Raw genomic sequence first — 53,974 nt, forward strand, 5'->3', positions numbered from 1 at the left:
CCACGGTCGCCGCGATCCCCGCGGTCGCCGTCACGCTCTTCGCGCTTCTGCATCTGGACCGAGACGCCTTCGGCATGCTTGTCGACCTTGATGGTCAGCACGCGCATCACGTCGTCGTGCAGCCGCATCAGGCGTTCCATTTCCTGCACGGCCGCGGCGGGCGCGTCCGACTTCAGGAAGGCATAGTGGCCCTTGCGGTTCTTGTTGATTTTGTAGGCCATCGTCTTGACGCCCCAGTACTCGTTTTCAACGACCTTGCCGCCGTTGTCCGCGAGGACGGTGGAGAAGTGCTCGATGAGGCCTTCGGCTTGCGCGTTGGACAGGTCCTGGCGCGCGATGAAGACATGCTCGTAAAGAGGCATGCGGGCTTCCTTCGTGTCGGGGCGGCTTCACAGGACGGGCAAGAACCTTTCCGCGGCCCGTCCACGAGAGGCATCGCCGGTTCATGGATAAGCGGAAAGGATGCGGCCTTATACACATCTGGCGCGGCGGCGCAAGGCGGGGGCCCGGGGCAGGGTGGGTGAATCATCCCCTGGCCGGAGTAACCGCGCGGGATGGTGCGCCCCCGCTGCGCCAAAGCAAAAGGCACCCCGAAGGGTGCCCTGCTTTCCCGTGACGGGAGGAAGGCCTCAGGCGGCTTCCGAGATGAACTTGACCGCGTCGCCGAAGGTCTGGATCGTCTCGGCGGCGTCGTCCGGGATCTCGATGCCGAACTCTTCCTCGAAGGCCATGACCAGTTCCACGGTGTCGAGCGAATCCGCGCCCAGGTCGTCGATGAACGAGGCCGATTCCGTCACCTTGTCCTCTTCGACGCCCAGGTGCTCGACGACGATCTTCTTCACGCGATCAGCGATGTCGCTCATGTCCGTTCCTCTATCTTGGCAGGGATTGGCCCCGGCCTTTCTGTAGCTGCCCGTTGCCGGGCCGGTTGCCAACCGGGGCGCGAAGCGCACCCCGGGCGGAATTGACGCGCCTATAGCAAGGGTCGGGGCGCATGGCAAACCCTTTAACCTCGCCGCCGCCGCGCGGTCAGACCATCGCCATGCCGCCGTTGACGTGCAGCGTGGCCCCGGTGACATAGCCCGCCTCGGGCGAGGCGAGGTAGAGGACCGCCGCCGCGATCTCCTCGGGGCGGCCCATGCGTCCGGCCGGGACCGCGCCCAGGATGCCGGCGCGCTGCGCCTCGGTCAGCTTGTCGGTCATCGCGGTCTCGATGAAGCCGGGCGCGACGCAGTTCACGGTGATGCCGCGGCTTGCGACCTCGGCCGCGAGCGATTTCGACAGGCCGACCATCCCGGCCTTGGAGGCGGCATAGTTCACCTGGCCCGCATTCCCCGTCTGCCCCACGACCGAGGAGATGTTGACGATTCTTCCCCAGCGCGCCTTCATCATCCCCCGGATCGCCGCGCGGCAGAGGCGGAAGGTCGCGGTCAGGTTGACGTCGATCACCGCCTGCCAGTCCTCGTCCGACATGCGCATCGCCAGCCCGTCGCGGGTGATGCCCGCGTTGTTGACCAGGATGTCGACCGCGCCCATCGCCTCGACCGCCTGCTTCACCAGCCCCTCGACCGCCTGCGGATCCGAGAGGTTGCAGGGCAGGACATGCGCCCGCCCGCCCAGTTCCCCGGCCAGGGCCTGGAGCGGCTCGGTCCGGGTGCCCGAAAGCCCCACCGTCGCCCCCGCCGCATGCAGGGCGCGGGCGATGTCGGCGCCGATCCCGCCGGAAGCGCCGGTCACCAGCGCGGTCTTGCCTGTCAGGTCGAACATCCGTCTCTCCTATGCCTTTGCCGCCGCCACATCCTCGGGCGTGCCGATGGCGCGGGTCGCGGCGCCGGGGGCGATGCGCCTGATCATCCCCGACAGCGCCTTGCCCGCGCCGATTTCCCAGAATTCCGTGACCCCGGCCTTCTCCATCCAGAGCACGCTTTCCCGCCAGCGGACCGAGCCGGTGACCTGCGCGACCAGGAGGTCGGCGATCCGGTTGGCCTCGGTCACCGCCTCGGCGCGGACGTTGGCCACCACCGGGACGGCGGGATTCGAGATCGGCACGGCGGCCAGCGCCTCGGCCATCACATGCGCGGCGGGCTGCATCAGCGCGCAGTGGAAGGGCGCGCTGACCGGCAGCATGAGCGCCCGTTTGGCACCCCTGGCCTTGGCGATCTCGACCGCGCGTTCCACCGCCGCCTTGTGGCCCGAGACCACCACCTGCGCCGGGTCGTTGTCGTTCGCGGCCTGGCAGACCTCGCCCTGGGCGGCCTCTTGCGCGACCGCGATCGCGGTCTCGAAGTCGAGGCCGAGGAGGGCGGCCATGGCGCCGATGCCCACCGGCACCGCCTCCTGCATCGCCTGGCCGCGGATGCGCAGGAGGCGCGCGGTGTCGGCCAGGGTCAGCGCGCCCGCGGCACAAAGCGCCGAATATTCGCCAAGGCTGTGTCCGGCGACGAAGGCGGCCTGGTCCAGCCCCATCCCCTCGGTCTCGAGCGCACGGAAGGCGGCGATCGAGGTCGCCATCAGCGCGGGCTGGGCATTCTGGGTCAGCGTAAGCTCGGCGATGTCGCCCTCCCAGATCAGGGTGGAGAGCTTTTCGCCAAGGGCGGCGTCCACCTCGTCGAAGACGGCCTTCGCGCCGGGATAGGCTTCGGCCAGGGCGCGGCCCATGCCGATCACCTGGGCCCCCTGGCCCGGAAAGACGAATGCGCGGCTCATGCTTGCCCCCTGGAATACCACTTCGGGTTCCGGGATAGCGCGCCCGCCGCCCGCGCGCAATCGCTGGCCGCCGGCGGGGCCGGCTCTGGCCATGGGGGGCCGCGCGGCTGTTCGCCACCGCACAGGCCCGGCGCGGCGGGAACGGGGTGCATCGCGGGGCCGGAAGGACTACCTTTTCCGGCAAAGGAGCATCATCATGAGCTGGAATCCCATCCTGGACCCGCAGGTCCCGATCGGCGATCAGGTGGACGCGATCGAGACCGTCATCGTCCCGCGCGCCCGCGATATCGGCGGTTTCGAGGTCCGCCGCGCCTTGCCTTCGGCCAGGCGGCAGATGGTCGGGCCCTTCATCTTCTTCGACCAGATGGGCCCGGCCGAGTTCCTGACCGGCGAGGGCATCGACGTCCGGCCGCATCCGCATATCGGGCTGGGGACGGTCACCTATCTTCTGAAGGGGCGGCTGCATCACCGCGATTCCCTCGGCACCGACCAGTGGATCGAGCCCGGCGCCGTGAACTGGATGCTGGCGGGGCAGGGGATCACCCATTCCGAGCGCACCGACGGCGAGGTGCGAAAGACACCGCATTCGCTCTTCGGGCTGCAGACCTGGCTGGCGCTGCCGGAGGGGCAGGAGGAGGACGCGGCCGCCTTCGTCCATGTCGGGCGCGAGGAACTGCCGGAACTGGAGGGCGAGGGCAAGGCGGTGCGCCTGATCCTGGGCCAGGCCTGGGGCGAGAAGGTCGGGTTGCGGATGCCCTCCGAGGTCTTCTACGCCGATGCCCGCCTGGCGCCCGGCGCGGCGATTCCCCTGCCCGACGACCACGAGGATCGCGGCGTCTATGTGCTGGACGGCGCGGTCACCAGCGGCGGCCAGAGCTTCGAGGCCGGGCGGATGCTGGTCTTCCGGCCGGGCGACAAGGTTTCGGTCCGGGCCGGGGCGCAGGGGGCGCGGATCATGCTTCTGGGCGGGGCGACGATGGAGGGGCCGCGCTTCATCTGGTGGAATTTCGTCGCCTCCTCGCGCGAGAAGATCGAGGCCGCGAAAGAGGCCTGGCGCGCCGGCGACTGGCAGCACGGCCGCTTCCGCCTGCCGCCGGGCGACGACGCCGAATTCATCCCCGCACCGGATCGGTGATTTTTCCCCTCGGCAGCCATTGACGGCGGCCGAGGGGTTCAGTATCAGGCCCCCACGTCCGGGGGACCGGATGGAAGATTGCGCGGTGGTAGCTCAGTTGGTTAGAGTACCGGCCTGTCACGCCGGGGGTCGCGGGTTCGAGCCCCGTCCACCGCGCCACATCTTCCCCAAGTCCCCGGTCGCCCATGCGCGGTGGTAGCTCAGTCGGTTAGAGTACCGGCCTGTCACGCCGGGGGTCGCGGGTTCGAGCCCCGTCCACCGCGCCATTCCTTCCCAGCCGGGTCACATCGGGTCGCGTGCCTGCGGGAGCGTCATGGCCTTCGCGCCGGCGGATCCGGCCTGGAGGCGTTGCCGATGCTGTCCTTCCTCGACAAGCTGCCGCCCGCGCTGCTCGTGCTTGCATCGCTGACCCTGGGGCTGGCCCCGTTCACCCCCGAGCCGCATCTGTGGGAGAAGCTGAAGCTTCTGGCCGCCGGCGGGCTGGTGCGGCCGATCGACATCTTCGACCTGGTGCTGCATGCCGCGCCCTGGGTGCTGCTGCTGGCGAAGGCGGCGCGGATGCTGGCAACGCGGAGATAGGGTCGCTCGTCGATGACTTCGCCATGCCTCGCCCGCCGACGAGGAGACGAAGTCGAACGAGGAGGAGCGGTCAGAGCGTCATGCGATAGCGGATATGGCCGTCGTTGTCGCAGAACTGGTCATACAGCCGCCGCGCGCCGGCGTTCTCGATCTCGGTCAGCCAGTAGAGGCGCCGCCAGCCCCTTGTGCGGCCGATCGCCACCAGATCCTCGATCAGCGCGCGCCCGAGGCCCCGCCCGCGCGCTTCGGGGGCGACGAACAGATCCTCGAGATAGCCGTCGTCGCCCAGGACCCAGGTCGAGGGATGGTGCTGGTGGATGGCAAAGCCCTGCGGCCGGCCGTCGAGGCAGGCCAGCCGCGCCTTCAGCGCATTGTCCAGGTCCATCAGCCGGGTCCAGGTGAAAGCGGTCACCTCGGGCGCCAGCACCAGGCCGTAGCCGTCGCAGAACCCCTGCCAGAGACGGCGGAAATCACTTTCGTCCGAAGGGGTTGCGTTGCGAAGCTCAACCGTCATGCGATCCGGGCCAGGATGCGGGCCCAGGAGCGGATGCCCTTGTGGAAGCTGGCCACGTCATATTTCTCGTTCGGCGAGTGGATGGCGTCGTCGTCGTTGGCGAAACCGATCAGCATCGCGTCCATCCCCAGGATGTCCTTGAAATACCTCGCGATCGGGATCGAGCCGCCCATGCCGACGATCACCGCCTCGCGCTGCCATTCGTCGGACAGCGCCTGCCGCGCGGCCTCGAACTCGGGGCGCGAGGTGTCCATCACCGCGGCGGGCGCGCCGTCGAGATGGCCGTCCCAGGTGATGCGGGCGTCCTGCGGCAGGCGCGCCTCGACATGGGCGCGCAGCTTGCGGCGCAGATCGGCCGGGTCCATGTCGCCGACCAGCCGGCAGGTGATCTTGCAATGCGCCTCGGCCGGGATCACCGTCTTCGACCCCGCGCCCTGATAGCCGCCCCAGAGGCCGTTGATCTCCAGCGTCGGGCGCGCCCATTGCTGCTCCAGCGTGGAATAGCCCGCCTCGCCATGGGGGCGGGTGAAGCCGACCGATTCCAGATAGTCCTTCTCGTCGAAGCCGCAGCTCTCCCACTGGCGCTTCAGCGCCTCGGGCACCTCGTGCACGCCGTCGTAGAAGCCTTCCACCGCGACGCGGCCCCGGTCGTCGTGGAAACTGGCGATGATCCTCGCGATCTCGCGCAGCGGGTTCAGCGCCGGGCCGCCGTAATGGCCGGAATGCAGGTCGATCCGCGGGCCGTGCAGGGTGAATTCCTCTTTCAGCATGCCCCGAAGCTGCCCGGCGATGGAAGGCACGCCGGGCGAGACCATCGAGGTGTCGCAGATCAGCGCCAACCCGGCGGTCAGCTCGGCCGCGTTGTCGCGCATGAAGGGGATCAGCGAGGGCGAGCCCGATTCCTCCTCGCCCTCAAGGAAGATGGTAAGCTTGCCCGGCAGCGCGCCATGCACGGCCTTCCAGGCGCGGCAGGCCTCGACGAAGGTCATCAGCTGGCCCTTGTCGTCGGACGCGCCCCGCGCCCGGATCACCCGGCCCTTCGGCGTCTGCTGCACCTCGGGGTCGAAGGGCGGGCGGTCCCAGAGGTCCAGCGGATCGACCGGCTGGACGTCGTAATGGCCGTAGAAGAGGATGTGGCGCCCGCCCTCGCCGCCGTGGCCGACGACCATCGGATGCCCCGGCGTCGCCGCGGCGCGGGCCGAGAAGCCGAGCGATTCCAGGTCCTTGACCAGCCAGTCCGCCGCGCGGGCGCAATCGGCGCGATAGGCCGGGTCGGTCGAGATCGAGGGGATCCGCAACAGCTCCATCAGCCGGTCGATGGATTGGGGCAGGGTCTCGTCGATACGGGCAAGGACGGCATCGAGGATCATCGCAGTCTCCGGAAAGGTGGTCAAATGCAAACTAGCAGGCAGCTTGGGACTGTCCAGAGCAGCCGGTCTGCGCTATCTAGACGCCGGGGCGACAATTCGTCCCCTTGGGAAAACCGCGACTTTGACCGAAATCAAGGCACCAATGCGGGTAGATCGCCATTCTGCCGCAAAAGGGACCGAGGACGACGACATGGATTACGAACGCGCGCTCGACGCCAGCCTGAAACGCCTGCACGACGAAGGCCGCTATCGCACCTTCATCGACATCGAGCGGCAGCAGGGCCATTTCCCCCATGCGCTCTGGACCCGGCCGGACGGGACGCAGAAGGAAATCACCGTCTGGTGCGGCAACGATTACCTCGGCATGGGCCAGCATGCCGAAGTGCTGGGCGCGATGCATCAGGCGCTGGACGCGACGGGCGCGGGCTCGGGCGGGACGCGGAACATCTCGGGCACGACGGTCTGGCACAAGCGGCTGGAGGCCGAGCTGGCTGACCTGCACGCGAAAGAGGCCGCCCTCGTCTTCACCAGCGCCTATATCGCCAATGACGCGACGCTTTCGACGCTGCGGGCGATCTTCCCCGGCCTGATCATCTATTCCGACGCGCTGAACCATGCCTCGATGATCGAGGGCGTGCGGCGCGGCGGCGGCGAGAAGCGGATCTTCCGGCACAACGACGTGGCGCATCTGCGCGAGCTGCTGGCCAAGGACGACCCCGAGGCGCCGAAGCTGATCGCCTTCGAATCGATCTATTCGATGGACGGCGATTTCGGCCCCATCGCGGAAATCTGCGACCTCGCGGATGAATTCGGCGCGCTGACCTATCTGGACGAGGTCCATGCCGTCGGCATGTACGGCCCCCGCGGCGCGGGCGTGGCGGAACGCGACGGGGTGATGGACCGGGTGGACATCATCAACGCGACGCTGGCCAAGGCCATCGGCGTCTTCGGCGGCTATATCGCGGCCAGCGCCAAGATGGTGGATGCGATCCGCTCCTATGCGCCGGGCTTCATCTTCACCACCTCGCTGCCGCCGGCGGTGGCGGCGGGGGCTGCGGCCTCGCTTCGCTTCCTGAAGGGCGAGGGCGGCGTGCGCCTGCGCGAAAGCCACCAGACCCAGGCCAGGATCCTGAAATCGCGGCTCAAGGCCATGGGCCTGCCGATCATCGACCATGGCAGCCACATCGTCCCGGTCCATGTCGGCAATCCAGTGCACTGCAAGATGCTGTCGGACATGCTGCTGGAAAACCACGGGATCTATGTCCAGCCGATCAACTATCCTACCGTCCCCCGTGGCACGGAACGGCTGCGCTTCACCCCTTCGCCGGTGCATGGTCCGGGCGAGATCGACCGGCTCGTCCGGGCGATGGACAGGCTGTGGAGCCAGTGTGCGCTGAATCGCGCCGAGGCGGTCGCCTGACCCCCGCTCTGCCACTGTTTCGGCGCTACGAAAGTATGTTACCGTTTCGCCAATACGAAGAAGGGTGAGTCGCGCGAGGCGCGACTTCACGCCAGCGGATACGCCGAAGGGGACAGGGGCCAGTATGATCGGTTGGAGGTCGAAACCTTCGACAACCGAAGAAGACAAGCCGAAAGGCTTTGACGATTTCGAGTTGCGGCTTGGTGATCTGATGCGGGGCGAGCGCGCCACGCTGGGCAAGTCCCTGCTGGACGTCCAGCGAGAGTTGAAGATCAAGGCCACCTATATCGCGGCGATCGAGAATGCCGATCTCTCGGCCTTCGAATCCCCCGGATTCGTCGCCGGCTATGTCCGCTCCTATTCCCGCTACCTGGGGATGGACCCGGAATGGGCCTTCCAACGCTTCTGCAACGAGGCCGGCTATGCCGTGGCGCATGGGCTTTCGGCGATCTCGGCGCCGCAGCAGGTGGTGAAATCCCGGCGCTCGGACTTCTCCGAGCCGCTGGCCAATCCCAACGCCAGCTTCATCCCGCGCGCCGAGGCGATCTGGTCGCATGTCGAACCGGGGGCCATCGGCTCGATCGCGGTGCTGGTCGCGCTGATCGGGGCCATCGGCTATGGCGGCTGGTCGGTCCTGCAGGAGGTGCAGCGCGTCCAGCTGGCCCCGGTGGACGAGGCCCCCAGCGTCGTGGCCCAGATCGATCCGCTGTCGGATGCGGGCAGCGCCGCCCCGGCGCTGGTCGGCACCCGGTCCGACGACACGGCGGATGGCGCCGATGTGATGGACCGTCTCTATCGCCCGCAGGCGCTGGACGTGCCGGTGCTGACCTCGCGCGATGGTCCGATCGCCGCGATCAACCCGCGTGAGACCGGGGTTCTGGCGGACGCGCCCTCGGGCACCGCGGTGGATCTGGCGCTGGATGCGGCGCTTGGTCCCGAGGTCCAGGTCGTCGCCGAGGCCAAGCAGGGGGTCGAGGTGCTGGCGGTGCGCCCGGCCTGGGTCATGGTCAACGCGGCCGATGGCACCGTCCTGTTCGAGAAGATCCTCGACGCGGGCGAGCGTTACACCGTCCCGCCGCTGGAAGAGGCTGCCGTGTTCCGCACCGGCAATTCCGGCGCTGTCTATTTCATGGTCGATGGCGCCATGGTCGGACCGGCCGCCCCGGGGGCGAATGTGGTGAAGAACATCGCGCTCTCGCCCGAGGCGCTGGTGGAGAAGTTCGCCCAGGCCGACCTGACGCAGGATCCGGACCTTGCCAAATTCGCCACGGCGGATGCCGCGGGGCTGGCCCCGGACACCCCCGTCACGGAATAATCGTCGCACCAGGTTGCCGCCCCCCCTGGCGGCGCCTATTCTTGTAGCCGCATCGCAGCGGAGCCTGACCCATGACCCACAACCCCGTCCGCCCCTGGCGCAACATCCAGCGCCGGCCCTCGCGGCAGGTCCGGGTCGGCAAGGTGCTGGTGGGTGGCGACGCGCCGATCAGCGTGCAGACGATGACGAACACGCTGACCACCGATGTGGCCGCGACGATCGAGCAGATCCAGCGTTGCGCCGTGGCGGGGGCGGACATCGTCCGCGTCTCGACCCCGGACGAAGACTCGACGCGGGCGCTGCGCGAGATCGTGGCGGAAAGCCCGGTCCCGATTGTCGCCGACATCCATTTCCACTATCGCCGCGCCATCGAGGCGGCCGAGGCGGGCGCGGCCTGCCTGCGGATCAACCCCGGCAACATCGGCGACGCCCGGCGCGTGGCCGAGGTGGTGCGGGCGGCGAAGGATCACGGGTGCAGCATCCGCATCGGCGTGAATGCGGGCTCGCTGGAGCGGCACCTCCTGGAGAAATACGGCGAGCCCTGTCCCGAGGCGATGGTGGAATCCGGCCTGGATCACATCAAGCTGTTGCAGGACAACGATTTCCACGAGTTCAAGATCAGCGTGAAGGCCTCGGACGTGTTCCTGGCCGCTGCCGCGTACCAGCAGCTGGCAGAAGCGACGGACGCGCCGATCCACCTGGGGATCACCGAGGCCGGGGGCCTGATGGCCGGCACGGTGAAATCGGCCATCGGTCTTGGCAACCTGCTCTGGATGGGGATCGGCGACACGATCCGGGTCAGCCTCTCGGCCGATCCGGTCGAGGAGGTGAAGGTCGGCTACGAGATCCTGAAATCGCTCGGCCTGCGGCATCGGGGGGTGACGATCATTTCCTGCCCCAGCTGTGCCCGGCAGGGGTTCGACGTGATCAAGACCGTCGCGGCGCTGGAGGACCGGCTGGCGCATGTCACCACCTCGATGAGCCTGTCGATCATCGGCTGCGTGGTGAACGGCCCGGGCGAGGCGCTGATGACCGATATCGGCTTTACCGGCGGCGGGGCGGGCAAGGGCATGGTCTACCTGGCCGGCAAGCAGGACCACACCCTGTCCAATGAGCGGATGATCGACCATATCGTCGAACTGGTCGAGAAGAAGGCCGCCGAGATCGAGGCGGCCGAGAAGCTGGCGGCGGAATAGCCCTCGTCGCGCACTCGTCGGCGAGGAGGGCATGAAGTGCCCGACGCGCGGTCCGGGCGGTCAATCCTCGCCGATCTCGCGCGCCAGATGGTCGATGAAGGCGCGCAGTCGCGCGGTGACCGATTGCGCCGAAGGGTAGACGAAGGAAATCGTCCGGGGCGGCGTGGCCCAGTCGGGCAGGACCCGCACCAGCCTGCCGGAGGCGATCTCGGGCCGGGCGATCATCCGGGGCAGGATCGCGACCCCCGCGCCCGCCACCGCCGCATCCCGCACCGCCATATGCGAGCCAAGCTGCAGCGGTGCGTTCAGCATCAGCGTGATCTCCTCATCGCCATTCTGCAAGGCAAGCCCGCCGTTCCAGGGCGCGGCGAGACCGACATGGGGCAGGGCGGCCAGATCCTGCGGCTGGCGCACCCGGTCGAGCCCCGGGAAGTCGGGCGCGGCGACCAGGAAGCCCTGCCCATGCAGCAGACGGCGGGCGACCTGGCTGCTGTCTTCCAGCGGGCCAAGCCGGATGCAGCCGTCGAAACCTTCTTCCAGAAGGTCGGGGGCGCGGTCGAGGAAGTGGATCTCCAGCGTCACCTCGGGATGGGCGGCGCGGAAGCTGGCGGCGATCGGGCCGATCAGGAGGTTGCCGATCACCTGCGGCACGGCCAGCCGCAGATGCCCGCGCGGGGTGCCGCCGGATTCGCCAAGCGCGCGGCGGATGTCCTCGGCCTCGCCCAGAAGCCGGTCGGCCCGGGCCGCGAGCACTTCTCCCTCCTGCGTCGGGCGCAGCGTCCGTGTCGAGCGTTCGATCAGCCGGACGCCGAGGTCGGCCTCAAGGTCGGCCACGCGCTTGGACAGCGTCGATTTCGGAATCCGCAACGCCAGCGCCGCGCCCGAGAACGAGCCTTCGCGCAACACGGTGCGAAAACCGCGCAACGCCGAGAGGTCGAGATCCTTGTCCATGATTATGGACGCACCTTGCATGAATGGCTGCCTTGTCCAGCCTGATAGATTTTGTCACCTTCCGCAAGCAATTCGGGGAATGAAGATGGACCATGCGCAACAGACGCCGCCCAGCCGGGCGGTGACAACGGCCGTCCTGGGCCTTGCGTCGATGACGATCATGGCCAATGCCACGGTGGCCTCGTCGCTGCCGGGCCTGCGCGAGCATTATGCAGGCGTGCCGCATATCGACACGCTGGCCGGGCTGATCGTGACGCTGCCGTCGCTGGCCATCGTGCTGAGCGCGGGGCTGATGGGGGTGCTGATCGACCGCTGGGACCGGCAGAAGCTTCTGGTGCTGACGGCGGCGCTGTATTGCATCGGGGGCACCTCGGGCCTTTGGGCGGAAAGCCTGTGGGGGATGCTGGCCGGGCGGCTGGCGCTGGGGCTGGGGGTGGCGGGGACGATGAACCTGGGCATGACCTGGGCCAGCGACCTCTGGCATGGCCCGGCGCGGGCGCGGTTCCTGGGGATGCAGGGGGCGGCGATCTCGGCCGCCGGGATCGTCTTCATGCTGGCGGGGGGCGCGCTGGCCAGCCTGCATTGGCGCGGGGCCTTCGCGGTCTATGCGCTGATCCTGCCGATCGCGGCCCTGGCCTTCGTCGTCCTTGGTCCCCGCGCCCGGCAGTTGCGGGAGGAGCGGGTGCGCCCGGCCGACCGCAGCACCGCCACCGCCCGTTTCCCCTGGGCCGCCTATGCCTTCATCGCGCCCCTGGCCTTTCTGTTCCAGACCGCCTTCTACGTCACGCCCACCCGGCTGCCCTTCCATCTCGAGGCGCTGGGGGTCACCAGCCCGCTGGTCGTCGGCGCGCTGATGGCGGCGCTGGTCGCGGTCTCGGCGCCGATGTCGCTGATGTATGGCCGCATCCGGGCGCGGCTGTCGGCCCTGGTGATCTTCGGCCTCAGCTTCGCGCTGATCGGGCTGGGGTTCCTTGCCCATGCGACGGCGAACGGCTGGCCGGGGGTGCTGGCGGGGTCGATGATCGGAGGGCTGGGGATGGGGATCTCGATGCCGAACTACACGACCTGGTTCATGGCGCGGGTGCCCGCGACCATGCGGGGAAGGGCGTCGGGCCTGCTGACCACGGCCTTCTTCCTGGGCCAGTTCGCCTCGCCGCTGGTGTCGGCGCCGCTGGTGGCGGGCTTTGGTCTGGCCGGGACCTTCGCGGTGGTGGGCGGCGCGCTCATCGCGCTGGGGGGCGGGCTCTGGGCGCTGCATGTGCTGCGTCCGGAACCCGCCTTTGCCGAGGCCTGAGGGCGACCGGCCCTCAGCCCTCGGCCCGGACTTCGGCCACGATCTGCCGCATCGAATCGAGCGGGACATAGCCGCGCAGCATCATCGACTTCAGCACGAAGGTCGGCGTGCCGGAAATCTCCATCGTGTCGGCCAGCGCATGGTTGGCCTGGATCACCGCCATCACCTCGGGCGCGTTCATCCGGTCGAGGATCGGCTGCGGCTCGTGACCGAGGTCCTGCGCGAGCCGGGTCAGCGTCTCGACCGTCGGCTCGCCGCGCAGTTCGATCAGCGCGTCATGCACCGCCTTGTAGGCCGCGTCGCCATGGATCTGGCGCACCGCGATGGCGAATTGCGACGACATGAGCGAGGCCTCGCCCAGGATCGGGAATTCCTTGACGACAAAGCGGATGTTACCGTCCGACTTCACCAGTTCCTCGACCTCGGAATAGGCCTTGCGGCAATAGCCGCAGCGATAGTCCATGAATTCGACCAGAACCACGTCGCCTTCCGGGTTGCCGCCGACCCAGTCGTCGGCGCTTTCGAAGATCGCGGCCGTGTTGTCGGCCAGCATCTGCAGGTCGCGGCTGGCGGCGGCCTCGTTCTCGCGCGCTTGCAGCGCGTCCATCGCTTCGACCAGGACCTCGGGATTTTCAAGGAGATAGGCCCGCACTTCCTCGCGGAAGGCCGTGCGCTCCTCGGGCGTCATCTCGGCCTGGGCGGGGAGCGCGAGGCCCGTGGTCAGAAGGGCCGTCGCGGCAAGGCGGCGCATGGGGGGCATCGGGGTCTCCTCTGGAATGCGGCGCGAGGATGGGCCGGGGCGGCTGGAAGATCAACCCGCCCCGCCGCAGTTCGCCGGTTTGTGATGCCGCGGAATTTACATCGCCGCCGCCTGCGGGCATGAAGCGACCCATGCGCGCGCTTCTTCTTTCCGTCCTGCTTGCCCTTGCCCCGCCCGCCCCGGCGCAGGAGTTGTCGGCCCTGTCCCGGCTGGATGCGGCTGCCTCGGCCATCACCGCCGAGGGCGACCGGCTGGCGCTGGACTTCGCCCTCAGCCAGCCCGCGCCCTGGCGCATCCGCTTCCTCGATGCGCCGCCGCGCCTGGTGCTGGACGCGCGCGAGATCGACTGGACCGGGGCCGCGACGCTGGCCCTGCCGCCGGGCGTCGCCGCGCTGCGGGCGGGCAGCTTCCGCCCCGGCTGGTCGCGGCTGGTGGTGGAACTGGCCGGCCCGCGCCGGCTGGAGGCGGCCGAGATGGCCACGCGGGACAGCGGCGCGGCGATCCGGCTGGCGCTGGTCCCGACCGATCCCGCCAGTTTCGCCGCCGAGGCCGCGCGCCCCGACCTGCCGGAATGGGCCGCCCCCGATCCGGCTGTGCTGCCGACCCCGCTGCCCCAGGGCGGCGGGCCGATCACGCTGGTCCTCGACCCCGGCCATGGCGGCATCGACCCCGGCGCCGAGCGTGAGGGCCAGACCGAGGCGCAACTCATGCTGACCTTCGCGCGCGAGCTGAAGGAGGCGCTCTTGCGCGATGGCCGCTTCTCGGTGGTGATGACGCGCGAGGAGGATGTCTTCGTCCCGCTCGAGACCCGCACCTCGATCGCCCGCGCCGCCGGGGCCGACCTGTTCCTCTCGCTGCACGCCGATGCGCTGGCCGAGGGCGAGGCGCAGGGGGCTACGGTCTACACGCTGGCCGCGGAGGCCAGCGATGCCGCGGGCGAGGCCCTGGCCGAGCGGCACGACCGCGACGACCTTCTGGCGGGGGTGGACCTGTCGGAACAGGACGATGTGGTGGCGCAGGTCCTGATGGACATGGCGCGGACCGAGACCATGCCCCGGAACGACCGCCTGGCGCAGGCCATGGTCGCCGCGATCAAGGGCGCCGACATCCGCATGCACCGCAACCCGTTGCAGACCGGCGGTTTTTCGGTGCTGAAGTCGCCCGACATCCCCTCGATCCTGCTTGAGGTCGGGTTCCTGTCGTCGGAACGCGACCATGCCCGGCTGAACGATCCCGAATGGCGCGCCCGCATGGTGGGGGCGCTGCGCCGGGCGATCCTGGCCTGGGCGGACGAGGACGCCGCCCTGCGCGCCGCCGCCGCGCCGTGACCATTGCGGAAGGCCGCTGCCGCACCCGGATGTGACCGGCCAAGGTTTTGACCTCGGGGCGCGTCTGGTATACTGCGGGACCGGCAATCAAGGGGAGTGGCGGGTGCTACGTTTCGTCGGCAATGTACTGGGCGGCATCTTCACCGCGCTGACCCTGGGCATGGTCTTTGCCGCGCTGACGGTCGGCGGCATCTTCTACATGTATTCCCGCGACCTGCCCAGCCACGAGAGCCTGGCGCAATACACCCCCGCCACGATCAGCCGGATCTATTCGGGCGAGGGCGAGATCATCGACGAATTCGCCCGCGAACGCCGCCTGTTCGCCCCGGCCGAGGACATCCCCGACCTAGTGAAGCAGGCCTTCATCTCGGCCGAGGACAAGAACTTCTACACCCATCACGGCTATGACACCCGCGGCATGGTCGCGGCCCTGGTCGAGGCGGTGCGCACCCGGGGCGAGCGGGTGCGGGGCGCCTCGACCATCACGCAGCAGGTGATGAAGAACTTCCTTCTCTCCTCGGACCGGACGGCCGAGCGCAAGATCAAGGAGATCATCCTGGCCGCGCGGGTCGAGACCGCGATGAGCAAGGAAAAGATCCTGGAGCTGTACCTGAACGAGATCTTCCTCGGGCAGAACTCCTATGGCGTCGCGGCGGCGGCGCAGACCTATTTCAACAAGACCCTGTCGCAGCTTTCCGCCGCCGAGGTCGCCTATCTGGCGGCCCTCGCGCAGCGTCCCGGCAACCTGCATCCGGTGCGCCAGAAGGACGACGCCATCGCCCGGCGCAACTATGTCCTGGGCGAGATGCTGGACAACGGGTTCATCGACCAGCCGACCTACGACACCTCGATCGCCGCCCCGCTGGAGACGGTGCAGAACGGCGATTTCGAGGCGTTCCGGGAATCGCTGCCCCCGCGCGGCTATTTCACCGACGAGATCCGCCGCCAGCTCTCGGGCACCTTCGGCGAGGAGGAGTTCTTCTCGGGCGGCCTGACGATCCGCGCCACCGTCGATCCCGCCCTGCAGGAGGATGCCGCTGCCGCGCTGCGCAAGGGGCTGGAGCAATACGACCGCAACCAGGGCCTCTGGCGCGGCACCGGCAAGACGATCCCGGCCGAGCAGCTTGGTTCCGAGACCGACTGGCGCGCGGCACTTGCCGCGCTGGAAGTGCCGCGCGACATTCCCAGCTGGTTCCCCGCCGTGGTGCTGTCGGTCGGCGAGCAGGACGCCCGCATCGGCATCGAGGGCGTGGCCGAGGACGAGGACGGCCATTTCATCCCGGCCGAGGATGTGACCTGGGCGCGGAAGCTGCAGGCGGACGGCAAGCGCGGGCCGAAGGCCAAGGTCGCGGGCGATCTGGTCGCGGTGGGCGAGGTGGTGCTGGTCCGCGCCGTGACGAACGAGGACGGCACCTTCCGGCGCTGGTCGCTGCGCCAGATCCCCGAGGTTCAGGGCGCCTTCATGGCGATGGACGTGAACACCGGCCGGGTGCTGGCCATGCAGGGCGGGTTTTCCTACCAGGATTCGGTCTTCAACCGCACGACGCAGGCCACGCGCCAGCCCGGCTCCAGCTTCAAGCCCTTCGTCTATGCCGCCGCGCTGGATTCGGGCTTCACGCCCGCCACCATCGTCGTCGACGCGCCGATCGAGATCGAGACGCCGCAGGGTCTCTGGACGCCGAAGAACGCCTCGAACAAGTATTACGGGCCGACGCCCCTGCGCACCGGGATCGAGCAGAGCCGGAACCTGATGACGATCCGCATCGCGCAGGAGATCGGGATGCAGACCGTCGCGGGCTATGCCGAACGCTTCGGGGTCTATGACCGGATGGGGCCGTTCCTGGCGAATTCGCTGGGCGCGCAGGAGACGACGCTGTTCAAGATGGTCGCCGCCTATGCGATGTTCGCCAATGGCGGCGAGCGGGTGGAGCCGACCCTCGTCGACCGGGTACAGGACCGCTACGGCCGCACGATCTATCGCCACGACCAGCGCACCTGCGAGGATTGCGCCCACCCGATCCTGCCCGAGGGCCAGGGGGTCCGCATCACCTCGAACCGCGAGCGGGTGATGAATGCGATCACCGCCTATCAGCTGACCAGCATGATGGAAGGCGTGGTCCAGCGCGGCTCGGCCAGCCGTCTGGACCTGCCGGTGCCGATCGCGGGCAAGACCGGCACGACGAACGACGCCAAGGATGTGTGGTTCATCGGCTATTCCTCGAACATCGTCGCGGGCTGCTACATCGGTTACGACCAGCCCCGGACGCTGGGCGAAAGCGCCTTCGGCGGCACGCTCTGCGTCCCCGTCTTCCAGGACTTCATGGAGGATGCGGTGAAGAAATACGGCGGCGGCAAGTTCCAGGTCCCGCCCGGCGGGCATTTCATCAACATCGACCGCTTCACCGGGGCACAGCTTCCGCCCGATGCCAGCGGCAGCAATGTCGTGGCCGAATATTTCCGCGACGGCGAAGAGCCGATCTTCGGCCTGGGCGCGATGGTGGACGGCGGCTTTGCCATGGGGTCGAACCTGCCGCTGTTCGCCTATGGCGAGGGCGAAGGATCGGACGGCGGCACCACCGTCACCAATTCCGAGGGCGAGACCGTGGTGGTGCCGAAGAAGGCCGATTTCGGCACTGTCTCCTCGGGCGGCCTCTACTGACCTTGCCGCGCGGCGGTCAAACCCTTATGACCGCCCGCACCAACCCAGCAGGACCGACCCATGCGCGCCGAAACCCAGTCCAATATCGAGGCGATCGAGAAGACGCTGAAGCTTCTCGCCCAGCGGATGGACTGGGAAACCGCGCCGCACCGGCTTGAGGAATTCGACGCGATGATCGAATCCCCCGACCTGTGGAACGATCCCGCCAAGGCGCAGAAGCTGATGCGCGACCGCCAGGCGCTGCTGGACGCCGTGAATGCCTACAAGCTGATCTCGGGCGGGCTGAAGGACAATGTCGAGCTGATCGAGCTGGGCGAGATGGAAGGCGACGGCGAGATCGTGCGCGAGGCCGAGGGCGCGCTGGTCGAACTGGTCAAGGTGGCCGAGGCCAAGGAGCTGGAGGCGCTGCTGGACGGTGAGGCCGACGGCAACGACACCTTCCTGGAAATCAACGCCGGGGCGGGGGGCACCGAAAGCTGCGACTGGGCCAGCATGCTGGCGCGGATGTATGTCCGCTGGGCCGAGGCGCATGGCTTCACCGTGGAACTGCAATCGGAATCCGAAGGCGACGGCGCCGGGATCAAGTCCGCGAGCTACAAGATCAGCGGCAAGAACGCCTATGGCTGGCTGAAGACCGAGGCCGGGGTGCACCGTCTGGTCCGCATCTCGCCCTATGACAGCGCGGCGCGGCGGCATACCTCCTTCTGCTCGGTCTGGGTCTATCCGGTCGTGGACGACAACATCGAGATCGAGGTGCAGGACAAGGACATCCGCATCGACACCTTCCGGTCGTCGGGCGCCGGCGGGCAGCACGTCAACAAGACCGACTCGGCGGTGCGGATCACCCACTTCCCCAGCGGAATCGTGGTGACCTCCTCGCTGAAGTCGCAGCACCAGAACCGCGATATCGCGATGAAGGCGCTGAAAAGCCGCCTTTACCAGCAGGAACTGGACAGGCGGAACGCGGCCATCAACGAGGCGCATGAGAGCAAGGGCGATGCGGGCTGGGGCAACCAGATCCGGTCCTATGTGCTGCAGCCCTACCAGATGGTGAAGGACCTGCGCACCGGCTATGAGACCTCGGACACGCAGGGCGTGCTGAACGGCGACCTTGACGGCTTCATGGCGGCGACGCTGGCGCTGAACGCCTCGGGCAAGAAACGCGGCGAGATCGCGGACGTCGACTGAGCGCGTCCGGCCCTCGCGCGGGGGCACGCTATCCGCCGCGTGACGCGGTTCTGGGCCGGGTCGGGGCGCCGCAATTGTCTTGCCTGCGACAACCTGTCGCGCTTAACCTTCCGGCATGAGCACCACCCATCCCCCCGCCACGCCCGAAATCAACGAAGTCGACGCCTCGGACCTGCGCGCAAGCCTTGCGCTTGGCTGGCGGGACTTTCGCCGCGCGCCGCTTTACGGGCTTGCCTTCGCGGCGGTCTATGTGCTGGGCGGCTGGCTGATCACCTGGGCGATGACCTCCAGCGGCCAGATCTGGTGGACCCTGCCGGCCAGCGCCGGTTTCCCGATCCTCGGCCCCTTCATCGCCTGCGGTTTCTACGAGATCTCGCGCCGGCTGGAGGCGGGCGAACCCCTGCGCGCGGCCGAGGTTTTCGGCGTGATCCTGCGCCAGAAGGACCGGCAGATCCCGGCCATCGCGGCGGTGATCGTGGTCTATTTCCTGTTCTGGAACTTCCTGTCGCACATGATCTTTGCGCTGTTCCTCGGCAATGCGACGATGACCAACGTGTCCTCCTCGCTGGCGGTGTTCCTGACGCCCGAGGGGCTGACGATGCTGGCCTTCGGCACGGCGGTCGGGGCGGCTTTCGCGACGCTGCTGTTCTGTCTCACCGTGGTCAGCCTGCCGATGCTGCTGGACCGCGAGGTGGATTTCGTAACCGCGATGCTGACGAGTTTCGCGCTGGTGCAGGCCAATCCCCGGATCATGCTGGGCTGGGGCGCGCTGATCGCGGTCAGCCTTTTTGCCGGGATGCTGCCCGGCTTCCTGGGCCTGTTCGTGGTCCTGCCGCTCTTCGGGCATGCAAGCTGGCATCTCTACCGCCGCGCGATCACCTGAGGGGGCGGGCCAGCACCAGCGCCAGCATGGCGGCCGTCGCGGCGGCAAGGGCGGCGATCAGGGCAATGCTGCCGAAGGCGGCGCCCGTCGCCGCCAGATGCGCGGCCGTGTCGCCCTCAAGCCCGAAGCCCGGCGCGCCATGCCCGTAGGCACGGGCCGCGACCCGGCCCAGAAGCGCCACCGCCACCATCCCCGCGACCCGCGCCACCGCGTTGTTGATGCCCGAGGCCGCGCCCTGCTCGCCATCCTCGGCCCCCTGCATCGCGGCGGCGGTCAGGGGGGCGACGACCAGCCCCAGACCCAGCCCCGCCAGCGCGGTCAGCGGCACGACATGCGCCCAGAACGCGCCCCCCGGCGCGGCCAGCCACAGCCCGGCATAGGCGCAGGCCACCAGGCCCGAGCCCGCCGCCATCATCACCCCCGCACCCCAGCGGTCCGCCATCCGCCCGGCAGGGGCCGAGAGAATTCCGATCAGCACCGAGATCGGCAGGAAGGCCGCGGTCACCTCCAGTTCGCTTACCCCCCAGGCCGAGACGGCGGCCATCGGCAGGTAGAACATCACCCCGTTCAGCGCGAAATACAGGACCAGCGTGACCAGGTTGGTCACCGCCAGCACCCGGTTGCGAAACAGGCCCAGCCGCAGCATCGGGGCCGGGGCGACCCGCTCCCAAAGGACGAAGCCCGCCAGCGCGGCCAGCGCCAGCGCCCAGACCGGCCAGGCCGCCCCCGGCGCGATCAGCGCCCAGGCCAGAAGCCCCAAACCGGCCGACGCCAGCGCCGCCCCCAGCACATCCACGCGCACCCCCGGCTGGCCGATGTCGCCCGGCGTGCGGCCCCGGATCAGCCAGACCGCCGCCAGGCCCAGGGGCAGGTTCAGCGCGAAGATCAGCCGCCAGCCCAATTCGCCGCCCCAGGTGATCAGCGCGCCGCCCAGCACCGGCCCCAGCGCCGTGGTCATGGTCGAGGCCGCCGCCCACATCCCCAGGGCCTGCCCGCGCTGCTCTCGCGGCCAGGCGCGCGAGACCATGGCCATCGAGCCCGGCACCATCAGCGCCGCCCCGACGCCCTTGACCGTCCGCGCCGCGATCATCTGGCCCGCGTCCTGCGCGAAGGCACAGGCGAGCGATCCCGCGACGAAGATCCAGATCCCGGCGACGAAGACCCGCGCGATGCCGAATCGGTCGCCCGCCGCGCCGCCGACCAGCACCAGCGCCGAGAGCGCCAGCAGATAGGCCGTGTTGATCCATTGCGCCTCGGCCAGGCTGGCGTGCAGCGCGGTCCGCATCGCGGGCATGGCAATAGCGGTGACCGAACTGTCGATGAACCCCATGGAAGAGGCGAGGATCGCCGCCCAGAGGATCACCCGCCGGTCAGCCTCGGCGCAAAAGGAAACGGGCACCGGGGTGTGTCCCGATGCCCGCGCAATGGTCATGTCCGCTGGACTCAGACGCCGTCGCCGACGCCGGGCATCGCGGGGGCGGCCGGGGTGGGACGGCCGTTGGCCAGCGGGTCTTCCTGGCGCTGGACCGAGCCTTCGAAATGCGCGCCGCTCTCGATCGCGATGGTCTTGTGGATGATGTCGCCCTCGACCCGGGCGGTGGAGGTGAGGCGGACCTTCAGCCCGCGCACCCGGCCGATCACCCGGCCGTTGACCACGATGTCATCGGCCACGATCTCGCCGCGGATGGTCGCGCTTTCGCCGACGGTCAACAGATGCGCGCGAATGTCGCCCTCGACCGTGCCCTCGACCTGGATGTCGCCCGTGGTCCGCAGGTTGCCCACCACCGTCAGGTCCGAGGACAGGACCGAAGCCACCGCCTTGCCCTTCGGCGCCGAAGGGGTGAAGTCCATCGAGGGCTTGGTCATCTGGGTCTCCGGGGCTTTGGGCTTCTCGGCCTCGGCCTTCGGGCCCGGCTCGTTGATGCGGCTCTTAGAAAACATTCTTCGCTGCCTTTATGAAGGTCATCGGGTTCACCGGAGTTCCATTCAGGTGAACCTCGTAGTGCAGGTGCGTGCCGGTGGAACGGCCTGAATTGCCCATATCACCGATCCGGTCCCCGCGCGAGACCCTTTGGCCCACTTCCACACGGATCTGTGACATGTGGGAATAGGTCGTCTCGATCCCGTTGGCGTGGCGCACCTTGACGTGACGGCCATAGCCCGAGTGCCAGCCGGCAAAGGTCACCGTGCCCTCGGCCGTGGCGTAGATCGGCGTGCCATAGGCGCCGGCCATGTCGGTGCCCTCGTGCATCCGGGTGCCCGCCCCCTTGGGATCCTTGCGATAGCCGAAACCCGAGGTCCAGCGGAAGCTGTCCTTGACCGGCATGGCGAAGGGCAGGGTATAGGCGGCGATCCGGTACATGTTCATCCGGTCCAGCCCCGACAGGATCGCATTGGCGCGCAGCTCGTCGGCCGAGGGCAGCCCGCCGGCGGTCGAGAGCGCGATCGGCGTCAGCGGCCCGCCCTGGCCGGAATAGCCCTTGCGCACGGAATCGATCAGGTCGTCGGGCGACATCCCCGCCTCGCGGAACATGTTGTCCAGGGGCTCCATCGAGACGCTGACCGCTTCCTCCAGCTTGGCGAAGATCGCGTCGTTGCGCATCTCGATCGCGCGTTTCTCCTCGGCGATGACCCGGGTCTCCTCGCGCGCGGCCTCGGCCTCGGCCAGGGTTTCGTCGCGCGCCTCGGCCGTGGCCCCCAGCGCGCCGGTCAGGAAGTCCAGCGTCGCCAGCGTGTCGCGGGCGCGGCCCATCTCGGTGGCGCCGCCGGCCTGTTCGTTCAGCGCCAGCGTCACCCGGTCGGCCTCGGCCCGGGCCTCGTCGCGTTCGCGGATCGTGCGGCGCAGGGTCTCCTGGATCGCGTCGATCCCGGTCTCCATCTCGCGACGGCGGTCCTCCGAGGCGAGCAGGCGTTCCTGCATCTCCGACACCTGTTCCAGCGCGATGTTGAAGCGTTCCTGCGCGCGGGCGGCTTCCTCGGCCCGCAGGTCGCGGTCGGCGGAGAGGTCGTTCAGCCGCGCCTCGTACATCGCCTGCTGGCGGAAGGACTGTTCGCGCGCCGAACCGGCGCCGATCGAGTCCATCATGATCAGCGCGGTGGCGACGATGGTCCAGGCCAGCGCAAGCGTGCCCCCGGCCAGGCCGAGGATCTGGGTCACCGGCCGCAGCCGGACAAAGCGCGTCTCGGTGTCGGATTTCAGGAACAGGCGCTGTTCGGGAAAATGCCGTTCAAGGCTCTGATGGATCCGGTAGGCGAAACGGTTCAGCACGTTGAAATCATCCGTTACAGGGCCTTTCTGGTCGTGCGGCAGTCTGGGCGGCAGTCCGGTCGGCGGTTCGGCAACGGCCGGTCGGCCAAGCCCGCGCATTGCTTACCCAGCGCATTTCAGCCTCGCAACAATTTTGACCACATGAGGAGTTTTCCCGCGCGGGCGCCGGAAATCATCGGCGAGAAATCGCCTATTCCCCGGTCAGCGGCCAATAGAAATCGGGCGGCAGACCGGCCTCGGCGCGCTTTTCCTCGTTGAAGGGCGGCTTCAGCGCGCCGTGGAAATGGCGGCGGACGAGATCGTGGAACACCTCCTTCGGGTCCAGCCCGTCCCGCCCGCACAGCCAGTTGAACCATTTCGAGCCATAGGCGACATGGCCGACCTCCTCGGCATAGATCACCTCCAGCGCGGCGACGGCCCCGGTGATGCCGGCCTTGCGAAAGATCCCGATCATGCCGGGCGTCACGTCCAGCCCGCGCGCCTCCAGGACCATGGGCACGACGGCGAGCCGCGCCAGAAGGTCCCCGGCCGTATCCTCGGCCGCGCGCCACATCCCCGCATGGGCGGGCAGGGCGCCATAATGGCTGTCCAGCGCCTCGAGGCAGTCGCAGATCAGGTTGAAGTGCTTTGCCTCCTCGTCCGCGGCCTTCACCCAGTCGTCGTAAAAGCCGAGCGGCATCGGCTGGCCGGTGAAGCGGGCGATGATGTCCCAGTGCAGGTCGACCGCGTTCAGCTCGATATGCGCGACGGCGTGCAGCAGCGCGAGCCGTCCCGCCTCGCTCCCCGGTCGGCGGCGCGGCACGTCGCGCGGGGCCAGGAGTTCGGGCCGGTCGGGCCGGGCCGGGCGATCCGGCGGGCTGGCCCGGCCGATGGGCAGGGGCTGGCCCGCCGCCCGCGCGGCGAACCAGGCGGCGGCATGGGCCCGGCCCAGCGCGGTCTTTTCACGCCCGTCGGCCGTGGCCAGCACCTAGACCGCCATTTCCGCAAGGCTTTGCGCCATCCCGAGGGATCCCCCAAATCTTTTCGAAAAGATTTGCAAATTCCTTCGAAGGAATTTGCGTCGCCCCTATGTCACAGCGCCCGCGCCGCCGCCAGCACCTCGTCGGCATGGCCCTTGACGCTGACCTTGGGCCAGACCCGCGCCACCTTGCCCGCGCCGTCGATCAGGAAGGTCGCCCGCGTGATCCCCATGAAGGTCTTGCCATACATGCTTTTCTCGCCCCAGACGCCGTAATCCTCGCAGGTCGTCCCGCCCTCGTCCGAGGCCAGGACGATCCCCAGGCCGTGCCTGGCGCAGAACTTGTCATGGCTTTTCACGCTGTCCTTCGAGATGCCGATCACCGTCACCCCGGCGGCCGCGAAATCGGCCAGGCGGGCGTTGAAGTCCTGCGCCTCCAGCGTGCAGCCCGGCGTGTCGTCCTTGGGGTAGAAATACAGCACCACCTTGCCCGGCCGCAGCGCCGAGAGGGTGACCGACGCGCCGCCATCGCGGGGCAGGGTGAAATCGGGGGCGGTGCTTCCTTCGGAAATCATGGGCGGCTCCTTGCCTTGTCAGGGTTTGTGACTTTCGCATCCCGGCGCTTTCGGCGAAAGATGTAGCGGGCAGAACAACAAGGAAAAGGCGCCAGGGCCGGATGCAGGACGCAGGTGCCGCGATGGAACCCGGGGAGACTGGGCCGGACGGGGCGGACGACGGGAACCGGGACCAGGCCGCAGCCGCGACCGGGCCGCGGCGCCGTCTGTCGCGCAGGCGCCGCGGCGGGATCAGCCTGACCGTCCTTTTCACCCTTGTCGCGCTGGCCCTGGGCTTCGGCTATCTGACGCTGGCCTATACCGGCGCGGCGCTGCGCCTGCCGACCTGGGCCGTGGCCGAGATCGAGGGCCGGCTGAACCGGGGTCTCGTCGCCGAACGGCTGCCGAAGGGCGCGGCGGTGGCGGTGGGTTCGGTCGAACTGGCGGTGGACCACGACTTCTTCCCCCGCTTCCGGCTGGAGGACCTGCGCCTGATCGACCGCGACGGCCGGTCGATCCTCTCGCTTCCCGAGGCGCATCTGGCGCTGGATCCATCGGCCGCGCTGACCGGCAAGCTGCGGCCCAGCTCGCTGCGGCTGGTGGGGGCGCGGCTGGCGGTGCGCCGGGATGCCGAGGGTCGGATCGACCTGCAGTTCGGCTCGGGCGGGCCGAAAACCCTGGGCGAGGTGCTGGACATCATCGGCCGCCTGTTCACCACGCCCGCGCTCGCCAGCCTTGCCACGGTCGAGGTCGAGGGCCTGAGCCTCACCCTCACCGACGCCCGCGCCAACCGGCGCTGGCAGCTGGGCGACGGCCGCCTCACGATCGAGAACCGGCAGGACGAGGTCGCGGCGGAACTGGCGCTGACGCTGCTGGACGGGACCGAACCGGCGCAGGCGCTGGTGACGCTGGTGGTGGACCGCTCGGGCGGCGCGGCCCGGATGGCGGCGACGGTGGAGCGGATGCGCGCCCGCGACCTTGCCGCCATGGCCCCGCCGCTGGCCTGGCTGAAGTTCATCCAGGCCCCGATCTCGGGCGCGCTGCAGGGCGGCATCGACGCCGAGGGTGCGCTGACCGGCCTGACTGCCCAGCTTGACCTCGGCGCGGGCAGCCTTGCCCCCGGCGAGGGCGCAAATCCCGTGCCCTTCGACCGCGCCTCGCTGGGCCTGCGCTTTGATCCCGGACCGGGGCGGATCCACATGACCGGGCTTTCCGTCGAAAGCCCCTCGCTGCGGCTGAAGGCGACGGGGCTGGGCGACCTGCAGGATGCGACCGGTGCGGCGATCGGGCCGGACGAGCTGCCGCAGACCATCCTGGGACAGATCGCCTTTTCCGAGGTGATGGTCGACCCCGAGGGCCTGTTCTCCGAGCCGGTCCGTTTCAGCCAGGGCGCGCTTGACCTGCGGTTCCGGCTTGACCCGTTCCGGCTGGAGATCGGCCAGCTGGCGCTGGTCGAGGCGGGTGAGCGGCTGCTGCTCTCCGGCGACGTGAGCATCACGCCCGAGGGCTGGAAGGGCGGGCTGGATGTCGATCTCGACCGGATCGACTCGGACCGGCTTCTGAAGATCTGGCCGCTGTCGGCCGTGCCCAAGACCCGGCAATGGTTCGCCGAAAACGTCGGCGACGCGACGCTCAGCAATGTCCGCGCCGGCCTGCGCCTGACCCCCGGCAGCGCCCCGCGCTTCAGCCTGGGCTACGAGTTCTCCGAGGCCGAGGTCCGCTTCGTCCGCACCCTGCCGCCAGTGCTTGAGGCGCGCGGCCATGCCACGCTGGAGAACCTGACCTATACCGTGAAACTTGACCAGGGCCATGTCCTGCCGCCCGAGGGCGGGCGGATCGAGGCCGACGGCTCGGTCTTCCAGATCGCCGACATCACCCAGCGCCCCGCGACCGCGAAGATCGACCTTGTCACCGCCTCGCCGCTGACCGCGACGCTTTCGCTTCTTGACCAGCCGCCGTTCAGCTTCTTCTCCAAGGCCGGCCAGCCGGTGAACCTGGGCGACGGGCGGGCCGAGTTGCAGACCACGCTCACTATGCCGCTGAAAGCCCGGATCACGCTGGAGGATGTGGATTTCACCGTCACTGGCCGGATCGTCGATTTCACCTCGCCCTCGCTGGTGCCGGGCCGGATCCTGACCGCCCCCGAGGTTGCCGTCGCCGTCGACACCGACGGGCTCAGCCTCTCGGGGCAGGGGCTGCTTGACGCGATGCCGGTGGACCTGACCTATCTGCAGGGCTTCGGGCCGGAACAGAAGGGCCGCGCACGGGTCAACGGAACGGTCATGCTCTCGAACGGAGCCCTGCGCGATCTCGGCATCGAACTTCCCGCCGGCTCGGTCAGCGGCGAGGGGCCGGCCGCCATCGACATCGCGCTGGTTGCCGGCCAGCCGCCGCAGCTGACGCTGGTCTCGAACCTTGCCGGGCTTGGCCTGCGGCTGGACGCGCTTGGCTGGACCAAGGGCGCGAAGACCCGCGCAACGCTTGACCTCGAGGCCCGGCTTTCGCGGGAGCCGGTGGTCGAGCGCATTGTCCTCAAGGCCCCCGGTCTGACCGCCGAGGGGACGATTACCACGACCGAGGGCGGCGGGCTGAAGGAGGCGCGCTTCTCGCGCGTGCAGGCGGGCGGCTGGCTGGACGCGCCGGTGGTGCTGACCGGCAAGGGCAGGGGGGCCGCGCTGGATGTGGCGGTGACCGGCGGGCGGCTTGACATCCGCGCCATGCCGGCGGGCAAGGGCGACACTGGTGGCGGCGGGCCGATCGACCTGGCCCTTGACCGGCTCGTCCTCAGCGAGGGGATCAGCCTGACCGGCTTTCGCGGCAGCTTCAGCCCGCGCGGCGGCATGAACGGCAGCTTCAGCGCCGGGGTCAACGGCCAGGGCCAGATCCGCGGCGTCGTCGCCCCGGCCGAAGGCGGCAGCGCCTTCCGCATCACATCGGACAATGCGGGCACCGTCATGGCGGCGGCGGGCATCTTCGACAAGGGCCGGGGCGGAGAGCTGGACATGAGCCTGTTTCCGCGCGGGACTGCCGGGCATTACAACGGCACCGCCACCTTCAGCCGGATGCGGGTGCAGGGCGCGCCCGCGCTGGCGGAACTCCTCTCCGCGATCTCGGTCGTGGGCCTGCTGGAGCAGATGGGCGGCGAGGGGCTTGCCTTCAACAACGGCGAGGTCCGCTTCATCCTGACCCCGGACGCGGTCGAGATCACGCAAGGCTCGGCCGTCGGGGCCTCGCTTGGCATTTCCTTTGCCGGTCTCTATCGGACCGCCGGGGCGCGTCTGGACCTGCAGGGGGTGGTCTCGCCGATCTATCTGGTGAATGGCGTGGGCCAGATCTTCTCGCGCCCCGGCGAGGGGCTCTTCGGCTTCAACTACCGGCTCACCGGCACGGCCGACAATCCGGTGGTCTCGGTCAACCCGCTTTCCGTCTTCACCCCCGGCATGTTCCGCGAGATCTTCCGCCGCGCGCCCCCCAACCTGAAGGACGCCGGATGAAGCTTGACGATTTCGACTTTCCCCTGCCCGAGGCGCTGATCGCCACCCGCCCGGCCCGGCCGCGCACCGCTGCCCGGCTCTTGCTGGCCGAGGGCGACCGGATCAGCGACCGGCGGGTTTGCGACCTGATCGACATCCTGCGCCCCGGCGACCGGCTGGTGCTGAACAATACCCGCGTGATCCCTGCGCGTCTTTTCGGAACCCGCCAGCGCGGCGAAGCCGTGGCCAGGGTGGAAATCACCCTGCTGGAGCCCCGCGCGCAAGGCTGGCGCGCGCTGGCCAAGCCCCTGCGCAAGGTGCAGCCTGGCGAGGTCATCCGCTTCTCCGACCGTCTCGCCGCCACCGTGGCCGAGAAATCCGAGACCGACCTGACCCTCGCCTTCGCGCTGACCGGCGCGGATTTCGACACGGCTCTGGCCGAGGCCGGGGTAATGCCGCTGCCGCCCTATATCGCGGCGAAACGCGCCGCCGACGATCAGGACCGCACCGACTACCAGACCGTCTTTGCCCGCCACGCCGGGGCCGTCGCCGCGCCCACCGCCTCGCTGCATTTCGACGGATCCCTCCTGCATGCCCTGGCCGCGAAAGGGGTGGAGTTCACCGAAGTCACCCTGCATGTCGGCGCGGGCACCTTCCTGCCGGTCAAGGTCCAGGACGTGACCACCCACCGGATGCATGCCGAATGGGGCAGGGTGACGGCGGCGGCGGCGGATGAGATCAACGCGACCAGGCGGGCAGGGGGAAGGGTGATCCCGGTCGGCACCACCGCGCTGCGGCTGATCGAAAGCGCGGCCGACGAAGCGGGCCTGCTGCACCCCTGGGAAGGCGAGACCGACATCTTCATCTATCCCGGCTACCGCTTTCGCGTCACCGACGCGCTGATGACCAATTTCCACCTGCCGAAATCGACGCTGGTGATGCTTGTCGCGGCGCTTATGGGCGAGACGCGGATCCGCCGCATCTACGACCATGCCATCCGTTCGGGCTATCGCTTCTTCTCTTACGGCGACAGTTCGCTTCTGATCCCGGAGCCCCAGGGATGAGCTATTTCGCCCTCAAGGCCATCCTCTCCGGCCTGCTGATCGCCGCCATCTCCGAGATCGCCCGCCGCTCCCCGGCCGTGGCGGCGCTGGTCGCCTCGCTGCCGCTGGTCTCGATCCTGGCGATGGTCTGGCTCTGGCGCGACACCTCCGACGCGGCCCGCATCGCCGCCCATGCCGAGGCGACCTTCTGGTATGTCCTGCCCTCGCTGCCGATGTTCCTGCTGCTGCCCTGGCTGATCCGGCAGGGTATCGGTTTCTGGCCGGCCCTTGGCCTGGGGGCGGCGCTGACCGTCGCGCTCTATTTCCTTCTCACCTGGCTCGCGCCGCGTTTCAACCTGCCGCTCTGACGGACATCCCACGCCATGTTCAAGGTCCTCTCCCAGTCCTGGCCACTTCTCCTCGGGATCATGCTGCTGATGGTCGGCAACGGGATCCAGGGCACGCTCCTCGGCATCCGCGGCAATACCGAGGGGTTCACGACCTACCAGCTCTCCTATGTCATGGCGGCCTATTTCCTGGGCTTCCTCTTCGGCTCGCGCGCGGCGCCGCAGATGATCCGCCATGTCGGCCATGTCCGCGTCTTCGCCGCCCTCGGCTCGCTGATCTCGGCGATCCTGGTGATCTACCCGGTCTATCCCGACTGGATCGTCTGGACCGCGCTGCGCGTCCTTGCGGGCTTCTGCTTTTCCGGCATCTACATCACCGCCGAAAGCTGGCTGAACAACACCGCCTCGAACGAGACGCGGGGCCAGGCGCTTTCGGCCTACATGATCGTGCAGATGCTGGGGATCATCGCCTCGCAGGTGCTGCTGAACCTGCCCGACCACTCGGGCTTTGCGCTGTTCATCATCCCCTCGGTGCTGGTCTCGCTGGCCTTCATGCCGATCCTGCTGGCCCCCACGCCCGCGCCGGCCTTCGACACCACCCGCCGCCTGCCGTTCCGCGACCTGTTCCAGATCTCGCCGCTCGGCTGCCTCGGGATGCTGCTGACCGGGGGCGTCTTCTCGGCCATGTTCGGCATGGCCGCCGTCTGGGGCGCGCGCGAGGGGCTGGGCGTGCGCGAGATCTCGATCTTCGTCGGCGCGATGTATGTCGGCGGCCTTGTCCTGCAATATCCGATCGGCTGGGCCTCGGACCGGATGGACCGGCGCAAGCTGATCACCGGGCTTGCGGCGCTGGCCGCGCTGACCATGCTGGTCCCGGCCTTCGTCGCACTTCCCTTTCCGGCGCTGATCGGAGTGGCGCTGCTGCTGGGCGGGATCACCAACCCGATCTATGCCCTTCTCATCGCCTATACCAACGACTTCCTCGGCCGCGACCAGATGGCCGCCGCCTCGGCCGGGCTGATCTTCCTGAACGGGGTCGGCGCGATCTTCGGCCCCACCGCCACCGGCTGGATGATGGAGACGGTCGGCCCCCGCGGCTTCTTCCTGTTCATCGCGCTCCTCTATGTCGCGCTTGCCGCCTATGCCGCCTGGCGCATGACCCGCCGCGCCACGCCCGTCGTCACCGGCGCCTTCCGGGGCGTCAGCCCGACCGCCTCGCCGCTCGCGGTCGGCGCGGTGCTGGACGAGGCCTCGGTCGAGGCGCAGGCGGAACGGACCTGAGATCAGCGGTTGCGGCCGCGCGCTTTCCCTGCAAGGCTTTGCCGGAACAGGGAGGTGCCGATGTCCGATCCGGTCGAGGTTCTGGAGTTCTGGCTGCACGAGATCGGCGGGAAGGGCTGGTATGCCGGGGGTGAGGAGATCGACCTCGCCTGCGCCCGCTTTGCCGACCTCTGGCAGGCCGCGCGCGAGGGCGGGCTTGAGCATTGGGTCGAGGGTACGGTCGGGACGCTGGCCTATCTGATCCTGACCGACCAGATCCCGCGCAACATCCACCGCGGCACCGCCCTGGCCTTCGCCACCGATGCGCAGGCCCGCGCCGCCGCCCGCAAGGCGCTGGCCGAGGGCTGGGACCTCAACGCCCCCGAGCCCGAGCGGCAATTCTTCTACATGCCCTTCGAACATTCCGAGGATCCGCAGGACCAGGCCCTTGCCGTGCGGCTGATGACCGAACGGCTCGCCCTGGATCCCGAGATGGCCCTCCACGCCCGCGCGCATCAATGGGTCATCGACCGCTACGGCCGCTTCCCGACAAGGAACGAAGCACTGGGGCGGAAAAGCAGCGCCGAGGAGCAGGCCTATCTCGACCAGGGCGGCTACAGCGCCGTGGTCAACCGGCTGAAAAGCCATGCGCCGGACGCATAGGGCCACGGCGCGCCCTTTGTTGCTTGGGTTTGGGGAATGGTTTAAGGGCAAACTACTTTTCTTGGGAGGGAAAGATGGCCAGCCAGAACTTCGACGTGATCGTGATCGGGGCCGGACCGGGGGGCTATGTCGCCGCCATCCGCGCCAGCCAGTTGGGCCTCAAGGTCGCAATCGTCGAACGGGAACATCTGGGCGGCATCTGCCTGAACTGGGGCTGCATCCCGACCAAGGCGCTGCTGCGCAGTGCCGAGGTCTTCCACCTGATGCACCGCGCCAAGGACTTCGGGCTGAAGGCCGACGGTATCGGCTATGACCTTCCCGCCGTCGTCGCGCGCAGCCGTGCCGTGGCCAAGCAACTTTCCGGCGGCATCGGCCATCTGATGAAGAAGAACAAGGTCACCGTCTTCATGGGTGCTGCGACGCTGCCGAAGCAGGGCGTGGTCGCGGTCAAGACCGACAAGGGCAGCGAGGAACTGACCGCGAAGTCGATCATCCTCGCCACCGGCGCCCGGGCGCGCGAGTTGCCGGGGCTGGAGGCGGACGGCGACCTGGTCTGGTCCTACAAGCATGCCCTCGTCGCCAGCCGGATGCCGAAGAAGCTCCTCGTGATCGGCTCGGGCGCCATCGGCATCGAATTCGCCAGCTTCTTCAATACGCTGGGCGCGGATACCACGGTCGTGGAAGTGATGGACCGCATCCTGCCGGTCGAAGACGCCGAAATCTCGGCCTTCGCGAAAAAGGCTTTCGTCAAGCAGGGCATGAAGATCCTGGAGAAGGCTGCGGTCAAGAAGCTGGACCGCCATGCCGGCAAGGGCGTCACCGCGCATATCGAGCAGGACGGCAAGGTCACGACGCAGGACTTCGACACGGTGATTTCCGCCGTGGGCATCGTCGGCAACGTCGAAAACCTGGGGCTGGAAGCCCTGGGCGTGAAGATCGACCGCACCCATGTGGTCACGGACGAATTCTGCCGCACCGGGGTGGACGGCCTTTACGCCATCGGCGACATCGCCGGGGCACCCTGGCTGGCGCACAAGGCCAGCCATGAGGGGGTGATGGTGGCCGAACTCATCGCCGGGAAGCACCCGCATCCGATCAAGCCGAACTCCATCGCCGGCTGCACCTATTGCCATCCGCAGGTGGCATCCGTGGGCCTGACCGAGGCAAAGGCGAAAGAGGCGGGCCATGAGATCAAGGTCGGCCGCTTCCCCTTCATCGGCAACGGCAAGGCGATTGCGCTTGGCGAACCCGAAGGCATGGTGAAGACCGTCTTCGACGCCAGGACCGGCGAACTGCTCGGTGCCCACATGATCGGCGCGGAAGTGACCGAGCTGATCCAGGGCTATGTCGTTGGTCGCACGCTGGAGACGACCGAGGAAGACCTGATGAACACCGTCTTCCCGCATCCGACGCTGTCCGAGATGATGCACGAGGCCGTCCTCGACGCCTACGGCCGCGCCTTGCACATCTGATCCCGCCTCCTCGTTCGACTTCGTCTCCTCCTCGGCCATCCGGCGAGGAGTGACGCAGTCATCGACGAGCGCATCCGGCGCGGGCGCAAGCGCCGGCACGTCAGCCCCGGACCCGCTGGAATTGCGACGCGGATCGGGCTACCACCCTGCCATGCGCCCGCTGCCCCCCATGCTCCTCGTCCTTCTTCTCTGGTGCGCCGGCCTTGGCGCCGCCGCCCAGTTCGGCAAGATCTCGATCCTGTACGAGACCTTGCGCGCGACCTATGGCGGAAATGGCGAGGTCGCCCTCGGCCTCGTCGTCTCGATCGTCGGCATGGTCGGGCTGGTCTTCGGCACCACGGCGGGCCTCCTCGTGGCCCGCATCGGCCCGCGCCGGGCCATCGTCGCGGCGCTGGCCGCCGGCGCCGCCATGTCCGCGCTGCAATCGCTGCTGCCGTCCTATCCGCTGATGCTCGCCAGCCGCGTCGTCGAAGGCGCAAGCCATCTTGCCGTCGTCGTCGTCGGCCCCACGATGATCGCCGCTCTCGCGCCCGAGCATCGCCGGCCGCTGGCGATGACCCTCTGGTCCAGCTTCTTCGGCGTGACCTACGCGATCCTCGCCCTGATCGGCCCGCATGTCGCGCCCACCGGCCTGTTCCTCGGCCATTCCGGCTACATGGCCGCGCTGGCCGCGATCCTCGCCCTGACGCTGCCCGCCGATCCCCGGCACGCGGCGCTGCCGATGGGCAACCTCTTGGCGCAACATGCGATGATCTACGCCTCGCCCCGTCTCGCCGCCCCGGCCATGGGCTTTTGCTGCTACACCTTCCTCTACGTCGCGCTCCTGACCCTGGTGCCGCCCGCGACGCCCGAGAGCCATCGCGCCCTGATCGCCGCCGGGATGCCGCTGGTCTCCATCGCCGTCTCGCTTACCCTGGGGGTCTGGCTCCTCGGAAGGATGAGCGCGGTGCATCTGGTGCAGGCGGGCTATGCGCTGGCGGTGCCCGGCTTCCTGCTGCTCTGGCTGTTCTGGGGGCAGGGGGCCGGAATGGTGGCCGGAGGCTTCCTCCTCTCCGCCGCCCTCGGGATCGTGCAGGGGGCAAGCTTTGCCGCGATCCCGGAACTGAATGCCAGCGCCGAGGACCGCGCCCGCGCTGCCGGGGCGGTGGCGCAGCTGGGGAACCTGGGCACCACCACTGGCACGCCGGTCCTGGCCGCCCTGCTGGCCGCCACTGGCCCGGCGGGTCTGGCCCTGTCCGCCGTCATCCTCTGCGCCCTCGGAATTGCGATCCACCAGGCGCAGCGCGCGCGGCGGTATCACTTCAGCGCGTGAAGGGCACCACTTTTCCGCCCGCCGCCGCCCAGTCGCCAAGGCCGCCAAGGTTGGTCACCTCGCCGTAGCCCATGCGCCGCAGCGTCTCGGCCGCCATCCCCGACCGCCCGCCAGCGGCGCAATAGACCGCCAGCGGAACCCCTTGCGGTAGCTCGCAACCGGGCTGGCGCGGATCGCATTTCAGCGGCAACAGCGACAGCGGGATCAGCCGCGCCCCCTCGGCCAGGCCCGAGGCCTGTGCCTCGGCCACCTCGCGCACGTCGATCAGCACAAGCCGCCCGGCCGCAATCTCGCGCGACAGGGCAGCGGCATCGGGACGGGCGGCGGACCGGCCCGGACGAAGGAAATTGAACATGGTGACCTCGTGGTTGATCTGTCACCTATATATCTTGGAAGGTGAAAAGGTAAAGGCCCGACGTGCCCCGGCCTCACGTTCACTCTACGTTCACTTTTTCCGGTTGGAGACTCGCCCGATCCGTCCTATGTCTTGCCCCTGCACCTTTGGGGTAGACCATGGCCGAACAGAAGTTCATCGAGGTGCGCGGTGCGCGCGAACACAACCTCAAGGGCGTTGACGTCGCGATCCCGCGCGACCAGCTGGTGGTGATCACCGGGCTTTCGGGGTCGGGCAAGTCCAGCCTCGCCTTCGACACGATCTATGCGGAAGGCCAGCGGCGCTATGTCGAGTCGCTGAGCGCCTATGCCCGGCAGTTCCTGGACATGATGGGCAAGCCGGACGTCGATCATATCTCCGGCCTTTCCCCCGCCATCTCCATCGAGCAGAAGACCACCTCGAAGAACCCGCGCTCCACCGTCGGCACGGTGACCGAGATCTACGACTACCTGCGCCTGCTTTTCGCCCGCGTCGGCACGCCCTATTCCCCCGCGACCGGCCTGCCGATCACCGCGATGCAGGTGCAGGACATGGTGGACGCGGTCATGGCGATGGCGGAGGGGACGCGGGCCTATCTGCTGGCGCCCATCGTCCGGGACCGGAAGGGCGAATACAAGAAGGAATTCCTCGACCTGCGCAAGCAGGGCTTCCAGCGCGTCAAGGTCAACGGGGCCTTCCATGAGCTGGAGGAGCCGCCGGTTCTGGACAAGAAGTTCCGCCACAACATCGACGTGGTGGTGGACCGGATCGTGGTGCGCGAGGGGATCGAGACGCGGCTCGCCGACAGCTTCCGCACCGCGCTGAACCTGGCGGACGGGATTGCGGTCATCGAACTGGCCGATGCGAAAGAGGGCGAGGAGCCGCAGCGCATCACCTATTCCGAGAAATTCGCCTGCCCGGTCAGCGGCTTCACCATCGCCGAGATCGAGCCGCGACTGTTCAGCTTCAACGCCCCCTTCGGCGCCTGCCCGGTCTGCGACGGGCTGGGGGTGGAGCTGTTCTTCGATGAACGCCTGGTGGTGCCCGACCAGAACCTGACCCTGCTGCAAGGCGCCATCGCACCCTGGGCCAAGTCGAAATCGCCCTACCTGACCCAGACGATGGAGGCATTGTCGAAGCACTATGGCTTCAACCTGAAGGCCAAGTGGAAGGATCTGCCCGAGGCGGTGCAGGATCTGTTCCTGCGCGGCTCGAAAGGCGAGGAGATCGAGTTCCGCTATGACGAGGGCGGGCGGGTCTATCAGGTCCGCCGGGTCTATGAAGGCATCATCCCCAACATGGAGCGCCGCTACCGCGAGACCGATTCTGCCTGGTCGCGTGAGGAAATGGAGCGTTACCAGTCCAACCGCGCCTGCGGGGCCTGCGGCGGCTACCGGCTGAAGCCGGAGGCGCTGGCGGTGAAGATTGCCGGGCTGCACATCGGCCAGGTGGTGCAGATGTCGATCACCGAGGCTTTCGCCTGGGTCGAAGGCGTGGCGGCGACCCTGACCAAGCAGCAGAACGAGATCGCGCGGGCGATTCTGAAGGAAATCCGCGAACGTCTTGGATTCCTTGTGAATGTCGGCCTGAACTACCTGACGATGAGCCGCGCGGCGGGCACGCTGTCCGGCGGGGAATCACAGCGGATCAGGCTGGCGTCGCAGATCGGCTCGGGCCTGACGGGCGTGCTTTATGTGCTGGACGAACCCTCCATCGGCCTGCACCAGCGCGACAATGACCGCTTGCTCACCACGCTGAAGAACCTGCGCGATGCGGGGAACACCGTGCTGGTGGTGGAGCATGACGAGGACGCGATCCGCGAGGCGGATTATGTCTTCGACATGGGGCCGGGGGCCGGGGTGCATGGCGGGCAGGTGGTCAGCCACGGCACGCCGCAAGAAGTGGCGGCGGACCCGGCCAGCCTGACGGGGCAATATCTCTCCGGCACGCGCGAGATCGCGGTGCCGAAGGTGCGGCGCAAGGGGAACGGCAAGAAGCTCGTGGTGGTCGGGGCGACGGGGAACAACCTGAAATCCGTCACCGCAGAGTTTCCCCTGGGCAAGTTCGTCTGCGTGACCGGCGTTTCGGGCGGGGGCAAATCCTCGCTGACCATCGAGACGCTCTACAAGACCGCCGCTATGCGCCTGAACGGCGCGCATGAGACCCCGGCACCCTGCGAGACGATCAGGGGCTTCGAGCATCTGGACAAGGTGATCGACATCGACCAGCGCCCCATCGGCCGGACTCCGCGTTCGAATCCGGCCACTTACACCGGGGCCTTCACCCCGATCCGCGACTGGTTCGCCGGGCTGCCGGAATCGAAGGCGCGCGGCTATGGGCCGGGGCGGTTCAGCTTCAACGTCAAGGGCGGCCGCTGCGAGGCCTGCCAGGGCGACGGCGTGCTGAAGATCGAGATGAACTTCCTTCCGGACGTCTATGTCACCTGCGAGACCTGCAAGGGCCACCGCTACAACCGCGAGACGCTGGAAATCAAGTTCAAGAACAAGAGCATCGCCGACGTTCTTGACATGACCTGCGAAGACGCCCGTGAGTTCTTCCAGGCGGTCCCCGCGATCCGCGAGAAGATGGACGCGCTGGTCGAGGTGGGGCTTGGCTACATCAAGGTCGGCCAGCAGGCGACGACCCTGTCAGGCGGCGAGGCGCAGCGGGTGAAGCTGTCGAAGGAACTTTCCCGCCGGGCCACGGGCCGGACGCTCTATATCCTGGACGAGCCGACCACCGGCCTGCATTTCGAGGACGTGAGGAAACTGCTGGAAGTGCTTCATTCCCTTGTGGAACAGGGCAACACGGTGGTTGTGATCGAGCACAACCTGGACGTGGTCAAGACCGCCGACTGGGTGATCGACATCGGCCCCGAAGGCGGCGACGGCGGCGGCGAGATTGTCGCGACGGGCACGCCCGAGGAGATCGTGAAGGTCGAGACCAGCCACACCGGGCGCTACCTGAAGGACCTGCTGAAGCCGCGGAAGATCGCGGCCGAATAGGGTGGGCATTTGCCCATCCTGCCGCAATGATCAGTTCAGGACGCGGTCCAGGATGCGGACGGCCTCGATCACCACCAGCGTGTCGCGCATGACGCGGAAGATCTGGTTGTCGGTCCGCAGGTAGGTGCTGCCGTCGCGGTAATCCCGCAGGCGCAGCCGCTCCCATTCTGAGCGCGGGATCAGAACATAGTCGCCGCGCACCCGGTCGCCGGCGTGCCAGTGCCAATCGTCATCATGATCATGATCATGATCATGATCGGCGCGATCCCACTTCTTTGCCTGCCCGGGTGGCACGCAAGGCACGTCCTTCTTGGCCAGGCCCGGCGGGCAATGCTTGTTCTTCGCCTCGGCCGGGAGGACGAAGGCGGCGGTCAGCGCCAGGATCAGCGCGAGAACGGGGCTGGTGCGGGTCATGGGGACCTCCTTCTAACTCGCAAGTAGATGACGATGCCCGCGCCCGGGTTCCAGAACGCCCGGCCTGCCTCGGCGGCTTTCCACCGATCCGGCTCAGCGCAGATAGGAGGTGCCGCGGCTTCGGATCACCTCGAGCACCAGGCCCGTGCCGTTCTCGATCCGGTAGACCACCCCCGCCATCGCATAATAGCGCCAGCTGCCGTCCGAGGGTTCCAGCCCGTAGCGCGCCGGGTCCAGCAGCAGCGAGCGCGACTCGACCGGGAACCTGTCGCCCACGAGAAAGGGCGTCACGCCGGGTTTCACCTTCAGCATCTTCGGCGCCGGGGAGAGGTCGTCCACGGCCATGACGCAGACCGAGGGCACGATCGAGCCGCAATCGGCCGCCGCCGCGGCCGGGCCCAGAAGCAGAAGCGATAGGAGGAGGGGTCGCATGTCGCACCTCGCCGGCGGTTCGGCGAGGGAACGCGAAAGGTGCGGGCGCGGTTCCGCAGGGAAACCGCGCCCGACAGTGTCAGTCCAGCGCCTTGAAGTTCAGGCTGGCACCTTCCTTGATGCCCGAGAACCAGCGCGCCGTGACGGTCTTGGTCTTGGTGTAGAAGCGGAAGGCGTCCGGCCCGTACTGGTTCAGGTCGCCGAAGGCCGAGCGTTTCCAGCCGCCGAAGCTGAAATAGGACAGGGGCACCGGGATCGGGAAGTTGATCCCGACCATGCCGACATTGACCCGGCTGGCGAAGTCGCGCGCGGTGTCGCCGTCGGCGGTGAAGATCGCGGTGCCATTGCCGTATTCGTTGTCCATCACCAGCTTCAACGCGTCATTGTAGGACGGCATCCGCACGGTCGACAGGACCGGCCCGAAGATCTCCTGCTTGTAGATGTCCATCTCGGGGGTGACGTTGTCGAACAGCGTCGCGCCGACGAAAAAGCCGTTCTCATAGCCCTGGATCTTCAGGTCGCGCCCGTCGACCACCAGCTTCGCGCCCTGTTCGACGCCCGAGGTGATCAGGCCCTTGACCCGCTCCTGCGCCTGGCGGGTGATCAGCGGCCCGAAATCCACATCGTTTCCAGCGGTATAGGGGGCGACCTTCAACTTCTCGATCCGCGGGATCAGCCGCTCGATCAGCGCATCCGCCGTCTTCTCGCCGACCGGAACGGCGACCGAGATCGCCATGCAGCGTTCGCCCGCCGCGCCATAGCCCGCGCCGACCAGCGCGTCCGCCGCCTTGTCGAGGTCGGCGTCCGGCATGATGATCATGTGGTTCTTGGCGCCACCGAAGCACTGCGCCCGCTTGCCGTTGCTGGCCGCGCGGCCATAGATGTACTGCGCGATCGGGGTGGAGCCGACGAAGCCGACGCCCTGGATCACCGGATGGTCAAGGATGCCGTCCACCACTTCCTTGTCGCCGTTCACCACCTGCAACACGCCATCCGGCAGGCCCGCCTGTTGCAGGAGTTCGGCGAGGAAAAGCGAGGTCGAGGGCACCCGCTCCGACGGTTTCAGGATCATGGCGTTGCCCGAGGAGAGCGCGGGGCCGATCTTCCACAGCGGGATCATGGCCGGGAAGTTGAACGGCGTGATTCCGGCAACGACGCCAAGGGGTTGGCGCATGGCGTAAAGGTCGATGCCAGGGCCCGCGCTGTCCATCATCTCGCCCTTCAGCATGGCGGGGGCGCCCATGCAGACCTCGATCACCTCAAGGCCCCGCTGCACGTCGCCCTTGGCGTCGGGGATGGTCTTGCCGTGTTCACGGGCGACCAGTTCGGCCAGCTTGTCCATGTTCTCGTTGATCAGCGCCCCGAAGGCCATCATCACCCGGGCGCGGCGCTGCGGGTTGGTGGCGGCCCAGCCGACCTGCGCCTTGGCGGCCTCCTGGATGGCATGATCCAGCTCGCCGGGGGTGGCCAGCGCGACGCGGGCCTGCACTTCGCCGGTGGCAGGGTTGTAGATGTCGCTGAAGCGGCCCGAAGTGCCCGCGACCAGCTTGCCGTTGATCCAGTGTCCGATCTCTTGCATGGAAACCCTCTTGGAAAGTTCCCGCCCTGTCTAACCTTGCGGTCGCGCAATATAAAGCGACAATAGTCCCAGAAGATTTTGCGAAATTGCAAAAGGGGGCCGCATGAGAATCTGCACTTTTTCCCGGATCATGGGCGCGCACCGCGATTTCTATCCCAGCCTCGTGGGCGTCCTGACCCCGGTCTTCTCGGAGCTTGGCATCGAGGTCGTGTCGCTGACCACCGCGCTGCCGGATGGATCGCCGGGGCGGCGGCAGGAAGGCATCGCCGATGTACACTATCTGGCGCCGCGCCGGGTGGACGACAGCTTCTGCAAGGCTACGGCCGCCGAATTCGACCGCCTGCATGCCGAGAAGCCGTTCGATCTGGTCTTCGGGCGGGGACCTTCGGTCTGGGGTTTCCTGTCGCAAAGCGCGCATGCGGCGACCGTCCCGCTGATCATGCACGAGGGCACCTATCCACGCTGGCTGCACCAGCTGGACCGCAAGCTGCCTAGGTTGCGCGGACTTCTGGAGAAGCCCTTCGCCCTCATGGCCGCACGCAAGCACCGGATCTATCGCCAGTGCCTGCAACGCGCCGCGGTGGTGGTCTGCAACTCTCCGGCCTTGGCGCAGGCGCTGCGGCGCGTGAACTGGTGGAACCCTCCGAACACCCGCTTCATCCCCTATGGCTTTGATCTGGAACCCTATATCGCGGCGGATCGCCCGGTGGAGCAGCCGCCGAGGCTAGTGAATGTAGGGCGGCTGACCTGGGACAAGGGTGTGATCGACATGATCGACATCCTCGCCAGCGCGAAGGGCGACGCAGTGTTGGAAGTAATAGGCCCCGCCAATTCGAGGGTGCAGAAGGCAATGGTGGCGCGGGCGGCGAAGCATGGCGTGCAGGCGCGGGTAACCACTCCCGGACCGGCCAGGAACGACGACCTGCCGGGACGGCTGTCGGGTGCCTCCGTCTACCTCTTCCCCTCGACCCATCCCGAGGGCCTGTCGAAGTCGGTGATGGAGGCGATGGCGGCGGCCCTGCCGGTGGTTGCCTATGACATGCCGGGGATGCGCGCGCTGATCGAGGACAAGGTGACAGGCTTCATCCTGCCGGCGGGAGATACCGCCGGGGCAGCGGCGAAGGTGGATCTCCTGCTCTCTGATCCCGGCCTGCGCGACCGGATGGGGCAGGCGGCGCGGGCAAGGCTGGCGCGCGACTTCGGCCATCCTTCGGCCATTGCACAATGGCAGGCGCTGTTCGCCGAGGTGAAAGGGTGATGGACTGGGACGACCTGCGCGTCTTTCTGGCGGTGGCCCGCACGGAAAGCCTTTCGGCGGCCGGAAAGCGGCTGAAGATCGACCCGGCCACCGTCGGCCGCCGCATCGCGCGGCTGGAGGAGGCGACCCAGGCGCGGCTCTTCGCCAAGTCCCCGCAGGGCTATGCCCTGACCGAGGAGGGCGCCCGGCTTCTGCCCCATGCCGAACGGGCGGAACGCGCTGCGCTCGCGGCCGGGGAAAGCCTCTCCGGCCCCGGCGGGCTGACCGGGCTCATCCGCCTTGGCGCGCCGGACGGCTGCGCGAACTACCTACTGCCGCAGGTCCTGGCCCGGATCTGCGACGCCAATCCGGGGCTGGAGGTGCAGATCGTGGCGCTTCCCCGCGTCTTCAACCTCTCGAAGCGCGAGGCCGACATGGCGATCGCGGTCTCCCGCCCCGAGGCCGGGCGGCTCACGGTGCAGAAGCTGACCGACTACGGCCTGCACCTGGCCGCCAGCCGCGACTATCTTGCCCGTGTCCCGCCGATCCGCGACGCCGCCGACCTCAAGGCGCATCGGATCATCGGCTATATCCCCGACATGATCTTCGACAAGGAACTGGACTATCTGGCCGAGATCGGGGTCGGCCCGGCCCGGCTGACCTCGAACTCGGTCTCGGTCCAGCTCAACTGGCTGCGGACCGGGGCGGGGGTCGGCGTGGTGCATGACTTCTCGCTGCCGGCCGCCCCCGGCGTCACCCGGATCCTGACCGGGCAGGTCAGCCTCGTCCGCGCGTTCTGGCTGATCCGGCACGAAAGCGACGCCCGATCCGACCGGCTGACGCGCTTTGCCGAGCAGCTGACCCGCGAGACACGGGCCGAGATGGCCCGGCTGGAGTCGATCCTGCTGCAAGAGGAACAAGTCTTGACAGAATCCCCTTTGCGGCCCGACCCTTGACCTCCGGTCAGGAGGAGGGGCCGTCCCGATGCTCGTTCAGCAGATCCTCAAGTCCAAGGGTAACGATGACGTGGTCACGGTGCGTCCGGGCTCCACGGTTCAGTCCGTCGCCGAACTTCTGTCCAGCCGCAGGATCGGTGCGGTGATCGTCTCGCCCGATGGCAAGCGCGCCTCCGGCATCGTGTCCGAGCGCGACATCGTGCGCGAGATCGGGCGGCGCGGGGCGGCCTGCCTTGGCGATCCGGTCGAAAGCCTGATGACGGCGAAGATCATCGGCTGCACCCGGGGGGAAACCACCGATCAGGTGCTGGGCCGGATGACCGAGGGCCGCTTCCGCCACATGCCCGTGATCGAGGGCGAGGAGATGGTCGGCCTCATCTCGATCGGCGACGTGGTCAAGGCCCGGCTGATGGAGCTTGGCGCCGAGAAGGAGGCGCTGGAAGGGATGATCAAGGGCTTCTGAACCCCCGGATTTCCCTTGCGCCCGCCCGCGCAATATTGTTGCGTGCGCTGGCAGTTACTTGGGGGCGATCCATGCGCATCGGGCTATATCCCGGCACCTTCGATCCGATCACGCTGGGTCATATCGACATCATCCAGCGCGCCATGGCGCTGGTCGACCGGCTGGTGATCGGCGTGGCGATCAACCGGGACAAGTCGCCGCTCTTCGCGCTGGAAGAGCGCGTCGCCATGGTCGAGGCCGAATGCGCCGCGATCCAGGCCCGCACCGGCGGCGAGATCGTGGTGCATCCGTTCGAGAACCTGCTGATCGACTGCGCCCGCGACGTGGGCGCGGGGATCATCGTGCGCGGGCTGCGCGCGGTGGCGGATTTCGAATACGAGTTCCAGATGGTCGGGATGAACCGGGCGCTCGATGCCTCGATCGAGACGGTGTTCATGATGGCCGATGCCCGGCGTCAGGCCATCGCGTCGAAACTGGTCAAGGAAATCGCGCGGCTGGGGGGCGATGTGTCCAAGTTCGTCACCCCGCCGGTGGCCGAGGCCCTGGGCCGCAAATACGGCTGACATGCAAAAGGGGCCCGAAGGCCCCCGCATCCGTCCGGCAGGCCGCGCTCAGGCAGCCTTGCCGTAGACGGCTTCGCGCGCGATCCGCTCGGCATCGCTCGGCAGGATGCCAAGGTCCTGGGCGATCTCGGCCGGAAGGTTGGCGATTTCGTTCCGGGTCTGGATGTAGCGGGCATAGTTCACGGCGGCGGTCTTCAGCATGTCGAATACGTTAAGCATTCTCTCGTCCTCTTGTTGCAAGGCCGAACGCCTTGACTGCGCGGAACATATGCTTTCCCCGGTTGCGAACAACGTCCAATGCTGCGCTGCGGCTATGCAAGAATCGCATGGCTGAAACGAAAAGGGCGCCCGAAAGGCGCCCTTTCCCCGGTTTCCCAGGGCTCAGATCAGCTTGCCCATCGCCACGGCGGTATCAGCCATGCGGTTCGAGAAGCCCCATTCGTTGTCGTACCAGGCCAGGACCGAGACGAAGCTTCCGTCCATCACCTTGGTCTGGTCCATATGGAAGACCGAGGAATGCGGATCGTGGTTGAAGTCGGAACTGACCAGCTTCTCCTCGGTATAGCCGAGGATCCCCTGCAGCCGGCCGTCCGCCGCAGCCCTGATCGCGGCGTTGATCTCCTCGACGCTGGTCGGACGTGCGGGGATGAACTTCAGGTCCACCACGCTGACATTCGGCGTCGGCACCCGCATGGCGAAACCGTCCAGCTTGCCCTTCAGCTCGGGCAGGACCAGCCCCACCGCCTTGGCCGCGCCGGTCGAGGTCGGGATCATCGACAGCGCCGCCGCCCGGGCGCGATAAAGGTCCTTGTGCATCGTATCCAGCGTCGGCTGGTCGCCGGTGTAGCTGTGGATCGTGGTCATCATCCCCTTTTCGATCCCGATGGCCTGGTGCAGGACCTGGGCCACGGGCGAAAGGCAGTTGGTGGTGCAGGAGGCGTTCGAGACGACGATGTCGTCGCTGGTCAGCGTCTGGTGGTTCACGCCATAGACGATGGTCTTGTCCGCCCCTTCGCCCGGCGCGCTGATCAGCACCCGCTTGGCGCCGTTTTCCAGATGCGGCAGGCATTTCTCCTTCGAGGTGAAGATCCCGGTGCATTCCAGCACGATGTCCACGTCGCCCCAGGGCAGGTCGGCCGGGTTCTTCAGCGCCGTGACCCGGATCGGCCCGCGGCCGACGTCGATCGTGTCCGCGCCGGTGGTGACCTTGGCCGGGAATTTCCCGTGCACCGAATCATGGCGCAGAAGATGCGCGTTGGTCTCGACCGGGCCGAGGTCGTTGATCGCGATCACTTCGATGTCGGTGCGGCCCGACTCGATGATGGCGCGCAGGATATTGCGCCCGATGCGCCCGAATCCATTGATGGCAACCGTGACAGCCATGTCTTGCCCTTTCGAATAGCCTGCGCACTGATAGCGCTAACAAGACAAAATCGCAAGGGAGGCGACGCGCAGGCCGGCGCGGTCAGCGCCAGAATGCCAGCCAGTCCACCAGGTCAAGGAACTTGCGCAGCAGAAACATCAAGGCCGACCCGCCGTTCAGGGCAAGGTCGGCCAGGATTGCGGCGGCCAGGATCAGTCCCAGCCAGAGTGCGATGCGGTCGGTCACGTCTGCCCCCGAAGGGGCGCGCGGCCCCGCTTACTTTGCCAGCCGCCCCATGACGCCGGCCACATCGGCCATCCGGCAGGAGAAGCCCCATTCGTTGTCGTACCAGGCCAGCACGCGGACGGAACGGCCCGCCACCTTGGTCTGGTCCGGGGCGAAGATAGACGACTGCGGCGTGTGGTTGAAGTCGATCGAGACCTTGGGCTCGGGGTCATAGGCCATGACCATGCCCATGTAGCCGGCGCAGGCCTCGCGCACGATCTCGTTGACCTCGGCCACCGTCACCGATTTCTGCGCGATGAAGGTCAGGTCGACGGCCGAGACGTTCGGCGTCGGCACCCGGATCGCGCTGCCCTCCAGCCGTCCCGCCAGTTCCGGCAGGACCTCGCCGATCGCCTTGCCCGCCCCGGTCGAGGTCGGGATCATCGCCATCGCCGCCGCGCGGGCGCGATAAAGGTCCTTGTGCCGCCGGTCCAGCGTCGGCTGGTCGCCGGTGTAGCTGTGGATCGTGGTCATGATCCCCGATTCGATCCCGACCGTGTCGTTCAGCACCTTGGCCAGCGGCGCCAGGCAGTTCGTGGTGCAGGAGGCGTTCGAGACGACCAGGTGTTCCGGCAGCAGGCTGCGGTGGTTCACGCCATAGACCACGGTCAGGTCCGCCCGCTTGGCCGGGGCCGAGACCAGCACCCGTTTCGCGCCGCGCCCAAGGTGGACCGCCGCCTTGTCGCGGTCGTTGAACTTGCCGGTGCATTCCAGCACCACGTCCACGCCTTCCCAGTCCAGTTCCTCGGGGTTGTAGGTCGACATCATCCGGATCGGCCCGCGGCCCAGGTCCAGCGCGCCGTCGACGACATTCACCGTGCCCGGAAAGCGGCCATGCACGCTGTCGTATTTCAGCAGATGGGCGTTCGTCTCGACCGGCCCGGTCGCGTTGATTGCCACCACCTGCACATCGTTGCGGTTCGCCTCGGCGATATGGGCCAGCGTGCAGCGCCCGATCCGCCCGAAGCCGTTGATGCCGATGGTGATGGTCATGTCGCAATGCCCCTTGTGGATCCGTATCAAAGGTGGATAGCTTGCTTTGACCTGCATGCAAGGCGAAAAGCGACGGGTTTTCAGCATGTTAGCGCAATCTTCGCCTGTTTGCGCTAACCTTCGGCCCCGCTTTGCCTTCCTGCGCCGGTCGCGCTACATCGAATCCGGAGCAAGTGGAGCAGGGAATGAGCGGACTTCTGGCGCTTCTGGACGACGTGGCGGCCATCGCCAAGGTGGCGGCCGCCTCGGTCGATGACATCGCGGGGGCGGCGGCCAAGGCGGGGACCAAGGCGGCGGGCGTGGTGATCGACGATGCGGCGGTGACGCCGAAATACGTCCATGGATTCTCGGCCGACCGCGAACTGCCGATCATCTGGCGCATCTCGCTCGGCTCGCTCCGCAACAAGCTGATCGTGCTGCTGCCCGGCCTTCTGGCGCTGGATCATTTCGCCTCGGTGGTGATCATGCCGCTTCTGATGCTGGGCGGGGCCTATCTCTGCTTCGAGGGGGCCGAAAAGCTCCTGCACGCCTTCGCCCCCCATGCCGACCAGGCGGTCGAGGCGGATTTCGACACCCGGGATCCCGCGCATCTGGAGGAGGAAAAGGTCGCCGGTGCGATCAAGACCGATTTCATCCTCTCGGCCGAGATCATGACCATCGCGCTGGCCACGATCGAAAGCCCCAGCCTCTGGATGCAGGCGGTCACGCTGGCCATCGTCGGGATCTTCATCACCGTCGCGGTCTATGGCGCGGTCGCGCTGATCGTGAAGATGGACGACGCGGGCCTGCACATGGCCGCCACCGCGCGGACCGGGGCGGGCAGGGCGCTAGGCCGGGGTCTGGTGCGCGCGATGCCGAAGCTGATGACCTTTCTGTCAACCGTCGGCACGGCCGCGATGCTCTGGGTCGGGGGCAGCATCGTCGTGCACGGGCTTGAGGTCACGCATCTCTGGCCCTGGCCCTATGAGACGATCCACCACCTTGCCGAGGCCGCCGCCCATGCCGTTCCCGCCGCGCCGGGCCTTGTCGGCTGGCTTGTCACCGCCGCGCTGGATGGCGTGCTGGGGATGCTCCTCGGCTTCCTCTTGATCCCGGTCGCCACCCGGATCATCGGCCCGCTCTGGGCCAGGGTCACCGGGGGCAAGCCGGCCGCCCACTGACGGAACTTCGCGGGCCCCCGGACGTTGTCTCCGCGCAAAGGGAGGCCGCCATGAACCGCCAAGACTTCGAAGCCTGGGAAGCCCGCATCCGCGACCGTGCCGATCTCCTCTGGCAGGAGGAAGGCCGACCGGTAGGCGGCCCGGACCGCTTTCTCGGCCGCGCGCGCGAGCTGCTGGCGATCGAGGAGGTGCCGCCCCCGACACTCGACCCCGAGGAGGCCGCCGAGCCGGTGATCGAGGAGGCCGCGATCCAGGGCAACCTGGGCGAGTTCCCCACCCTGACCGACCAGGGCGAGGAAGAGACCTATCCCCATGCCGACGATGATGACGGACCCCGCCTGTCGGACGGCGACGCCTCGGCCGAGGGCGGCGTCCTGCCGGTCGAGGACCTGCCCGAGGCGGATCTTCCGCAGGTCTCGCAGGCCGAGGCCGACATCACCTCCAGCGCGGTGAACGCCGAGGACGGGCCGCAGAACGACGACCTGAACGACGACGGAATGCCCGACATCAGGCCGCTCTAGACCGCCTGAACCAGCGCCAGCCGCTGCGCCAGCGCGGATACCAGGTCGGTCCGGGTCACGATGCCGACGATGCGCGGCCCGTCCACCACCGGCACCGCCTCGGCGCCGCCATCGGCCAGGAGCGGCAGGAGTGCCCCCACCGGCGTCTCCGGGCTGATCTGCGGCACGCCGGTCTCCATGATCTCGCCCGCCTTCGGCGGCTTGGCGCGATGGTTGTCGATCAGCCGTGCCAGCGCGCTGATCAGGCTCTTGTGCTGGCGGAAGGCATCCTCGCGCGCGCGGCGGATCAGGTCGATCTGGAAGATCAGGCCGAGGAGGCGGTCGTCCTCCTCCACCACCGGCAGCGAGGTGAAGCCCCGCGTCCGGAACAGGTCCGCCACCTGCGCCAGCGGCGCCTGCGGCCCCACCGTCACCAGGTCGCGCGACATGATGTCGGCGGCCGTGAACCCCTCCATCCGCCGCGCCGCCGCCGCCTGTTCGGCCGCGCCCACCAGCCGGGCAAGGTCGGCCACGCCCAGGTTGGCCGATTGCCGGTATTCCTCCAGGATCGCGGCCAGGTCGGACGGGTCCAGGCCGATCCGCTCTTCCGGGGTCGGGTCGTGGGTGCCATGCGGGCCAAGCTGCGCCGGCTGGCGGAAGGGATAGACCCGGCCCACGGCGCGGTTCCACAGGACGCCGATCCCGACCAGCAGGCAGGACCCCGCCAGGATCGGCCCCAGCGTCGCGGCAACGTCGCCCGAGGCCCCCAGGCTGACGAGCAGCGCCACCGCGCCGCCCGGCGGATGCAGCGCCCGCGCCGCCAGCATCACGGTGATCGCCAGCCCGACCGCCAGCGGCACCGCCCAGTCGAGATGGGGCAGGGCGGTGATCACCGCCAGCGCCACCAGCGCCGAGATCGTATTGCCGACGACCACCGACCAGGGTTGCGCCAGCGGGCTGTTCGGCACCGCGAAGACCAGCACCGCCGAGGCCCCGAGCGGCGCGATCAGCCAGCCGAGGCCCGAACTGCGCAGCGCGAGCCCGGCCAGCAGAAGTCCCAGCCCGGCGCCCAATCCGGCCCGGCCGATGTCCACCGCCTTCGGTCCGGCCATCGCCGGCGCCAACCCTCGCCACCACGCCATGAGCTATCCTCCCGGGGGTCGAACCTGCCCCGCGTCCCGCGACAGGAAAAGGCCGCCCACGACAGGCGGCCTTCCATTTGCGCCATCCGGCACGGAAAGATGGGCAGATTGCCCGGCCCGCGGCGGTCAGAGCAGCGATTTTGCCTTGGCGACCGTGGCTTCCGCCGTGATTCCGAACTCGGCATAAAGCCGTTCCATCGGGGCCGAGGCACCGAAGCTCGACATGCCGACGAAGCCGGCCTTGGCCTCGCGGCCGCGCTCGCCCAGCAGCCAGCGGTCCCAGCCCTGCCGCACGCCCGCCTCGACCGCGACCCGCACCGGGCCGGGCGGCAGCACCTTGCGCCGCCAGGCTTCGTCCTGCGCCGCGAACAGCTCCATCGACGGCATGGACACCACACGGGTGCCGTTCCCCTCGGCCTCCAGCGCCTCGCGGGCCTTCAGGGCGATCTCGACCTCGGATCCGGTGGCGATCAGGATCACCTGCCGCTTGCCCGTCGCCTCGGCCAGCACATAGGCGCCCTTGGCGACCATGTTGCTGTTGGTATGCGACTTGCGCACCGCCGGCAGGTTCTGGCGGCTCAGCGCCAGCACCGTCGGCCGGGTCTTCTCGGTCAGCGCGATTTCCCAGGCCTCGGCGACCTCCACCAGGTCGGCGGGGCGGATTACCAGCGTGTTCGGCGTCGCGCGGCTGATCGCCAGATGCTCCACCGGCTGGTGGGTCGGTCCATCCTCGCCCAGGCCGATCGAGTCATGCGTCATCACATAGACCACCGGGATCCCCATCAGCGCCGACAGGCGCATCGAGGGCCGGGCATAATCGGTGAAGCACATGAAGGTCCCGCCATAGGGCCGGACCCCGCCATGCAGCGCCATGCCGTTCATCGCGGCGGCCATGCCATGTTCGCGGATGCCGTAATAGACGTAACGGCCCTTGCGGTCCTCGGCGGTGAAGACGCCCAGGTCGGCGGTCTTGGTGTTGTTCGAGCCGGTCAGGTCGGCCGAGCCGCCGATGGTCTCCTGCAGCACCGGGTTGACCGCGGCCAGCACCTTCTCCGACGCCGCCCGGGTGGCCAGCTTCGGCAGGTCGGCGACCGCCTGTTTCTTCACCCCGCGAATGGCCGAGGCCAGTTTCGCCGGCGCTTCCAGCGCGAAGATCCGCGCGAATTCGGCCTGCCTGGCCGGGGACAGGGCGGCCATCCGCGCCTCCCATTCGGCGCGGGCCTTGGCCCCTTTGGCGCCGAGCGACTCCCACCATTTCTTCACATCGGCCGGAACCTCGAACGGCCCGCCTTTCCAGCCATAGGCATCCTTCGCCGCCTGCAGTTGCGCCTTGTCGGTCAGCGCGCCATGGCCCTTGGAGGTATCCTGCGCCGCATGGCCGATGGCGATATGCGTCTTGCAGGCGACCAGCGCCGGGCGGGGGCTGGCCTTGGCCGCCGTCAGCGCCCGGTCGATCGCCACCGGGTCATGCCCGTCGCATTCGAACACGTCCCAACCCGAGGCCGCGAACCGCGCCTTCTGGTCGGTCACGTCCGACAGCGACACCTTGCCGTCAATGGTGATGCCGTTGTTGTCCCACAGCACGATCAGCCGCGAGAGCTGCTGCCGGCCGGCCAGACCGATGGCCTCCTGCGAAACGCCCTCCATCAGGCAGCCGTCGCCGGCGATGACCCAGGTATGGTGATCCTGCACCTTCGCGCCCCAGCGCGCGCGCAGGCTTTCTTCCGCGATCGCGAAGCCGACCGCGTTGGAAATGCCCTGGCCCAGGGGCCCCGTCGTCGTCTCCACCCCGGCGACATGGCCGTATTCCGGGTGGCCCGCCGTGATCGCGCCCCATTGGCGGAAATTCCTGATCTGCTCCAGCGTCATGTCCTCGTAGCCGGTCAGGTACAGAAGCGAGTAGATCAGCATCGACCCATGCCCCGCCGAGAGGATGAAGCGGTCGCGGTCCGGCCAGCGCGGGGCCGAGGGGTCGAATTTCAGATGCTTCTCGAACAGCACCGTCGCCACGTCGGCCATGCCCATCGGCATTCCCGAATGGCCGGAATTCGCGGCCGCCACCGCATCCAGCGTCAGGGCGCGGATCGCGGTCGCGCGCATCCAGTGGTCGGGGTGCGTCTGGCGGAGGGTCTGGATATCCACGGGGCGGCTTCCTTCGGCAAGGAGAGGGGGAATTTGCCCCAGCCTCCTAACGGCCGCACCCGGCAAGATCAAGCTTGGTGTCCAAGTGCTTGGGAAGAAAGGCCGGTCCCCTTTGCCGGGATTCGGGCTAAGATCGCCCTTGACCTGCCCGGCGCGATTCGGACACTGGACTGGCCGGGTGCGTCAGGCCGCGCCCGGACAGGCAGGATGCGGGCGAAAGGGGTGGCGATGCAGGAAATCTCCCGGCTGGAACAGCGGATAACCGCGGCGCTGGAGCGGATCGGCAAAGGGGTGGACCGGCTTGCCGCCGCGCCGCCGGCGCCGCCGGCCGCACGCCCGGCGCCGATGGCCGCCGCGCCCGCCGATGCCACCCTGCGCAGCCAGCTGGAGGAGGAGAAGGCCCTCACCGCCCAGCTTCAGGACCGCCTGCGCAACCTGAAGGAGCGCGAGTCGAAGGGCGACCTGCAGCAGAAGCTGGACAAGCTGACCCAGCAGCTCGACGTCCAGGGGCTGGAGTTGCAGCGGATGCGCCGCACCAATCTTGCCCTGCGCGAACAGCTTGCCGCGCTGCGCGCCGCGCAGGACTCCGGCCTGGCCGAGCCGCAGCAGATCAACAAGGCGATGGCGGCCGAGCTGGACGCCTTCCGCGCCCTGCGCCTGACCGAGATCGCCGAGATGGACGAGATTCTCGCCGCCCTCGAACCCCATCTGACGGAGGCCCGCTGATGCCCGAACTCGAAGTGATGATCGGCGGCCGCGGGTTCCAGGTCACCTGCCAGGCGGGCGAGGAGCATTTCCTCCAGACCGCCGCCGCCATGCTGGACGCCGAGGCGGCGCCCCTGGTCGCCCAGCTTGGCCGCCTGCCCGAGGTGCGGATGCTCCTGATGGCCGGGCTGATGCTGGCCGACAAGACCGCCGCGGTCGAGGACGAGAACCGCACGCTGCGCGCCCGCCTGGCCGAGCTTGAGGCCCGCCCCGTCGCCACCCGCGACGTGGCCGTGGTCCCGCCCCGGGTTTTCGAGACCCTGGCCGAGATTGCCGCACGGGCCGAGGCCATGGCCGCCCGCGTCGAGGAGCGGGTCGGCGGATGAAGCGCCTCGCTATTCTGGCGGCGCTCCTGCCGCAGCTCGCCGCCGCGCAGGACTTCGCGACCGACAGCTATGCCTGCGACCGTGGCGTCGTGGTGCCCGCGACCTATGTCAACGGGCCGGACCTCAGCCTGGTGGTGATCCAGGTCGAGGGCCGCCAGGTCACGCTGGTGAACGAACCCGCCGCCTCCGGCGCGCGCTATGGCTGGCCCTCGGACGGGGCGGGTTATGTCTGGTGGACCAAGGGCGACGAGGCGACGCTCTACTGGAAGACGCCGGCGGACGAGGTCCCGCTCCTGACCTGCCGGGCCGGGTAGGGCAGGGACATACCGCTTCCGATGCGGTATGTCTTGCGGTATCCTTGCCGTGAAGGAGCCCGCCGATGACCCGCCGTTCCACCTCGATGACCCTCGACGCCGCCCTCCTGGACGAGGCGCGCGCGCTTGGCGTGAACCTCTCCCGCGCGGCCGAGGAAGGCATCCTCGCCCAGGTCCGCGCCGCCCGGGCCCTGCGCTGGAAGCAAGAGAACGCCGAGGCCGTCGCCGACTACAACAAATGGATCGAGGAGGGCGGCGTGCCGCTGTCGCAGTTCCGCAAGTTCTGATGGCCCGCCAGTTCGACCTTTACCGCACCGCTGACGGCGATTTCGTCGTTGTCCTGCAATCGGACCTGCTGGAAGATCTCAGCACCCGGGCCGTCTGCCTGGCGATGCCGGAAAGCCGGCAAGTCCCCGGCTTCGCGGCCCTGTCGCCCGTCCTGACGGCCGGGGATGTCCGGTTGCGGATCGTGCCGCATGTCGTCGCGACCCTGACCGTCGCCGAACTGGGAACCTTCGTCCTCAGCCTTGCGCATGAGCGTGACCGGATCATCCGCGCGATCGACCTGATGCTGACCGGGGCATGACGGCAATGGGCCCGCCGGTCCGGGCGGGCCTTCCGATCCTTGCCGGATCTCAGGCGTTGGCTTCGCGGATCTTGTCCGCCGCTGCCTTGTCGAAGGCCACGCCCTTGGCTTCCAGAAGCTGGTCCAGCTCGCCCGAGAGCGTCATCTCGGTGACGATGTCGCAGCCGCCGACGAATTCACCCTTGACGTAAAGCTGCGGGATCGTCGGCCATTCGCTGAAGTCCTTGATCCCCTGGCGGATCTCGGCGTCGGCCAGCACGTTCACGTCCTGGTAGTCGATCCCCATGAAGTTCAGGACCCCGGCGACGCGGGACGAGAACCCGCATTGCGGCATCATCTTGGTGCCCTTCATGAACAGCACCACATCGTTCTTTTCGATCGTCTCGCGGATCTGATCCTGCGCGCTCATCTTTCGGTCTCCTGTTTCCGGTCCTCACCGGGGGCCTCGTCCCAGCCCCCCGCGCTGCGCCCCGCCAGATACGAGGCCATGCGCCGTTCCATTTCCGCCGCGGCCGCCTGGCGCCGCTCGAAATCCTCGTCCTCCGGGGGGGCTTCGCCCCGCCGCCGCCGGGATCTGGCCCTTGCCATCGCCACGATCCCCGCCAGCGTCATCGCCACCGGGATCAGCGCCCCGAAGCCGCCTGCCGTCGCCATCCGTCCAACTCCTCACCGGACCTGGGCCAGATCCAAGCCCTGTCCCAGCACATAGGCGGAGCCCGTCGCGCCTGCAAGCACCAGCACCAGCACAGGCCGCCGCAGGGCAGGGCGGTCGGCGATCATCCCCTCCCGCCTCAGTCGGGCGCCTTCGTCGTCAGCGCCAGCGCGTGCAGCGCGCCGTTCGGCCCGTCCATCCGGCCCTTCAACGCCGCATAGACCGCGCGCTGCTGCTGCACCCGGTTCAGGCCGCGGAAGGATTCGTCGATCACCTCGGCCGCGAAATGCGCGCCGTCGTCGCCCTGCACCGTGATCTTCGCATCGGGAAAGCTTTCCCGCAGCAGGGCTTCGATATCGCTGGCTTCGACTGGCATCGGCGTCTCCTGAACTATCCCTTTAGACTAGGCTTGCGCCGGAAGGGGTTCAAGGCCCTCCCACTCGTCCCGCAACATGCCGTAAAGCATCAGGTCCACCACCCGCCCCAGCGCCGGGCGGAACCAGTGCTTGCGCATCCGCCCCTCCAGCGTAAACCCGATGCGTTGGTAAAGCGCCTGCGCCCGCGCATTCTCGCCCGAGGCATCCAGCCACAGCCGCTCCGCCCCCATCGCGCCGAAGCCGTGATCGACCAGCGCCCGCACGAAGGCCCGGCCCCGGCCCTGGCCCGCCTCGGCCAGCGCCAGCCGCCGCAGTTCCACCACCGGCCCCGCCTGGCAGAACAGGGCGAAACCGGCCGGCTGGCCCCCGACCTCCCAGACCAGCAGGCGCGCGGCCGGATCGGCCAGATAGGCCGCCAGCGCCGCCTCGTCCTCGTCGGTGATGAAGGGCGCATAGTCGGGACGGCGGGCCAGCCCCCGGATGAAGGCGAAATCCGCCGCCGTCGCCGGACGCAGCATCAGACGCCGACCATCTCGGCGAAGGCCGTGCGGTACAGCCGCGACAGATCGGCCAGGGGCGCGACCTCGGCGCCGAAGGCCACGCTGTCGCCGCCGAACTGGCCGACCAGCGCCACCGGCACGCCCGCCGCCCTTGCCGCCGCCAGAAGGCCCTGCAGCGCCTCGGCACGGATGGCGATCA

The 53,974-nt window shown here is 68.3% G+C and carries 57 protein-coding genes and 2 tRNA genes (1 of these 59 cut by a window edge); 31 read left to right on the forward strand and 28 right to left on the reverse strand.

Annotation, left to right across the window (positions count from 1 at the left end):
- The 4 genes from rpsF to fabD all read right to left on the reverse strand — a co-directional run.
- Window positions 1-362, reverse strand: a 362-nt coding sequence (gene rpsF, locus ACE3UA_RS13655; RefSeq protein ID WP_374646006.1) for a 30S ribosomal protein S6, incomplete at its 3' end; no start/stop codon positions are given.
- 267 nt (window positions 363-629) lie between these two features.
- The gene (locus ACE3UA_RS13660) at window positions 630-863 is read right to left on the reverse strand and encodes an acyl carrier protein (RefSeq protein WP_103256210.1); all 234 of its coding nucleotides are present in this window, start codon (window positions 861-863) and stop codon (window positions 630-632) included.
- 166 nt (window positions 864-1,029) lie between these two features.
- Window positions 1,030-1,767 carry a 3-oxoacyl-ACP reductase FabG gene (gene fabG / locus ACE3UA_RS13665; RefSeq protein WP_374646009.1) on the reverse strand — a complete coding sequence of 246 codons (738 nt, stop codon included), beginning with the start codon at window positions 1,765-1,767 and terminating at the stop codon, window positions 1,030-1,032.
- A 9-nt stretch (window positions 1,768-1,776) separates the two neighbouring features.
- On the reverse strand, window positions 1,777-2,706 hold the full coding sequence (gene fabD / locus ACE3UA_RS13670) for an ACP S-malonyltransferase (RefSeq protein WP_374646011.1): 930 nt from the start codon (window positions 2,704-2,706) through the stop codon (window positions 1,777-1,779).
- Window positions 2,707-2,902: 196 nt separating this feature from the next.
- Here fabD and ACE3UA_RS13675 point away from each other — a divergent pair, with 196 nt between their 5' ends.
- The 4 genes from ACE3UA_RS13675 to ACE3UA_RS13690 all read left to right on the forward strand — a co-directional run bounded on the left by ACE3UA_RS13675 (window position 2,903) and on the right by ACE3UA_RS13690 (window position 4,420).
- The gene (locus ACE3UA_RS13675) at window positions 2,903-3,841 is read left to right on the forward strand and encodes a pirin family protein (RefSeq protein ID WP_374646013.1); all 939 of its coding nucleotides are present in this window, start codon (window positions 2,903-2,905) and stop codon (window positions 3,839-3,841) included.
- An 82-nt stretch (window positions 3,842-3,923) separates the two neighbouring features.
- A tRNA-Asp gene (locus ACE3UA_RS13680) sits at window positions 3,924-4,000 on the forward strand.
- Between the two features lie 30 nt (window positions 4,001-4,030).
- A tRNA-Asp gene (locus tag ACE3UA_RS13685) sits at window positions 4,031-4,107 on the forward strand.
- A gap of 88 nt (window positions 4,108-4,195) precedes the next feature.
- The gene (locus ACE3UA_RS13690; RefSeq protein ID WP_374646015.1) at window positions 4,196-4,420 is read left to right on the forward strand and encodes an RND transporter; all 225 of its coding nucleotides are present in this window, start codon (window positions 4,196-4,198) and stop codon (window positions 4,418-4,420) included.
- Window positions 4,421-4,490: 70 nt separating this feature from the next.
- Here ACE3UA_RS13690 and ACE3UA_RS13695 read toward each other — a convergent pair whose 3' ends face one another.
- Window positions 4,491-4,934 (reverse strand): N-acetyltransferase family protein, encoded by a 444-nt coding sequence (locus ACE3UA_RS13695; protein WP_374646017.1) that lies wholly within the window; start codon window positions 4,932-4,934, stop codon window positions 4,491-4,493.
- Window positions 4,931-6,304, reverse strand: a complete 1,374-nt coding sequence (locus ACE3UA_RS13700; protein ID WP_374646019.1) for a M20/M25/M40 family metallo-hydrolase — start codon at window positions 6,302-6,304, stop codon at window positions 4,931-4,933. Before ACE3UA_RS13700 ends, ACE3UA_RS13695 begins: the two co-directional genes overlap by 4 nt.
- A 190-nt stretch (window positions 6,305-6,494) precedes the next feature.
- Here ACE3UA_RS13700 and hemA point away from each other — a divergent pair, with 190 nt between their 5' ends.
- From hemA to ispG, 3 genes are all read left to right on the forward strand, one after another.
- Window positions 6,495-7,724, forward strand: coding sequence for a 5-aminolevulinate synthase (gene hemA, locus ACE3UA_RS13705; protein ID WP_374646020.1), 1,230 nt, complete (start codon window positions 6,495-6,497; stop codon window positions 7,722-7,724).
- Between the two features lie 124 nt (window positions 7,725-7,848).
- A complete protein-coding gene (locus ACE3UA_RS13710; protein ID WP_374646021.1) occupies window positions 7,849-9,039 on the forward strand; it encodes a helix-turn-helix domain-containing protein in 1,191 nt (396 codons plus the stop codon).
- 71 nt (window positions 9,040-9,110) lie between these two features.
- A complete protein-coding gene (gene ispG, locus ACE3UA_RS13715; RefSeq protein WP_374646023.1) occupies window positions 9,111-10,235 on the forward strand; it encodes a flavodoxin-dependent (E)-4-hydroxy-3-methylbut-2-enyl-diphosphate synthase in 1,125 nt (374 codons plus the stop codon).
- Window positions 10,236-10,295: 60 nt separating this feature from the next.
- On the opposite strand, the gene ACE3UA_RS13720 is transcribed toward ispG, so the two are convergent.
- Entirely contained in the window at window positions 10,296-11,186 is an 891-nt protein-coding gene (locus ACE3UA_RS13720) for a LysR family transcriptional regulator (protein WP_374646025.1), read from the reverse strand.
- 79 nt (window positions 11,187-11,265) lie between these two features.
- On the opposite strand from ACE3UA_RS13720, the gene ACE3UA_RS13725 reads away from it, so the two are divergent.
- The gene (locus tag ACE3UA_RS13725; RefSeq protein ID WP_374646027.1) at window positions 11,266-12,480 is read left to right on the forward strand and encodes an MFS transporter; all 1,215 of its coding nucleotides are present in this window, start codon (window positions 11,266-11,268) and stop codon (window positions 12,478-12,480) included.
- A 13-nt stretch (window positions 12,481-12,493) separates the two neighbouring features.
- Here the strand turns inward: ACE3UA_RS13725 and ACE3UA_RS13730 are convergent, their stop codons facing one another.
- Window positions 12,494-13,240, reverse strand: a complete 747-nt coding sequence (locus tag ACE3UA_RS13730; RefSeq protein ID WP_374646029.1) for a DsbA family protein — start codon at window positions 13,238-13,240, stop codon at window positions 12,494-12,496.
- Window positions 13,241-13,371: 131 nt separating this feature from the next.
- On the opposite strand from ACE3UA_RS13730, the gene ACE3UA_RS13735 reads away from it, so the two are divergent.
- The 4 genes from ACE3UA_RS13735 (at window position 13,372) to ACE3UA_RS13750 (ending at window position 19,298) form a co-directional block, all read left to right on the forward strand.
- Window positions 13,372-14,568 (forward strand): N-acetylmuramoyl-L-alanine amidase, encoded by a 1,197-nt coding sequence (locus ACE3UA_RS13735; RefSeq protein WP_374646031.1) that lies wholly within the window; start codon window positions 13,372-13,374, stop codon window positions 14,566-14,568.
- Between the two features lie 103 nt (window positions 14,569-14,671).
- Window positions 14,672-17,227, forward strand: a complete 2,556-nt coding sequence (locus ACE3UA_RS13740; protein ID WP_374646033.1) for a penicillin-binding protein 1A — start codon at window positions 14,672-14,674, stop codon at window positions 17,225-17,227.
- A gap of 60 nt (window positions 17,228-17,287) precedes the next feature.
- Window positions 17,288-18,415, forward strand: coding sequence for a peptide chain release factor 2 (gene prfB, locus ACE3UA_RS13745; RefSeq protein ID WP_374646035.1), 1,128 nt, complete (start codon window positions 17,288-17,290; stop codon window positions 18,413-18,415).
- A 115-nt stretch (window positions 18,416-18,530) separates the two neighbouring features.
- A complete protein-coding gene (locus ACE3UA_RS13750; protein ID WP_374646037.1) occupies window positions 18,531-19,298 on the forward strand; it encodes a DUF2189 domain-containing protein in 768 nt (255 codons plus the stop codon).
- Here ACE3UA_RS13750 and ACE3UA_RS13755 read toward each other — a convergent pair.
- From ACE3UA_RS13755 to ACE3UA_RS13775, 5 genes are all read right to left on the reverse strand, one after another.
- Window positions 19,291-20,697 (reverse strand): MFS transporter, encoded by a 1,407-nt coding sequence (locus tag ACE3UA_RS13755; RefSeq protein WP_374646039.1) that lies wholly within the window; start codon window positions 20,695-20,697, stop codon window positions 19,291-19,293. The two genes, ACE3UA_RS13750 and ACE3UA_RS13755, sit on opposite strands and share 8 nt — an antisense overlap.
- A gap of 44 nt (window positions 20,698-20,741) precedes the next feature.
- The gene (locus ACE3UA_RS13760) at window positions 20,742-21,239 is read right to left on the reverse strand and encodes a polymer-forming cytoskeletal protein (protein WP_374646041.1); all 498 of its coding nucleotides are present in this window, start codon (window positions 21,237-21,239) and stop codon (window positions 20,742-20,744) included.
- Entirely contained in the window at window positions 21,229-22,566 is a 1,338-nt protein-coding gene (locus ACE3UA_RS13765; RefSeq protein ID WP_374646043.1) for a DUF5930 domain-containing protein, read from the reverse strand. Before ACE3UA_RS13765 ends, ACE3UA_RS13760 begins: the two co-directional genes overlap by 11 nt.
- 190 nt (window positions 22,567-22,756) lie before the next feature.
- Entirely contained in the window at window positions 22,757-23,533 is a 777-nt protein-coding gene (locus ACE3UA_RS13770; RefSeq protein WP_374646045.1) for a ferritin-like domain-containing protein, read from the reverse strand.
- Window positions 23,534-23,637: 104 nt separating this feature from the next.
- Window positions 23,638-24,099: a peroxiredoxin gene (locus ACE3UA_RS13775; RefSeq protein WP_374646047.1), complete on the reverse strand. Its 462-nt coding sequence runs from the start codon at window positions 24,097-24,099 to the stop codon at window positions 23,638-23,640.
- 122 nt (window positions 24,100-24,221) lie between these two features.
- Between ACE3UA_RS13775 and ACE3UA_RS13780 the strand changes: the two genes are divergently transcribed.
- From ACE3UA_RS13780 to ACE3UA_RS13810, 7 genes are all read left to right on the forward strand, one after another.
- Entirely contained in the window at window positions 24,222-27,572 is a 3,351-nt protein-coding gene (locus tag ACE3UA_RS13780) for a hypothetical protein (RefSeq protein ID WP_374646049.1), read from the forward strand.
- Entirely contained in the window at window positions 27,569-28,615 is a 1,047-nt protein-coding gene (queA, locus tag ACE3UA_RS13785) for a tRNA preQ1(34) S-adenosylmethionine ribosyltransferase-isomerase QueA (protein WP_374646051.1), read from the forward strand. Before ACE3UA_RS13780 ends, queA begins: the two co-directional genes overlap by 4 nt.
- A complete protein-coding gene (locus ACE3UA_RS13790) occupies window positions 28,612-28,962 on the forward strand; it encodes a DUF3147 family protein (RefSeq protein WP_374646053.1) in 351 nt (116 codons plus the stop codon). Before queA ends, ACE3UA_RS13790 begins: the two co-directional genes overlap by 4 nt.
- A 15-nt stretch (window positions 28,963-28,977) precedes the next feature.
- On the forward strand, window positions 28,978-30,222 hold the full coding sequence (locus tag ACE3UA_RS13795) for an MFS transporter (protein WP_374646055.1): 1,245 nt from the start codon (window positions 28,978-28,980) through the stop codon (window positions 30,220-30,222).
- Between the two features lie 60 nt (window positions 30,223-30,282).
- Entirely contained in the window at window positions 30,283-30,864 is a 582-nt protein-coding gene (locus tag ACE3UA_RS13800; protein WP_374646057.1) for a DUF924 family protein, read from the forward strand.
- Between the two features lie 74 nt (window positions 30,865-30,938).
- On the forward strand, window positions 30,939-32,336 hold the full coding sequence (lpdA, locus tag ACE3UA_RS13805) for a dihydrolipoyl dehydrogenase (protein WP_374646059.1): 1,398 nt from the start codon (window positions 30,939-30,941) through the stop codon (window positions 32,334-32,336).
- 169 nt (window positions 32,337-32,505) lie between these two features.
- Window positions 32,506-33,648, forward strand: coding sequence for an MFS transporter (locus tag ACE3UA_RS13810; RefSeq protein WP_374646061.1), 1,143 nt, complete (start codon window positions 32,506-32,508; stop codon window positions 33,646-33,648).
- Here the strand turns inward: ACE3UA_RS13810 and ACE3UA_RS13815 are convergent.
- Window positions 33,638-34,003, reverse strand: coding sequence for a rhodanese-like domain-containing protein (locus tag ACE3UA_RS13815; RefSeq protein ID WP_374646063.1), 366 nt, complete (start codon window positions 34,001-34,003; stop codon window positions 33,638-33,640). The genes ACE3UA_RS13810 and ACE3UA_RS13815 overlap by 11 nt on opposite strands.
- Window positions 34,004-34,161: 158 nt before the next feature.
- Here ACE3UA_RS13815 and uvrA point away from each other — a divergent pair, with 158 nt between their 5' ends.
- Window positions 34,162-37,026, forward strand: coding sequence for an excinuclease ABC subunit UvrA (uvrA, locus tag ACE3UA_RS13820; RefSeq protein ID WP_374646065.1), 2,865 nt, complete (start codon window positions 34,162-34,164; stop codon window positions 37,024-37,026).
- 30 nt (window positions 37,027-37,056) lie between these two features.
- On the opposite strand, the gene ACE3UA_RS13825 is transcribed toward uvrA, so the two are convergent.
- The 3 genes from ACE3UA_RS13825 to ACE3UA_RS13835 all read right to left on the reverse strand — a co-directional run bounded on the left by ACE3UA_RS13825 (window position 37,057) and on the right by ACE3UA_RS13835 (window position 39,451).
- Window positions 37,057-37,440, reverse strand: coding sequence for an excinuclease ABC subunit A (locus tag ACE3UA_RS13825; protein ID WP_374646067.1), 384 nt, complete (start codon window positions 37,438-37,440; stop codon window positions 37,057-37,059).
- 93 nt (window positions 37,441-37,533) lie between these two features.
- Window positions 37,534-37,872: a hypothetical protein gene (locus ACE3UA_RS13830; RefSeq protein WP_374646069.1), complete on the reverse strand. Its 339-nt coding sequence runs from the start codon at window positions 37,870-37,872 to the stop codon at window positions 37,534-37,536.
- Window positions 37,873-37,951: 79 nt separating this feature from the next.
- Window positions 37,952-39,451: a CoA-acylating methylmalonate-semialdehyde dehydrogenase gene (locus ACE3UA_RS13835; RefSeq protein ID WP_374646071.1), complete on the reverse strand. Its 1,500-nt coding sequence runs from the start codon at window positions 39,449-39,451 to the stop codon at window positions 37,952-37,954.
- Window positions 39,452-39,554: 103 nt separating this feature from the next.
- On the opposite strand from ACE3UA_RS13835, the gene ACE3UA_RS13840 reads away from it, so the two are divergent.
- The 4 genes from ACE3UA_RS13840 to coaD all read left to right on the forward strand — a co-directional run bounded on the left by ACE3UA_RS13840 (window position 39,555) and on the right by coaD (window position 42,670).
- The gene (locus ACE3UA_RS13840) at window positions 39,555-40,709 is read left to right on the forward strand and encodes a glycosyltransferase family 4 protein (protein ID WP_374646073.1); all 1,155 of its coding nucleotides are present in this window, start codon (window positions 39,555-39,557) and stop codon (window positions 40,707-40,709) included.
- On the forward strand, window positions 40,709-41,644 hold the full coding sequence (locus ACE3UA_RS13845) for a LysR family transcriptional regulator (RefSeq protein ID WP_374646075.1): 936 nt from the start codon (window positions 40,709-40,711) through the stop codon (window positions 41,642-41,644). The genes ACE3UA_RS13840 and ACE3UA_RS13845 overlap by 1 nt, the downstream gene beginning before the upstream one ends.
- 28 nt (window positions 41,645-41,672) lie before the next feature.
- Window positions 41,673-42,107, forward strand: coding sequence for a CBS domain-containing protein (locus tag ACE3UA_RS13850; protein ID WP_374646077.1), 435 nt, complete (start codon window positions 41,673-41,675; stop codon window positions 42,105-42,107).
- A 71-nt stretch (window positions 42,108-42,178) separates the two neighbouring features.
- Window positions 42,179-42,670, forward strand: a complete 492-nt coding sequence (gene coaD, locus ACE3UA_RS13855) for a pantetheine-phosphate adenylyltransferase (RefSeq protein ID WP_374646079.1) — start codon at window positions 42,179-42,181, stop codon at window positions 42,668-42,670.
- Between the two features lie 48 nt (window positions 42,671-42,718).
- On the opposite strand, the gene ACE3UA_RS13860 is transcribed toward coaD, so the two are convergent.
- From ACE3UA_RS13860 to gap (ACE3UA_RS13875), 4 genes are all read right to left on the reverse strand, one after another.
- Window positions 42,719-42,889 (reverse strand): DUF1127 domain-containing protein, encoded by a 171-nt coding sequence (locus tag ACE3UA_RS13860; protein ID WP_374646081.1) that lies wholly within the window; start codon window positions 42,887-42,889, stop codon window positions 42,719-42,721.
- A 162-nt stretch (window positions 42,890-43,051) separates the two neighbouring features.
- A complete protein-coding gene (gene gap / locus ACE3UA_RS13865) occupies window positions 43,052-44,053 on the reverse strand; it encodes a type I glyceraldehyde-3-phosphate dehydrogenase (RefSeq protein ID WP_374646084.1) in 1,002 nt (333 codons plus the stop codon).
- Between the two features lie 82 nt (window positions 44,054-44,135).
- Window positions 44,136-44,279: a hypothetical protein gene (locus ACE3UA_RS13870; protein ID WP_197641648.1), complete on the reverse strand. Its 144-nt coding sequence runs from the start codon at window positions 44,277-44,279 to the stop codon at window positions 44,136-44,138.
- Between the two features lie 30 nt (window positions 44,280-44,309).
- Window positions 44,310-45,311, reverse strand: coding sequence for a type I glyceraldehyde-3-phosphate dehydrogenase (gene gap / locus ACE3UA_RS13875; protein ID WP_374646086.1), 1,002 nt, complete (start codon window positions 45,309-45,311; stop codon window positions 44,310-44,312).
- Between the two features lie 185 nt (window positions 45,312-45,496).
- Here gap (ACE3UA_RS13875) and ACE3UA_RS13880 point away from each other — a divergent pair, with 185 nt between their 5' ends.
- Window positions 45,497-46,471, forward strand: a complete 975-nt coding sequence (locus tag ACE3UA_RS13880) for a DUF808 domain-containing protein (protein ID WP_374646088.1) — start codon at window positions 45,497-45,499, stop codon at window positions 46,469-46,471.
- A 50-nt stretch (window positions 46,472-46,521) separates the two neighbouring features.
- Window positions 46,522-46,992 carry a DUF2934 domain-containing protein gene (locus ACE3UA_RS13885; protein WP_374646090.1) on the forward strand — a complete coding sequence of 157 codons (471 nt, stop codon included), beginning with the start codon at window positions 46,522-46,524 and terminating at the stop codon, window positions 46,990-46,992.
- On the opposite strand, the gene ACE3UA_RS13890 is transcribed toward ACE3UA_RS13885, so the two are convergent.
- Window positions 46,989-48,083 carry an HPP family protein gene (locus ACE3UA_RS13890; RefSeq protein WP_374646092.1) on the reverse strand — a complete coding sequence of 365 codons (1,095 nt, stop codon included), beginning with the start codon at window positions 48,081-48,083 and terminating at the stop codon, window positions 46,989-46,991. The genes ACE3UA_RS13885 and ACE3UA_RS13890 overlap by 4 nt on opposite strands.
- Before the next feature lie 156 nt (window positions 48,084-48,239).
- Window positions 48,240-50,255, reverse strand: coding sequence for a transketolase (gene tkt / locus ACE3UA_RS13895; protein ID WP_374646094.1), 2,016 nt, complete (start codon window positions 50,253-50,255; stop codon window positions 48,240-48,242).
- 228 nt (window positions 50,256-50,483) lie between these two features.
- On the opposite strand from tkt, the gene ACE3UA_RS13900 reads away from it, so the two are divergent.
- From ACE3UA_RS13900 to ACE3UA_RS13920, 5 genes are all read left to right on the forward strand, one after another.
- The gene (locus tag ACE3UA_RS13900; RefSeq protein ID WP_374646096.1) at window positions 50,484-50,981 is read left to right on the forward strand and encodes a hypothetical protein; all 498 of its coding nucleotides are present in this window, start codon (window positions 50,484-50,486) and stop codon (window positions 50,979-50,981) included.
- Window positions 50,981-51,346, forward strand: a complete 366-nt coding sequence (locus ACE3UA_RS13905; RefSeq protein WP_374646098.1) for a cell division protein ZapA — start codon at window positions 50,981-50,983, stop codon at window positions 51,344-51,346. The genes ACE3UA_RS13900 and ACE3UA_RS13905 overlap by 1 nt, the downstream gene beginning before the upstream one ends.
- Window positions 51,343-51,660, forward strand: a complete 318-nt coding sequence (locus tag ACE3UA_RS13910; RefSeq protein ID WP_374646100.1) for an MliC family protein — start codon at window positions 51,343-51,345, stop codon at window positions 51,658-51,660. Before ACE3UA_RS13905 ends, ACE3UA_RS13910 begins: the two co-directional genes overlap by 4 nt.
- A gap of 65 nt (window positions 51,661-51,725) precedes the next feature.
- The gene (locus ACE3UA_RS13915) at window positions 51,726-51,947 is read left to right on the forward strand and encodes a type II toxin-antitoxin system CcdA family antitoxin (RefSeq protein ID WP_374646102.1); all 222 of its coding nucleotides are present in this window, start codon (window positions 51,726-51,728) and stop codon (window positions 51,945-51,947) included.
- The gene (locus tag ACE3UA_RS13920) at window positions 51,947-52,246 is read left to right on the forward strand and encodes a CcdB family protein (RefSeq protein ID WP_374646104.1); all 300 of its coding nucleotides are present in this window, start codon (window positions 51,947-51,949) and stop codon (window positions 52,244-52,246) included. Before ACE3UA_RS13915 ends, ACE3UA_RS13920 begins: the two co-directional genes overlap by 1 nt.
- 49 nt (window positions 52,247-52,295) lie before the next feature.
- Here the strand turns inward: ACE3UA_RS13920 and grxD are convergent, their stop codons facing one another.
- The 5 genes from grxD to purL all read right to left on the reverse strand — a co-directional run.
- Window positions 52,296-52,655 carry a Grx4 family monothiol glutaredoxin gene (grxD, locus tag ACE3UA_RS13925; RefSeq protein ID WP_374646106.1) on the reverse strand — a complete coding sequence of 120 codons (360 nt, stop codon included), beginning with the start codon at window positions 52,653-52,655 and terminating at the stop codon, window positions 52,296-52,298.
- On the reverse strand, window positions 52,652-52,900 hold the full coding sequence (locus ACE3UA_RS13930) for a hypothetical protein (RefSeq protein WP_374646108.1): 249 nt from the start codon (window positions 52,898-52,900) through the stop codon (window positions 52,652-52,654). The genes grxD and ACE3UA_RS13930 overlap by 4 nt, the downstream gene beginning before the upstream one ends.
- A gap of 137 nt (window positions 52,901-53,037) precedes the next feature.
- Window positions 53,038-53,274, reverse strand: a complete 237-nt coding sequence (locus tag ACE3UA_RS13935) for a BolA/IbaG family iron-sulfur metabolism protein (protein WP_374646110.1) — start codon at window positions 53,272-53,274, stop codon at window positions 53,038-53,040.
- 27 nt (window positions 53,275-53,301) lie between these two features.
- Window positions 53,302-53,793 (reverse strand): GNAT family N-acetyltransferase, encoded by a 492-nt coding sequence (locus ACE3UA_RS13940; protein ID WP_374646112.1) that lies wholly within the window; start codon window positions 53,791-53,793, stop codon window positions 53,302-53,304.
- Window positions 53,793-53,974, reverse strand: partial view of a phosphoribosylformylglycinamidine synthase subunit PurL gene (gene purL, locus ACE3UA_RS13945; RefSeq protein WP_374646114.1) — the final stretch only. Its footprint extends 1,981 nt past the window's final position; only the last 182 of its 2,163 coding nucleotides appear in the window; the start codon falls outside the window, past its right edge; it ends in the stop codon at window positions 53,793-53,795. The genes ACE3UA_RS13940 and purL overlap by 1 nt, the downstream gene beginning before the upstream one ends.

The sequence above is a fragment of the Tabrizicola sp. genome (assembly GCF_041919135.1).
GTDB lineage: Bacteria > Pseudomonadota > Alphaproteobacteria > Rhodobacterales > Rhodobacteraceae > Tabrizicola.

Bases quoted from the DNA above. Each gene is read 5' to 3' on its own strand.
- ACE3UA_RS13750 (WP_374646037.1), top strand. From the start codon at position 18,531: ATGAGCACCACCCATCCCCCCGCCACGCCCGAAATCAACGAAGTCGAC.
- ACE3UA_RS13845 (WP_374646075.1), top strand. From the start codon at position 40,709: ATGGACTGGGACGACCTGCGCGTCTTTCTGGCGGTGGCCCGCACGGAA.
- ACE3UA_RS13930 (WP_374646108.1), bottom strand. From the start codon at position 52,900: ATGGCGACGGCAGGCGGCTTCGGGGCGCTGATCCCGGTGGCGATGACG.
- ACE3UA_RS13890 (WP_374646092.1), bottom strand. From the start codon at position 48,083: ATGGCCGGACCGAAGGCGGTGGACATCGGCCGGGCCGGATTGGGCGCC.
- ACE3UA_RS13800 (WP_374646057.1), top strand. From the start codon at position 30,283: ATGTCCGATCCGGTCGAGGTTCTGGAGTTCTGGCTGCACGAGATCGGC.
- ACE3UA_RS13725 (WP_374646027.1), top strand. From the start codon at position 11,266: ATGAAGATGGACCATGCGCAACAGACGCCGCCCAGCCGGGCGGTGACA.
- ACE3UA_RS13675 (WP_374646013.1), top strand. From the start codon at position 2,903: ATGAGCTGGAATCCCATCCTGGACCCGCAGGTCCCGATCGGCGATCAG.
- grxD (WP_374646106.1), bottom strand. From the start codon at position 52,655: ATGAGCGCGCAGGATCAGATCCGCGAGACGATCGAAAAGAACGATGTG.
- ACE3UA_RS13850 (WP_374646077.1), top strand. From the start codon at position 41,673: ATGCTCGTTCAGCAGATCCTCAAGTCCAAGGGTAACGATGACGTGGTC.
- ACE3UA_RS13700 (WP_374646019.1), bottom strand. From the start codon at position 6,304: ATGATCCTCGATGCCGTCCTTGCCCGTATCGACGAGACCCTGCCCCAA.
- gap (WP_374646086.1), bottom strand. From the start codon at position 45,311: ATGACCATCACCATCGGCATCAACGGCTTCGGGCGGATCGGGCGCTGC.
- hemA (WP_374646020.1), top strand. From the start codon at position 6,495: ATGGATTACGAACGCGCGCTCGACGCCAGCCTGAAACGCCTGCACGAC.
- ACE3UA_RS13840 (WP_374646073.1), top strand. From the start codon at position 39,555: ATGAGAATCTGCACTTTTTCCCGGATCATGGGCGCGCACCGCGATTTC.
- uvrA (WP_374646065.1), top strand. From the start codon at position 34,162: ATGGCCGAACAGAAGTTCATCGAGGTGCGCGGTGCGCGCGAACACAAC.
- ACE3UA_RS13695 (WP_374646017.1), bottom strand. From the start codon at position 4,934: ATGACGGTTGAGCTTCGCAACGCAACCCCTTCGGACGAAAGTGATTTC.
- ACE3UA_RS13775 (WP_374646047.1), bottom strand. From the start codon at position 24,099: ATGATTTCCGAAGGAAGCACCGCCCCCGATTTCACCCTGCCCCGCGAT.
- ACE3UA_RS13780 (WP_374646049.1), top strand. From the start codon at position 24,222: ATGGAACCCGGGGAGACTGGGCCGGACGGGGCGGACGACGGGAACCGG.
- ACE3UA_RS13790 (WP_374646053.1), top strand. From the start codon at position 28,612: ATGAGCTATTTCGCCCTCAAGGCCATCCTCTCCGGCCTGCTGATCGCC.
- ACE3UA_RS13710 (WP_374646021.1), top strand. From the start codon at position 7,849: ATGATCGGTTGGAGGTCGAAACCTTCGACAACCGAAGAAGACAAGCCG.
- ACE3UA_RS13730 (WP_374646029.1), bottom strand. From the start codon at position 13,240: ATGCCCCCCATGCGCCGCCTTGCCGCGACGGCCCTTCTGACCACGGGC.
- fabG (WP_374646009.1), bottom strand. From the start codon at position 1,767: ATGTTCGACCTGACAGGCAAGACCGCGCTGGTGACCGGCGCTTCCGGC.
- ACE3UA_RS13915 (WP_374646102.1), top strand. From the start codon at position 51,726: ATGACCCGCCGTTCCACCTCGATGACCCTCGACGCCGCCCTCCTGGAC.
- ACE3UA_RS13830 (WP_374646069.1), bottom strand. From the start codon at position 37,872: ATGCGACCCCTCCTCCTATCGCTTCTGCTTCTGGGCCCGGCCGCGGCG.
- ispG (WP_374646023.1), top strand. From the start codon at position 9,111: ATGACCCACAACCCCGTCCGCCCCTGGCGCAACATCCAGCGCCGGCCC.
- ACE3UA_RS13910 (WP_374646100.1), top strand. From the start codon at position 51,343: ATGAAGCGCCTCGCTATTCTGGCGGCGCTCCTGCCGCAGCTCGCCGCC.
- ACE3UA_RS13815 (WP_374646063.1), bottom strand. From the start codon at position 34,003: ATGTTCAATTTCCTTCGTCCGGGCCGGTCCGCCGCCCGTCCCGATGCC.
- gap (WP_374646084.1), bottom strand. From the start codon at position 44,053: ATGGCTGTCACGGTTGCCATCAATGGATTCGGGCGCATCGGGCGCAAT.
- ACE3UA_RS13760 (WP_374646041.1), bottom strand. From the start codon at position 21,239: ATGTTTTCTAAGAGCCGCATCAACGAGCCGGGCCCGAAGGCCGAGGCC.
- ACE3UA_RS13835 (WP_374646071.1), bottom strand. From the start codon at position 39,451: ATGCAAGAGATCGGACACTGGATCAACGGCAAGCTGGTCGCGGGCACT.
- ACE3UA_RS13860 (WP_374646081.1), bottom strand. From the start codon at position 42,889: ATGCTTAACGTATTCGACATGCTGAAGACCGCCGCCGTGAACTATGCC.
- queA (WP_374646051.1), top strand. From the start codon at position 27,569: ATGAAGCTTGACGATTTCGACTTTCCCCTGCCCGAGGCGCTGATCGCC.
- ACE3UA_RS13940 (WP_374646112.1), bottom strand. From the start codon at position 53,793: ATGCTGCGTCCGGCGACGGCGGCGGATTTCGCCTTCATCCGGGGGCTG.
- ACE3UA_RS13905 (WP_374646098.1), top strand. From the start codon at position 50,981: ATGCCCGAACTCGAAGTGATGATCGGCGGCCGCGGGTTCCAGGTCACC.
- ACE3UA_RS13900 (WP_374646096.1), top strand. From the start codon at position 50,484: ATGCAGGAAATCTCCCGGCTGGAACAGCGGATAACCGCGGCGCTGGAG.
- ACE3UA_RS13690 (WP_374646015.1), top strand. From the start codon at position 4,196: ATGCTGTCCTTCCTCGACAAGCTGCCGCCCGCGCTGCTCGTGCTTGCA.
- ACE3UA_RS13935 (WP_374646110.1), bottom strand. From the start codon at position 53,274: ATGCCAGTCGAAGCCAGCGATATCGAAGCCCTGCTGCGGGAAAGCTTT.
- prfB (WP_374646035.1), top strand. From the start codon at position 17,288: ATGCGCGCCGAAACCCAGTCCAATATCGAGGCGATCGAGAAGACGCTG.
- ACE3UA_RS13825 (WP_374646067.1), bottom strand. From the start codon at position 37,440: ATGACCCGCACCAGCCCCGTTCTCGCGCTGATCCTGGCGCTGACCGCC.
- fabD (WP_374646011.1), bottom strand. From the start codon at position 2,706: ATGAGCCGCGCATTCGTCTTTCCGGGCCAGGGGGCCCAGGTGATCGGC.
- ACE3UA_RS13795 (WP_374646055.1), top strand. From the start codon at position 28,978: ATGTTCAAGGTCCTCTCCCAGTCCTGGCCACTTCTCCTCGGGATCATG.
- ACE3UA_RS13920 (WP_374646104.1), top strand. From the start codon at position 51,947: ATGGCCCGCCAGTTCGACCTTTACCGCACCGCTGACGGCGATTTCGTC.
- lpdA (WP_374646059.1), top strand. From the start codon at position 30,939: ATGGCCAGCCAGAACTTCGACGTGATCGTGATCGGGGCCGGACCGGGG.
- coaD (WP_374646079.1), top strand. From the start codon at position 42,179: ATGCGCATCGGGCTATATCCCGGCACCTTCGATCCGATCACGCTGGGT.
- ACE3UA_RS13720 (WP_374646025.1), bottom strand. From the start codon at position 11,186: ATGGACAAGGATCTCGACCTCTCGGCGTTGCGCGGTTTTCGCACCGTG.
- ACE3UA_RS13885 (WP_374646090.1), top strand. From the start codon at position 46,522: ATGAACCGCCAAGACTTCGAAGCCTGGGAAGCCCGCATCCGCGACCGT.
- ACE3UA_RS13660 (WP_103256210.1), bottom strand. From the start codon at position 863: ATGAGCGACATCGCTGATCGCGTGAAGAAGATCGTCGTCGAGCACCTG.
- ACE3UA_RS13880 (WP_374646088.1), top strand. From the start codon at position 45,497: ATGAGCGGACTTCTGGCGCTTCTGGACGACGTGGCGGCCATCGCCAAG.
- ACE3UA_RS13735 (WP_374646031.1), top strand. From the start codon at position 13,372: ATGCGCGCGCTTCTTCTTTCCGTCCTGCTTGCCCTTGCCCCGCCCGCC.
- ACE3UA_RS13810 (WP_374646061.1), top strand. From the start codon at position 32,506: ATGCTCCTCGTCCTTCTTCTCTGGTGCGCCGGCCTTGGCGCCGCCGCC.